The sequence below is a fragment of the Micromonospora sp. WMMD558 genome (assembly GCF_049315255.1).
Lineage (GTDB): Bacteria > Actinomycetota > Actinomycetes > Mycobacteriales > Micromonosporaceae > Micromonospora.
Genome location: NZ_CP186061.1, coordinates 6078206 through 6135876, shown reverse-complemented (window position 1 = coordinate 6135876; position 57671 = coordinate 6078206). Strand labels below are relative to the sequence as shown.

Sequence of the window (57671 nt, the reverse complement as noted above, 5' to 3'; positions counted from 1 at the left end):
CGGGCACGACGTGTTCGGCCGTTACCAGGTCTCGCACGCCGACGCCGACCGGGTCGACTGGACGCAGGTGGTCGACGGCTGGCTGCGGGAGACGACCTCCCGCTACGGCAGCCTGCGGGCGCAGGGCTTCGGCATGCCGCACCAGCACGGCCACGGGCACCACGGCCGTGGGATGGGTGTCGGCGGGGTGGTCGCCGGGGCCGCACTCGGCATGGCCGGCGGCATGATCGCCGGCGAGATGATCGAGGACGCGGTCGAGGGCGACTTCGGCGGGGACTTCGGCGGCTTCGAGGAGTAGGACCGGACAAGCGTCGGTGCCCTCCGGGACGGATCCCGGAGGGCACCGACGGTTTCAGCGGTCAACGCCGACCCGCGCGTCGCTCCTCGCCGGAGCGCCGAGCGGTACCGGCCTTCGCCAGACCCCGGCTGACGAGGTAGGCGGCGGTCAGGATGGACAGGTACCACCACGCGAGGGTCGGGTTGTTGATGTTCAGCCCGTCGGTGGCCGAACCTCGCCAGAACGCGGCGATCACCACGACCGCGACCGCGGCGGCGTAGATCCAGAATTCGGTCGTCAGGAACGACTGCTTCGTCTCCGTACCGGGCGACGGCATCTGTTCCCGGCGCCCGTCGGGTATCGCCGCCATCGGGCGGGTGGGCGTCTCCTGCATCGCCGCGCGGTTCTGCACGTCCGTCGCGGGACGGTTCATCGGCCTGGTGGATGCAGCCTGCGTGCTCATCTGTCCTCCCGAGGATGCGATGAGTACCTGCGATCCCTCGCCCCGCTACCGCGTGTCGGCCACGGCACGGTTCACGTACTTGGCGGGGGCACCCCGCGTCTACCCGACCGGCCGGGGGCAGTAACACCACCCCCGGCCGCGAATCGGTCTTCGTCAGCGCAGGCCGTTGCGGATCGCCACGCCGATCAGCAGGTCCGGGTCGTCGGTGATGATCCCGTCGACACCGAGGTCGATGACCCGCTGCATCACGGTCGCGTCGTTGACGGTGTACGGCACCACGCTCAGCCCGTACCGCCGCTGAAGGGTACGGACGTCCGGTCCGTGGAAGTATGCCGGGTTCTCCCGCAGGTACCAGTCGGCGGACGCGACGATGCCCTGCGCCGGGTCGTGCACCTGCCAGTTCGACGAGACCGTCCCGGCGCCGGCGGCCCGGACGAGCTTGCCGAGGTCCCGGTACCGCCACCAGTCCAGGCCCCCGGTCCACGGGCTCTTCACCCGGGGGTCGCCGTAGACCGCCCGCAGCGAGCACTCGTCGGCGAGGCTCGCGCACTCGGCCGGACCGTACTGCCAGACCAGGGCGACGGTGTCGATGCGGCGGTCCAGCTTGCGGGCGTACCGGATGGTCCGCCAGTCGAACGACTGGATGGTGACCCGGTCGGTGAAGCGGGCCCGCTGGATCGCCGTGACGAGCTTGCGGGTGAAGACGTCGTACGGCGCGGTGTCGTTCACCACCGGGCTGATCTTCGTCTCGATGTTCAGCCGGACGTCGTCCCGGCCGCTGCTGCGCACCAGCGTGAGGACCTCGTCCAGGGTGGGGATGCGCGCGCCCGGCACGGCGACCTGGTCCGGCGCGTCGGCCGGCGTCCTCGAGCCGCAGTCCAGCGTCTTGAGCTGCGCCAGGGTCAGGTCGTGTACCCGCTTGCCGACGTACGGGAACTCCGGGTCACCGGGCCAGGCCGGCGCGGTGTCCTCGCAGTGCGAACCGTTGATCGTCCGGTCGTGCAGCACGACCAGGTGACCGTCGGCGCTGACGCCGGTGTCCAGCTCCAGGGTGGAGATCGCCGGGTTCTCCAGCGCGTGCGCGAACGCCGGGAGGGTGTTCTCCGGCCGGGTGGCCCGGCCGCCCCGGTGGGCCTGGATGTCGAACGGCGACGCGTACGCCTCGGGCAGCCGCATCCCGCGCTGGGCGAGCAGGCCGCGCAGCCGGTCCGGGTAGTCGGTGATGATGCCGTCCACGCCGTCGTCGAGCAGCTTCGCCATGGTGGGGACGTCGTTGATCGTCCACGGCACGACGGTGATCCCGTGCCGGTGGGCGTGCGCCACCATCTCCTTCGTCACGTACGGGCGGTAGGTCGGGTCGGTGACCGTGCCGTTCTGCGGGAAGCCGTGCACCGGCGAGAAGGTCTTCGCGCCGAAGGTGCGGATCGCCGCGATCGGGTCGCCGCCGAAGTCGTCGATGTCCAGCCCGCCGAGCCACGGCGAGGCGCCCGGCTGCCCGGTCTGGAGGAAGTCGTAGTTGGTCAGGGCGACCAGCGGCAGCCGCGGCTCGACCTGGCGCATCCGCATCAGCGCGCCCCAGTCGAAGCTCTGGATGGTCACCTGCTTCAGCATCCCGGCGGCCCGGATCTCGGCCGCCGTGACCTGGACGAACTGCTCACGCGGCGCGGTCTCGCTGGGCGCGCCGGCCTCCACCTTGGTCTCGATGTTGAGCTTCACGTCGTCCGCCCGGTGCCGCTTGACCAGCGCGAACACCTCGCGCAGCAGCGGCATGCGGGCACCCGGCACGGCGAGCTGACCGGGGCGGTCGGCGAGGGTCCTCGTGCCGCAGTCGAGGGTGCGGACCTGCGCCAGCGTGAGCGTGTTGACGTACTTCCCGACGTACGGGAACTCCGGGTCGCCCGGGGTCGCCGGTGCGGTGTCCACGCACTTGGCGCCGCTGACGCGCCGGTCGTGGGTGACGACGGCCTGGCCGTCCTCGGTGATCTGCACGTCCAGTTCCAGGGTGTCCACGCCCAGGTGGAGCGCGTTGCCGAAGGACGCGAGGGTGCTCTCCACCCGCAACCCGAGGCCGCCGCGGTGGGCCTGCAGGTCGAATGTCCGGTCCGGTCGCGGCTTCGCCTCGGCGGGCGCCGCGAGCCCGGCTGTCACGGTCGCCGCCACCAGGGCGGCGACGGCGGTGCGGCGTACGTTGCGCACGCTCTTTTCTCCCTCCCGCGGGGGTTTCCCGCTGGTTCGCCGCTCAGCATCGGCAGCGTGGACGGCGGGCGGGCGAGCAGCGGGCGACGTCCGGGTGAACCGGCCGTGCGGGTTTGGCCGGGCGGGCGTCGGGCACGCAGTGGGACACCGACGACTTCGGCGAGGTGAGACAGCATGCGCGAGGACGACGTGCGGAACGAGGCCGCCCGGCGGGCGGAGGAGCGGATCGCCGGTGGCGGGTACGGCGAGGGGGCCCTGGACGAGGTGACCGTGCCGCAGACCGACGTGCAGCGCGTGATCCAGGACGAGGACCCGGGTGACCCGGCGCACGTCCGCGTCGATCCCCAGGTGCTCCGCGACGGCGGCCCGACCCGGGGTCAGGGTGCTGTCACCACGACCGGCGGCACGGCCGGCCCGGCCAGCGCCCGGCGGGTGGCGCGACAGCCGGAGCGGCACCGCGGCAAGGTGGCGCCGACGACCACCGGGGACGCGACCACCGGCGGCCTGAGCACCCCGGCGGGCGGCTCGACGAGCGACCAGTCGTCCACGGCGAGCCAGGTCGGCAACTTCACCAACGAATGATCCGACCGCGGGGGCGGCGTCCGTGTCGGACGCCGCCCCTACGGCGCGGCCGGGCAGGTGGCCGGGCCGCGCAGGACCGTCTTTTCGAGTGGGAGGTCGTCGTGGGCGACGTGTATGCCAACTACGCCCAGCTGGCTGCTGGGGAGGACGAGGGCGTCGACTACACCCGGACGGTGATCGGCGGGCCCACCACGTCGTGGGCGTCCATCGCGATCCACGGTGGCGGCATCGAGGCCGGCAGCGGAGAACTCGCGCTGGCCGTGGGCGACGGGCTGATGAACACGTACGTGTTCGCCGGCATCAAGTCCAGCCGCAACTCCGATCTGCACATCACCGCCACCAAGTTCGACGAGCCACAGTGTCTCGCCCTGCTCGCGGCAGCGGACCGGACCATCTCCGTCCACGGCTACACCGGCACAGCCGGCGAGCCCGAAACCGCCCTGGGCGGGCTGGACGCCAGCCTCGCCGGTGACCTCTCGGCCGCGTTGACCCACAAGGGGTTCAACGTCGTGGCGGCCTCGAGCGAGATCTCCGGCAGCTACCCGGGCAACATCTGCAACAGGAACCGGCGCGGAGCGGGCGTGCAGGTGGAGCTCTCCCACGCCCTGCGCACGTCGTTCTTCCCCGACGGGGACCTGACCCGGTCGGCGAGGGACTCGGGGCGACGGACGCAGCTCTTCCACGACTACGTCGAAGCCGTGCGGTCGGTGGTCGCCGTTGCTCAGCCGGCCTCCTGAGGCCCGGCGGAGGCGCCCTGCCGGAGGATGCCGAGGCGTTGGGTGGCGCGGGTGAGGGCCACGTACAGGTCGTTCCGGCCGCGCGGGGACTCCGCCACGATCCGGTCCGGGTCGACCAGCAGGACGGAGTCGAACTCCAGGCCCTTGGCCTGGGCGACGCTCAGCACGACGATGCGGCTCTCCAACTCGGGGTGCTCGCCGACGGCCGCCTCGGGCAGCGCGGCGGTGAGCGCGGCGCCCAGGTCGTCGACCCGGCCGGCGGGCACGATCACCCCGAGCCGGCCGTCGGCCAGCCCGGCGGCCTCCCGGGCGGTCGCTGCCACCAGTTCCGTCGTCAGCCGGTCCGCCGCCACGGCACGGTCCCACGGCGCCACACCGGTGGCGCGTACGGAGCGTGGGGGGCGCAGCGCCGGGTCGATCCCGGCGAGCACCCCCGCCGCGACGGCCATGATCTCGGCCGGGGTGCGGTAGCTGACGGTCAGCTCCTCCAGCCGCCAGCGCTGCGCCACGTACGGCTCCAGCGCGTCGGCCCACGACGCGGTGCCGGCGAGCGCGCCGGTCTGCGCCACGTCCCCGACGATCGTCATGGACCGGCTCGGGCAGCGGCGCATCAGCAGGCGCCACGCCATCGGCGACAGCTCCTGCGCCTCGTCGACGATGACGTGGCCGAACGCCCAGCTCCGGTCGGCCGCGGCCCGCTGGGCGGTGGTCAGGCGCTCGGCCTCCTCCTGCCGTTCCAGCAGGCGGTCGGCGTCGATCAGGTCGGTCACGCCGAGGATCTCGCCGCCGTCGGCCTCGTCCTCGACGTCGATGGACCGGGAGCCCCGGGCGATCTCGAGGACGCCCTCCGCGTACTCCCGCTGGAGGGACCGGATGCGTTCCCGGCGCGCCTCGGCGGCGCGGTCGTCCTCGCCGAGCAGTTCCGCCGCCTCGTCCAGCAGCGGCACGTCCGCCGGCGTCCAGCCGCCCGGCTCGCGGTGCAGCAGGGCCCGATCGGCGTCGGTGAGCATCGGCGCCGCGACGGCGATGCGGCCCGGGTCGGCGTACAGGTCGGCGAGGAGCCGCTGCGGGGTCAGCACCGGCCAGAGCCGGTCCAGCGTCGCGCGGACCTCCGGGTCCTCGCGGAGCTCGCGGCGGATCTCGGCCACGTCGGCCTCGTCGAGCAGGTTCTCCCCACCCAGCGGGTCGGCGCCGATGCGCTCGGCCACCTGCCCGGCGAGCGCGTGCACGATCTCGACGTCGAACAGCGCCCGGGCCAGGTTGTGCGGGCGGCCGGAGCGGCGGGCCCGGTCGCGGGCCGCACGGACGGTCTCCGGGGCGAGCACGAGGATCTCCCGCTGCGGCTGCTCGATCTCCAGGGGCTCGTCGGGCACCCACTGCCGGTCGCGCACGGCGGCGGTCAGCACGTCGACCATCACCTCGCGGCCCTTCAGCGCCGCCGCCTCCGCCGGCTCGGTACGCCGCGCGCTGACCCCGGGGAAGAGGTCGGCCTGGGTACGCAGCAGTACTCCGGTCTCGGCCAGGGCGGGCAGCACCTGGGAGATGTAGCGCAGGAAGGTGGCGTTGGGCCCGACCAGCAGCACGCCGCGGGTCGAGAGCTCCCGCCGGTGGGTGTAGAGCAGGTACGCCGCCCGGTGCAGCGCCACCGCCGTCTTGCCGGTGCCCGGCCCGCCCTGCACCACCAGCACGCCCGGCAGGTCGGCGCGGATGATCCGGTCCTGCTCGGCCTGGATGGTCTCCACGATGTCGCGCATCCGGCCGGTACGGCCGGCGTTGAGCGCGGCGAGCAGCGCCGCCTCGCCGGTCACCTCCTCGTGGGCGGTGGGGGAGGCGGTGGCCAGGTCCAGCACCTCGTCGTTGAGCGCGATCACCTTGCGCTGCCGGGTCCGCAGGTGCCGCCGGCGGCGGACGCCCTGCGGGTTGGCGGCGGTGGCCAGGTAGAAGGCGCGGGCTGCCGGCGCCCGCCAGTCGATGAGCAGCGGGTCGTAGTCGCCGCTGGTGTCGAAGATGCCGATCCGGCCGATGTAGTGCGGCCCGCCGTCGTCGGTGTCGAGCCGGCCGAAACAGAGGCCGTTCTCCACCGCGGAGAACTGCTCCACCTGTTCGGCGTACATTCCCACCGCGCTGTCGCGCTGGGAGCGGGCCTGGAGGGTGCCGCCGGTGTTCCGCAGCTCCTCGGCCAGCCGCCGGGACGCCTGTTCGCGCAGCCCGTCCAGCCGGCGGTAGAGCATCGAGACGTACTCCTGCTCGTGGCCGATCTCGTCCGTGGGCAGGTCACCGGAATTGCCGGAGTGCCTTGACAAGCCGTCTCCCAGTTCGTTAAGATGGTCGCCGGAACGGCCTGCGAGCCGTTCTTTTTTGTTGCCTGAACTGGTCAGGATACCGGGCGACGCCCCGCCGGACCACATCCCGCGCATCGGCGGGCCGGTCCGCGCCGGCCTCGCTCACATCGTCGCGCCGGAGCGGTCCAGCAGAGTGGCGAGCAGGTGACCGAGCTGCTCGCGTTGCCGCGGTGTCAGCGGTGCCAGGACCTCGTCGTCGACCTGGGCGAGGAGGTCGTCCAGCTCCAGGAGCCGCCGCCGGCCGGGCGCGGTGAGGGTGATCACGTTCTGGCGGCGGTCGGCGGGGTTGGGTGCGCGTTCCACCTCGCTGCGGTCGGTGAGCTCGTTGACGACCGCCACCACGTCGCTGCGGTGGATGCCGGTCCGGCCGCTCAGCTCGGCCTGGCTGGCCGGACCGAACTCGGCCAGCGTGGCGAGCACCGCGTAGTGCCACTTGCGGGCGCCGACCCGGGCGAGCTCCTCGTTGACCCGCCGATCCGTCCGCGTCGCGGCCAGGGACAGCAACCGCGTGCGCAGGTTCCGTAGCCGCGCCGGTGCCTCGGGGCGGCCGGCCGCGCCCGCCGGGCTGTCACTCATGGCGGAAGGATACCGCTTGTGTTGGTGACACCAACGATCTAGGTTCGTTGGTGAGACTAACGTTAGTGTCACCAACGAATCGGAGGCGCGCCATGCCGGTGACCCAGGTGAGCGGATCGACGATGTACCACGAGGAGCGGGGCAGCGGGACTCCGATCGTCTTCCTGCACGGCAACCCCGGCTCATCCCACCTCTGGCGCAACGTCCTGCCCGCCGTCGACCTCCCCGCCCGCCTGCTCGCCCCCGACCTCATCGGCATGGGCAGCTCCGGCAAGCCGGACCTGCCCTACCGGTTCGCCGACCACGCCCGCTACCTGGACGCCTGGTTCGACGCGCTGGACCTGCGGGAGGTCGTCCTCGTCGGCCACGACTGGGGTGGAGCGCTCGCCTTCGACTGGGCGGCCCGCCACCCCGAGCGGGTCCGCGGCGTGGCCTTCCTGGAGACCATCGTGCGGCCGATGTCCTGGGCCGACCTGGGCGACGGACCCCGGTCCCGCGCCGAGGCCATGCGCGGGCCGCAGGGTGAGGACCTGGTCCTCGACCGGAACGTGTTCCTGGAGTCCGCCTTCAACGGCGGGGTGCTGACCCCGGTGAGCGAGGAGGACCTGCGGATCTACCGGGCGCCGTACCCGACCCGGGAGAGCCGCCGGCCGCTGCTGGAGTGGGCCCGCTCGCTGCCGCTGGACGGACAGCCGGCCGACGTCACCGAACGGGTCCAGCGGTACGGGCGGTGGCTGGCGGGCAGCGACCGGGTGCCCAAGCTCCTGCTCACCTTCGACTCCTCACCCACCCTGCTCGTCACCGAAGCCGTGGCCGCCTGGTGCGCGGCGAACATCGCCGCCCTCGACATCCGCCACTGCGGGCCGGCCGGGCACCACGCGCCCGAGGACCGACCCGAGGCGATCGCCGCGGCGATCACCGCCTGGGCGCGCCGGCACGCCCTCGTCGGCGAGCGTTGACGCCGGACACGACCGGGGACCCGCGCCACGCGCGGGCCCCCGGTCGGCCGTGGAACCGTCAGCCGCGAGCCACCTCGTACAGCCGCTCCGGCGTCACCGCACCGGCGATCAGACGGCCGTCGTCGGTCAGCAGCGCGCTCACCAGGTGGCTGCGGAACAGCCGGCCGCTGCCCCAGTCGCCCCGGACCGCGGGCAACTGCCCGGACAGCGCGTCCAGGTCCGGGGCATCCCCGGCGTCGGCGGAGCGCGACGCGCCGTCGACCTTGGCGACCACCACCGTGGTCCAGCCCTCCCCGACGGTGCGCACGTCCGGCCGCTCGTCCCCGGCCGGCTTCCCCGGCCGGGCCGGGCGGGACCGGTCGGCGCCCTCCTCGGTGATCGTCACGCCGGGCCGCGGGTTGAACCGGAACTGGTCGTCGTCCGGCCGGGCGTAGTCGATCTGGGTGAACGCCACCTCGAACGCCGGGCGGTCACCGCCCTCGGCGAACACCTCGAACCGCAGCGGCAGGTGCTCGGTCGCGTCGATGGCGATCCGTACCTGGTGCACCAGCGAGGCGGCGTCGCGCGGCGCGAGCACCAGCTCGTACGCGTCCCGCCCGGCCACCGTGGCGGCCCGCCCCACGCTCACCTCGGTGGTCGGGTCGACGGCGGCGAGGGCGGCGTCGGCCGCCTCCTGCGGCGTGTCCGGCAGCTCCGGCGGGGCGTCGGCGTCCTTCTCCGCGGGCAGCGTGCGGTGGGTGGCCGTGTTGGTGCGGCTGTTCCACGTCCACACGTCGCGTCCGTTACGGATGATGTCCCGCTCGCCGAGCGTGTCGACGAGCGCGACCCGCTGCTTGTCCGGCCCCGAGTGCCACACCCGCAGGGTGTGGGTCCCGGTCAGCAGGTCGGCCGGGCCGTCCCCGGCGGCCAGCCCGGCGATCGCCGGCAGGCCCAGGTCGGCACGCTGCACAACGGTGCCGGAGAAGCCGTCGTGGCGGGCGGTCTGCAGGTCGACGAGGAGCTGGGCGGCGGTCCGGGGCGGCAGGCTCGGCTCGGCCTGGGCGGCGAAGCGGCCGAGCGCGGCGCCCCCACCGACGACGGTCACGACGGCGGTCACCGGGACCAGCCAGCGCAGGGCGGGACGGCTTGTCAGGACGGACATGTGTGGCACCTCCTGCCGACCATCCTGCCCGCACCACCCTGTGAGGGCGCTGAGGACACCCGATCGGGTACGGGCGCCGGGGTGGCACCCTTGACCCGTGCGGCTGCTGGTGGTGGAGGACGAGGCCCGGTTGGCGTCCGCCCTGCAACGCGGCCTCCAGGCGGAGGGTTTCGTCGTCGACGTGGCGGCGACCGGCCCGGCCGGCCTGGAGGCGGCCCGGCACGGCGAGTACGACGCGATGGTCCTCGACGTGATGCTGCCCGGCCTCTCCGGGTACGAGGTGGTCCGCCGCCTGCGGGCCGAGCGGCGGTGGCTGCCGGTGCTCATGCTGTCGGCCAAGGACGGCGAGTACGACCAGGCCGACGGCCTGGACTGCGGCGCCGACGACTACCTGACCAAACCCTTCTCGTACGTGGTGCTGCTGGCCCGGCTGCGCGCGCTGCTGCGGCGTGGCGCGCCCGAGCGGCCCACCGTCCTCGCGGTGGGCGACCTGCGGCTGGATCCGGCGCGCCGGCGGGTGACGCGGGACGGCGCCGAGGTGGCCCTGACCGCCCGGGAGTTCGCGCTCCTGGACTACCTGATGCGCCGCCCCGGCGAGGTCGTCTCCAAGACCGAACTGCTGGACCACGTGTGGGACGCCGGCGTGGACACCGCCCCGAACGCCGTGGAGGTCTACGTCGGCTACCTGCGCCGCAAGCTCGGCCGCGAGCGCCTGGAGACGGTCCGCGGCGCCGGCTACCGCCTCACCACATGAGCGGCGAAGGAAGGGCCCCTTCTTATCGCCTCCGGTATAGGAGGGGCCCCCTCCTAACCCGGACGCTCCCACGGCGCGGCCGGCTCTGGGCCGCCCTCGGCCTGCGCGGCCGGCTGATGGCGATCGGGGTGCTCGGGGTGTCGGTGGGTCTCGCGGTCGGCGGCCTGGTGCTGCTCGCGGTGCTCACCTGGGCGCTGCACCGCAACGTCGACACGGAGGCGCTCCGGACCGCCGACGCGGTCGCGCTGCTGGCCGCCGAGGACGCGCTGCCCGACCCGCTGCCGGTCGCCGGCGGCCAGGTCCGGGTGCAGGTGGTCGACGCGCAGGGGCGGGTCCGCGCCGCCTCGATCGACGCCGACCGGTTGGTGCCGATGGTCCGGCCGGAGCGGGTCGACCGGCACGCCCGGCAGGGGATCACCGTGGCGGGGGAGCGGATGGGGCTCGTCGGGCCGGTCCGGGTGGTGGCCGTCCCGGCCGGCACCGACGCCGACCCGCTCACCGTCCTGGTCGCCCGGTCGCTGGTGGACGTGCGGCAGAGCACCCACGTCGTCTGGACCATCCTGCTGGTCAGTTTCCCGCTACTGGTGGCGGTGCTCGCCGCCGTGGCGTGGCGGGTGGTGGGCGCCACCCTGCGGCCGGTGGAGGCGCTGCGGCGGGGCGCCGAGGAGATCACCGGCCGGAACGGGGCCGGGCGGCTGCCCGTACCGGGCTCGCAGGACGAGATCCACCGGCTCGCGGTCACGCTCAACGACATGCTGGACCGGCTGCGCGCCGGCCGGGACCGGCAGCGCGCGTTCGTCGCCGACGCCGCGCACGAGCTGCGCAGCCCGCTCACCAACATCCGCACCGAGCTGGAGGTCGCGCAGCGGCTGGGGGACCGGACCGACTGGCCCGCGGTGTCGGCGGACCTCCTCGCCGGCACCGAGCGGTTCGGCCGGCTCGTGGACGACCTGCTCCTGCTCGCCCGGCTCGACGAGGCCCCGCCGGCGCGGGCCACCGGGCCGGTCGAGCTGGGCGCGCTGCTCACCGAGGTGGCCGGCCGCCAGCTCGCCCGGCCGGTCGAGGTGGTGCCGCCGCCGGAGCCGCTGTGGACGGTCGGCGACCCGGACGAGCTGCGCCGGGTGCTGACCAACCTCGTCGACAACGCCGTCCGGCACGCCCGTACCCGGGTGGTGCTCGCCGCCGCGCCGGACGGGTCCGCGTACCACCGGGTGACGGTGACCGACGACGGGCCCGGCATCCCGGCCGCCGACCGGGAGCGGGTCTTCGGCCGGTTCACCCGGCTGGACCCGGCGCGCGACCGGGACGCGGGCGGCGCCGGGCTGGGCCTGGCCATCGTGCGCGAGCTGGTCCGGCGGGCCGGCGGGCAGGTCGACCTGGGCGACGCGGAGCCGCCGCCCGGGCTGCGGGTACGGGTGCTGCTGCCGGCACTGACCGCGGAGCCCGACCCGACCTGACGGTCAGCTCCGGTCGGTGCAGACCTCCTTCGACCGGCCGATCGTCTCGGTCGACCAGACCACCGCCACCGTGAAGCAGTAGTCGGTGCCGCGGTTGAGGCCGTACACGACGAAGTCGGTGGTGCCGGCGGGCAGGTTCGCGAAGGCGGTCTGCGGCTGCCCGGCCCGGCCGCCCGAGATGACGACCGGTCCCTCGCCGCCGGCCGGGTACGTCCAGCGCAGCGCCACGTTGTCGCGGTTGTCCCGCAGGGTCACCTCGCTCGGCGGGGTGCCCGGCGTGGCCGCCGCCGGGGGAGTCGGGCTCGACGTTGCCGGGGCGGGTGTGTCCGTCGCGCGTCCCGCCGTGCCGGTGGCGACCGGCGGCGGCGCACCGTCGAACCGCGCCACCCCGGCGATCACCGCGGCCGTCCCGAGCAGCACCACCGCCACGCCGCCGACCACGAGCGGGAGCAGCCGGTTGGCCGCCGGCGCGGCGGCGTGGTGCACCGGCACGGGCAGCAGCCGGGACGGCTGGTACGCCCCCTCCTCGGGCGTGGCGTGGTCCCGGACGCGGTGGACCCCGGCGGCCTCCTCGCCGCCGGCGAGAGGCAGCACGGACGGGGGCACGGCCGTGGCCCGTTCCTCGGCCGGCGGCCGCCAGGGACCGGTGTGCGCCGCGCCCGGCGCGTCCGGCCGCCAGGGCGCGTCGGTGCGGGCGTCGGGCGGCCAGCCGTCGCCGAGGTCGTGCTCGGGCGGCCACCGGTCGTCGGCGTCGTGCGGGCGGTCGTCGGGATCCGGGGCCACCTGGGGGCCGGCGCCGCCGTGGTCGGGCGGCCGTCGCCAGGCCTCGTCGGCGGGCGGGTCCGGTGCCGCCGGCCGGGCCGTACCGTCGAGCGGCTGGCGGGGTGTGGGCACCGTGGGCGGCGGCGCGTAACCGGTCGCCGGGTGCTCGTCCGGGTCGGGCCCGTCCAGGTCCGGCGCGGTCGGGGTGTACGGGGTGGCGGGGCGGTAGCCGGGCTGCGACGGGTGGTCGGGGACGTGCTGCGCCTCGTCGCCGGGCGGGGGCGTCCGGGCGGTGGGCACGATCGGGGTGTCCCGTCCGACCGGTGCCGTGTCGGCGCAGGTGTGGTCCGGGTTGGCGGCCGCCCGGGCGAGGGCGGCCACCTGCGCGGCGAGCGGGTCGTCCGGCGCCAGGTGCTGCCGGCACAGCTCCTCGGCCAGCGCGAGGTTGTCGTGCGCCTCGGTGAACAGGCCGCAGTCGCGGTGCATCGCGCCGAGCCGGGCCAGCATCTTGATGCCGCTGGGGTGGCCGTCGCCGTACACCTCGCGGTGCAGTTCCCACGCGTCGGCGAGCCGGTCGCGGGCCACCTGGCACTGGCCGCGCGCGTACTCCACGGTGGCCAGGTCGGCGTGCGCGGCGAGGACGCGCAGCGACTCGGGACCGTCCAGGGCGGTCAGCTCGATGATGACCTCCTGGTAGAGCCGAGCCGCGCGGGACCAGCTGCCGACCCGGTGCAGCACCGCGGCGAGGGTCGCGGCGGCGGCCACCGTGCGCTCGTCGGAGCGGCCGTACAGCCGGGTGGTCGCCGCGTACGCGTACGCGGCCCAACCCCGGGCGGCGTGCGGGTCACCGAGGGCCACCAGCACCCGCGCCTGGAGGCTCGCGGCCTCGGCCAGCTCGGGCGTGGCGTTGGCGGGGCGGGGATCGGCGTCGGCCAGCGCGTCGGCGAGCAGCCGCTGGGCGCCGGCGAGGTCGCCGGTCGACACCAGGTGGTGCGCGTGGTCAGTCAGGTCACCGAAGCCGGAGGGCACGCCCCATCGTGCTCATCCGGCGACGGTAAGTACAAGTCCCGCGCCGGTCAGGTTTCCCGGAGTCGGTCCACCAGGATCCCGTGGTACGCGTGCGGCGCTACCGTCGGGGACATGGGAATCCACCGCCTCAACCACGCCGTCCTCTACGTCAGCGACCTGGAGCGCAGCGTCGCCTTCTACGCCGAGGTGCTGGGCTTCCGCCGGGTGCCGATGACCCCGGACGGCTTCCGGGGCGCTGCGTTCCTCCAGGCGCCCGACTCCACCAACGACCACGACCTCGGCCTGTTCGAGGTCGGCGCGGGCGCCGGCCGCTCCGCCGCCGGCCGGAGCACCGTCGGCCTCTACCACCTCGCGTGGGAGGTCGACACCCTCGACGACCTCGCCGCCACCGCGCAGCGGCTCGCCGCCGCCGGGGCGCTGGTCGGCAGCTCCGACCACGGCACCACGAAGAGCCTCTACGGGCAGGACCCGGACGGGCTGGAGTTCGAGATCGTCTGGCTGGTGCCCGCCGACCTGCTGGACGACGCCGCCCTGTCGGCCCGCAAGCGGATCGGCCGCCTCGACCTCGACGCCGAGCGCCGCCGCTACGGCGGCCAGACCCGCGGCGGCATCGGCATCAGCGTCCCCGCGGCGAGCTGAGACCTTCGGCGCACCGGTTTGTCACCCACCACGACTCCATGATCGCCCGAAGTGAGGTAGAAACCAGGGCGTGATGAACGAGGTGCTGCGGGAGGTGCTCGTCCGGCACGCCGAGGTGTGGGTGCCCCGGGTGTCGGGGCGGGGGCGGCGCTCTGTCGTCGCGCTCGCGTACGGAGACGGCGAGTCCGCGACCGCGTCGGCGGAGGCGGTGCTCGGCGTGGTCGCCGAGTACGCCGACCGGCTGCGCGGACGGCAGATCACCGTGCTGGTGCTCGCCGACGCCACCGAGGAACTGCCGGCCCGGCTCGGTCCCGTCGAGGCGGCGCTGCCGGCCGAGGTCGCCGTCCACCTGGTGCCGGGCGGGCCGGCCCGGCTGCCCGTCGCGCTCAAGGCGGCCGGCGCCGCCGGTGCGCCGCTGCTGTCGTACCTGGACGGTCCGGGCGCGACCGACCGGGCGGTGCTGGCGGCCGCCGCCGGCCGCTCCGCCGAGGTGCTCGTCGTCACCGAGGCCGCGCCGGACGCGTCCGTCCGGCCGGCGCTCCGCGACGCCGGGTTCCCGCTGGTGGCCGAGGTCGACCTCGTGCCGGGGGACGGGTCGCCGGCGCGGCGGCTGGCCTTCGGCACCGGGTACGACCGCAGCCTCGAGGCGTTCAAGGACCTGCTGTGGGCGGTCGACGAGTACGCCGGCGTGCGCTACCGCGACCCCGCCGACCCCGCCGGGCGGCTGCTGGACATCGCGCTCGACCCCGAGCCGGGACCGCTGCGCCGGGAGTTGCTCGCCGAACTTGACCGCTCCGGCCCGCGTACCGTCACCGAACTGCGCCGGCACGCGCTGACCGGCACCGTCTACCGGGCCGCGGACGTGCAACGGGCGCTGACCGGGCTGCTGCACTCCGGCGCCGTCACCCGCGACCCGGAGCACGGCCGGCTCGGCGGGGACGTCGTCATCGCCGCGGGCCCGCAGCCGTAGCACCGGGCTCTCCCGGACCCGCCCCATCCTGCGGCCCGTTCGGCCGGGAACCACCCGGCCCGGGTTCCGGTGGAACGGCCGGCGTCAGCGCCGACGGGGCGGGCGGGGCCGCGCCCGGGAGCAGCCGCCGGAACACGATCGACACTCCGGTGGCGATCACCCCGATGCTGAAGACCATCTGCCCGCAGACCGCCGCGCGAGCGACCTGCCCCTGGGCGTGCACGTCCCCGTACCCGATGGTGGTGAGGGTGGTCAGGGCGAAGTAGAGCGCGTCGATCCGGGTCTCCAGGTTGGCGAACTGCTCGGAAGAGCTGCGGGCAATGACGAAATCGGCCAGCGCGAAGGCCAGGACGCCGGCCACCAGGGCGACGGCGAGCTTCAGCAGCGACGGCACCTCCCGGGCGGCCGCGGTCCCGTCGGCGCGAAGCTGCCGGTGCACCTGCCGGGTGACCAGCCAGGCGATCGCCGCCACCAGCACCCCGGTGATCGTGCTGCGGACCAACAGCCGGGCCCGGTCCGGGTCGGGCTCCACCGGCACGACGAAGTACGCCACCAGCAGGAGCAGGCAGGCCAGCAGGGCACGGCGGCGCTCCCGCCGCCAGGGCCGGGTCATGCCGCGATTCTCCGTCCCACCGTCCGCCGGCGGGGTCGGTTTCGGCGAGTGCCGGTGCCGCGCCGGGGCGGCGGCGGTGCCGGGGTGCCGTCGGTCGGGGAGGCTGATCGCCTCGCGCCGCCGCCGGTGCGGGACACGGCGAAGGGACCCTTCCGCAGCGGCGGGCAGGGTCCCTTCGTCGTGCCGGAGCCGTCAGGTGCGGGACTTGTCCTGCTTCCAGGACAGCGGGCCGGGCAGGTCGACGCGGTGCGCCCGCGCCCGGGAGTTCCACGACCAGCGGCCGATCTTGATGCTCCAGGAGGAGAAGCCGTTCTCGGTGAAGTTCAGAATGATCGGGCCGTACTTCTTGCGCTTGCGGAACATGAGACCCATTGCGGGGCTCCCTTCGGTATCCCTTCCCTGCCGTGTCGAACCTGAACATGCCCGGACGGTCTTTCCGCGAAACCCGGCTGCTGCTCCACCGTGGACGGCCCGGCCGCCGGCATCAGCGCTCCCCGGCGGCTGTCCACGGAGGAGGCGGCCCACCGCCCGGTGGGCGGGCCCCGCCGGCCCGGGATCAGCCGGCCGGCGTGACGGCCAGGACGCGGGTGGCAGTGCCGTCGGCCTCCGTGATGTCGCGCTCGTGGCTGAAGCCGATCTTTTCCAGCAGGGCCAGGCTGGCGTGGTTGGCGTCGGCGACCGTCGCGTACACCACCGGCAGGGCGAGCGTGTCGAAGCCGTACCGCACCAGGGCCCGCGCCAGCTCCGTGCCGAGGCCGCCGCCCCAGGCCGGCTGGGCGAGGGCGTACACGATCTCGTGGCCGTCGACCTGGTCGGTGTGCTTGATCTCGGCGTGCCCGACGTAGCTGCCGCCACGGCGGACGGCCCACACGTCGAACAGGTCGTTTGCGTACACCTTGCTGAACACGCGGCCGAACAGCGCGCCCGCCTCCTCGGCGCCGAGCGGGCCGTCGCCCATGAACCGGCCCACCTCCGGGTCGGTGAAGAGGGTGACGAAGTCCTCGGCGTCGTCCGGACGGTACGGCTCCAGCAGGAGACGGTCGGTGTGCAGCACGGGGGTGGGCATCAGCGGGGCTCCCAGGCGTCGGGCAGGGCCGTCAGTCTGCGCACGTGCGCGGGGAGCCGGCCACTGACGATCTCGGCGAGGCTCACCTCGTCGACCACCCGCCGCACGGCCGCCCGGACGGCCACCCAGAGGCCGGGCAGGTTCTCCGCCGCGCCCTCATACCGCGTCTCCTCCGGACGGAGGCCGCGCACCCCGGCGAGCGGGCCCTCCACGGCCCGCAGGACCGCGCCGACCGTCACCTCCCGCGGCGGCCGGGCCAGGGAGTAGCCGCCCTCGGCGCCCCGCTGCGCGCGGACGACGCCGGCCCGTCGCAGGTCGGCCAGGACCGCCTCCAGGAACTTGCGGGGCAGGTCCTGCTCCGCCGCGATGGCCTGCGTGGAGAGCAACCGGGGGTACGCGGTGGCGAGGCTCAACGCCGCCCGCACCGCATAGTCACCGCGCGCCGAGATCTGCACCAGGCCATCATGCCGGGCGCCGGTCTCCCGCGGTGTCGGCAGGTGGGCGTGGGCGGACGACGCGCCCGGCCGCCCCGGTCTCCCGGCCGGGATCGGCGGGTGGGTCCGGCGGCTCGTGGGCCCGGCCGGGCTCGGGCTCGGGCCGGCCGGGCTCGGGCTGCTCGCGGGCGGCGCGGAAGGCACCCGGGCTCATCCCGACCTCGCGGGTGAAGAACCGCCCGAAGTTGGTCGGCTCGGAGAAGCCGAGGCGGCGGCCGATCCGCGCCACCGGCTCGTCGGTCGCGGCGAGCAGCCGTCGGGCCTGGAGGGCGACCCGGTCGTCGACCACCTGCTTGGCGCTGCGCCCGGTGACCGCGAGACACGCCCGGGTCAGGGTCCGGACCGAGCAGCCCAGGTGGGCGGCGTAGTCCTCCACCCGGCGGGTGTGCTGGTAGCCGCGCTCGACCTCCCGGCAGAGCCGCTCGAAGGTGATCATTTCGGCACGTGGTGCGGGCCGGACGGCGTCCGGCAGCATGGCCAGGCGGAGCAGCAGCACGGCCAGTTGGTGGCGGAGCAGGCCCGCCGCGGCGGCCACGCCCCGGTGCCGCTCGCAGTCCACCGCGAGCTGGCTGACCTCGGTGATGATGGCGTCCTCGTCCTCACCGGCCAGTTGGAGCCAGGCCGGGACGGCATCGGGGTCGACGTCCAACCCCCGCAGCGCCTCCGGCCGCCAGCGCACCACGGTCGCGTCCAGTTCGGGAAGCGCGCACCGGAGCACCTGGCCGGCCCGGACCCGCAGCAGCGTGCCCGGCCGGCACGGCAGGGCCTGGAAGTCCAGCTCAGCGCGGCCGTGCCCACCGGTGACCAGCACCAGCAGGTCCCGGTCCAGCAGGAGCGGACGTCGCCACGCCGGATCGGCCACGAGGTCACCCAGGGTGAGCGTCTCGATCTCAGGAGGCGCGGAGAACGGAACGGGGGAGGGCTGACCAGGAGAAACCATCACCTGCGACGGTAGCCCGGGGCGACGATCATCGCATCTCCGAGCGCGTATCCGCCGCGCCCGCCGATGCCCGTGCCCGCGGCCACGATTCCGGGTGTGGGTGGGCGGCGCGGTGGGACGGTTGGGGTTGTCGGGGCCGGTGGGGGCGGTTACGTTACCGGACGGTAGGGGCGTATCGCGAGAGGATGGGCATGGCGGATCTGTTCTCGGTCGAGGGAAAGACGGTCCTGGTCACCGGCGGTTCGCGGGGGATCGGACTGATGATCGCCCAAGGGTTCGTCCAGGCCGGCGCGCGCGTGGTCATCTCCTCGCGCAAGGCGGACGTGTGCGAGGCGGTCGCCAAGGAACTGTCGACGCAGGGGCACTGCGAGGCGATCCCCGCCGACCTGGGCACCGACACCGGCGCCGAGGCGCTCGCCGCCGCCGTGCGGGAGCGCTACGACCGGCTGGACGTGCTGGTCAACAACGCGGGCGCCACCTGGGGGGCGCCGCTGGAGGCGTACCCGGAGACCGCGTTCGACAAGTTGTGGGCGGTCAACGTGAAGGCCGTCTTCCGGCTCACCACCGCGCTGCTGCCGGCGCTGCGCGCCGCCGCCACCGCCGACGACCCCGCCCGGGTGATCAACATCGGCTCGATCGACGGCATCCGGGTGCCCTGGATGGAGGTGTACGCGTACTCCGCCACGAAGGCGGCCGTGCACATGCTGACCCGCAGCCTCGCCCATCAACTCGCCGCTGAGCACGTCACGGTGAACGCGATCGCGCCCGGCCCGTTCGAGAGCAAGATGATGGCGTTCGCGCTCGACGACCCGGCGTCCCGAGCCGCGATCGAGAAGCAGGTGCCGCTGGGTCGGATCGGCCGTCCGGAGGACATGGCCGGCACCGCCATCTACCTGTCCTCGCGCGCCGGTGCCTACCTCACCGGCGCGGTCATCCCGGTCGACGGCGGCATCACCACGCACGGCTGAGGGCCCCGTCGCCGCAGCGGCCGGCTGCGCGCACGGAACAGGCCCGCCTGGCCGCAGGCGGGAGGCTGTCCGCGTACGTCCAGGCAAGCCGGAGCCGCGCGGACTCGGCAGATCCGCGCGGCCCCGTTGTGGCCGGTTGTTCCGGTTTTTCAGCGGCCGGCGAGCAGCCGGTTCACCGCCGTGTCGACGTCCAGGTGCTCGGCCTCACGGCCGCGCGGTACGACGACGTAGGTCCGCCGCAGGAAGCGCACCAGGACGCTCCGCGGCACCTCGAACAGGGCGTTGCCGTCCGGGGACGACAGCGCCAGAGCGACGAAGTCCCCGCGCGGGGTGGCCCACGGCCAGACCCGCACATCGCCGATGCCGGCCGGCTCGTCGAGGCCGGTCACCAGCAGTTCCCGGGCGAACGACCAACTGACCGCCTCGCCGCCCGCCGATTCCGCATGGAACAGGACATGGACGGCATACGGGTCAGCAGGGTCGTAACGCAGACTTGCACGCACCGGCAAGGCCGTGGCGTCAGGTGCGACGAGCCTTAGCGACGTCTCGACCTCTACGGTCGTCGGTCGGATGACACTCATGGACGTTCTCCCCCCGGCACCGCTGCGGAACGCGCGTGTCCCGCTTTTCCCATACTCAGGTGCTGCTCCTAGCTACGCTCCGCCATACGCTGACTTCACCCAGTGGTGGGAAGGTGATCGGAACGTCCTCGAGAATGTGAAGATTCTTGTAGGATTTCCGCTTCTACCCAGTCCGCGGTGCCGCCCGGCAACGGGTGGTTCAGACGTCGACTTACTCCGGTAACGTCCAGTCCACGGTTGCAGTGACGGGCGCGCGCCACACTGGGGGAGGAAATGGTGACGAAGCGATCCTCAGTGGATCGGGTCACGCTGCCTAACGCGCCGAACGTCGCGCTCAAGGCAGCCGAAAAGCGGGGGTACGGGGTGCCGAACGAGCAGCGTGACCGGCCCGGTCGGCCGGCACGGGACAAGGGTGGGCCGTCCGGGGGGGCGGCGGTCGTCACCCGGCGGGAACGGCCGCGCTGGCGGCAACGGGTGTCCACCACCCTCGCGCTCATCCGGGCCAACCCCACCGGCCGGGTGGCCCTCAAGATCTTCATCGCCATCGCCGGCGCGCTCGTCGTCACAATCGGACTGGCGCTGATCCCCCTGCCCGGGCCCGGCTGGCTCCTGGTGATCGCCGGCCTCGGCATCTGGGCGGTCGAGTTCCACTGGGCGCGACGGCTGCTCACCTTCACGCGACGGCACGTCCACAACTGGACCGAGTGGGTGAAGCGCCAGTCACTCGGAGTGCGGTTCGTGCTCGGCGGCGTCGGCCTCGTGTTCGTGTCGACCATCGTGTGGCTATCGCTCAAGTACAGCCTCGGCATCGACGTGGTGGCCCGGGCCCTGCACTACCTCGCGACGCACTGAGGGCCGGTTTTTGGTCCGTGCCGGCGATCAGGTAGAGTCGTCGGCGCTGAGGGCGATTAGCTCAGCGGGAGAGCGCTTCGTTCACACCGAAGAGGTCACTGGTTCGATCCCAGTATCGCCCACCACGAATATAGGCAGGTAGGAAGCCCGTCACCGGAACCACCGGTAACGGGCTTCCGCGCTGTCGCCCCTTAAATTGGGAGCAGATTGGGAGCAGGGACGTCGGATAGATGCCCGCCGTCTCCTGCCTGTGCGTAGCGAGGCAGCCATGGCGCTAGGGGGTCGGAGGATCAGCTCCGGCCCCGGGCTAGCGGGTGGACGAGCATGCCGTGGGCGAACGTGTCCTCAACCTCTCAGATGCTCATAGAGCGGCAAATGGCGCCGGAGTACCGCCTGTTGCCTCCCTGGCTGGGCGCTGGCCCCACCGTCCACGGTCCATTGAAAAGTCACCGCGGCGACCGGCGTGATGCTGATCATGGGGCCTGCGTGCCCGTGGGGTAGGGCGCGGGGATGCGGAGCCTTTCCAGCGATTGGCGCGCGAGTTCCCCGACGGCGGGTAGGTGCGATGTGCAGGCCCGGAGGCTGCGTTGGATCTGGTGTGGCAGGCGGTGTTCCTCGGCGATGGCGATGGCAGCCTGGAACGCCGTTTCGGCTTGGGATGTGTCGGCGCGGGCTAGGAGCACTTCGCCGGTGGTGACGTGGAGGATGGCCTGCCATTGCGGTGGTATCGCAGTGGTGGACATACGGTGGTGATCGAGCAGGTCGGTGGCCAGGTCGGGTCGGCGTGTATGGACCAGCCCGCGCAGGTGCACTTCATGGAGGGCGTGGAGGCTGGTGAGCCCTGTGCTGGGGTTGGCGTCGACCAGGCGCCAAGCGTCGGTGATGGCGCGGTCGAACAGGGCGGGGTCGCCGAGTTCGCCGGCGGCGCGGGCTAGCTGAACCAGGGCCGCGCCTCGGTCGGATTCAGGCGCGAGTTCCACTGATCGCTGGAGTCGGGCAACGGCGGCCTTGGGCCGTTCGGCCTTGCGTAGTTCGTTGCCGTGTACCCGGAGGGTGAAGGCGAGCAGGTCTTGGTCGTTGAGGTGTTCGGCCAGCCACAGTGCCCGGCTGGTCCAGCGGGCGGCACTGACCAGGCGCTCCTCGGGCAAGACATAGCCGAGTGAGACGCCGAGTTCGGCGCGGGCGCGGGCGAGCAGGAGCATCACGTCCCGCTCGACGTGTCCGTCGGCGACCCGGCTTTCGAGGCGGGTGACCAGCGGCCAGAGCTCGTTGACGGCTTCGGCGCCGTGACCGGATTGTCGTGCGATCGCGGCGAGGCGGATAGTCGACTCGCCGAACTGGAGCATCGCGGTGAAGTCGGCGTCGTCGGGGTCGCTGACCCCGAGCGTGTGCGCCGGTAGGCCGAGGTGGCGGGCGATACGTAGCCGGGCCGCGACATCACTGATCTCCCGCCGCCCTGTTTCGATCATCGAGATGTACGTTGGGTCGTAGCCGAGCAACTCCGCCAGACGCCGTTGGCTTACACCGGTCGCGGCCCGGTAGGTGCGAATGATGACCGCGAGATCACCGCTGGCCAGGGCGGCCCGTGCGGAGTCGCTGGTCCACAGCCACATGGCCGCGCCTCCCCGGCGATGGACAGGGACTGGCAGGGGAGCACCGGCGATGGCGTGGCAAGCCGGGCACAGCGGCGACGCGCTCCAGCGGCCGACCTTCGCCCCGCAACCGCCGCACCGCATCGTCGGCCGCCTACATGACTCGGCTACTGAGCTTGGCGTACCAGGTCGCGATGGACCTCTTGTACCCGTCCGGCATGCGCAGCGCGGCGACCTCGGCCTCGGTGAACAGGCCGAATTCCTTGTGCTCGTGGCTGATGACCGGGTCAGCATCGGTGCCGACGTGGCAGCCGTACGTGATGATCAGGACATCGACGCCGTCGCGGATGTGGTACTGCCAAGCGTCCAGCAGGGCGCCGCATGTCACCTGCCAGCCGACCTCCTCAACGATCTCCCGGACCACGCACTCGGCCGGTTCCTCACCGAGGTCCAGCTTCCCGCCCGGCAACTCCCACTCATCGCGCTCGTTGCGTAGCAACAGCACGCCTCCATCGCGGACCACGACGCCCTTGACCGAGACGGGGAACAGGTGCGGCTGGTAGCTCATCGGCCCGCTTCCCTCCACTGTTGCAAGACCTCGAGTGTCCGGAACGTAGCACGGTCATGGCGCCCCATCGGGCGCCTCGGCATTGACAATCCGTCACTTGATCCACCCGGTAGGTGCAGCCATGGTGAACGCCGACAACCCAGTCCGGCGGAGGTGACCAGATGCGCGACATCGGCGACCTGCCCCACGTGGACTTGCGCGACCCGGACAGCACCGCTCGCATCCTGAATGGCCTCACCACACACGGAATCGTCCTCTTACACGGTGGAATCGAGCGTGACAAGCTGCTCGGCGCGGCCCGATCCCTGATCACAATCCGCGTACACCGCGACAGCGACTCCGACGGAGTGACCACCATCGCCCAGCGGCCATTGTCCAATGACGGAACCAGCCTCACGGGCTTCACCAACCGCGAGCTCTGGCCGCACACGGAAGGATCGGCCGTATGCCGACCACCGCGCGTCCTGATGCTGGCATGTCTTCGATCGGCAGAAACCGGTGGACGCAGCATTCTGGTCGACGGTCGCGACCTCTACGACGAGATCGCCCGCACCGAACCCGCCATGCTCGCAGCATTGTCCACGCCCCGATCCGCATACTTCGGCGGAGGATCCGGCCGCCTCGGCGCGGTCTTTCAGCAGACCACCGAGGGCCGGATAACCATCCGGCTGCGCATCGACGAGGTTGTACATTTCGCGCCGATGCTCGTGCCATATATCGACCGACTTCGCACGCTTGTCCAGCAGCAGGCCATCCAAATTGACCTACGTGACGGGCACGGCTACATCCTGCTCAACGACCGCTGGCTCCACGGCAGAACCCGGTTCACCGGCAACCGCCTCATGCTGCGCATCATCGGTGATCCGCTATCCACCGACGCCCTACCGAGTGGTTTCAGACCAGCAGAGGCATCCCCGCCCGCCGGCACTGCGCGCACCTGACTAAACCGAATCAACGATTGTCGACGATCGGAATCTGAAAGGCGCGCCATGAACATGACCTCGATCGCGGCCGTCAGCGCAGCGCTTGTACTCGGATTCCTCGCCGGACTGCTCACCTTCAAGCGCTCGCTGCAATGGTGCCGCACCTGCGGATCATCCCTAAGCTGCCCGGAATGCACCCAGCTGCTAGGCGCCGAATCTGCCAAGCAGGCCGAAATGCGCCAATCGAGAAATCTTCGTCCATAGCCGTCGAGGCAATTCGCCGGTCGGCATCGGTGCCCTAAGGCAGCGAAGCGCGGCCCAAAAGAGCGCTGCCATGAGGCGGAGGTATGCAACCACCAGCAGGAGGAGCGCGACGTGACCTTCTTTCAGGAAACCCGCTGGCGGCAATCAGAGACGATGTCGGCTAAGCAGGTCGCCTACAACACCTTGACCTTGGCGCGTAAGTTGCCGGCCGACGTGGCGGAGGAACATCCGGCCGACCCGCCGATCGGTGGACTGCCCTGCCGATCGAGACACCGCATACCTGATCAGACGAGGGCACTGGCCGGGTGAGGCGTGATGACCACGCATGGACCAATCCTGCCGATCTGGACCTGCGCCGGGTGCGGTGCCCCATGGCCCTGCCGCACACGACGCCACGAGCTGCGAGCCGAGTTCGATAGCGCTCCCGTCTCCCTCGCCCTGTACATGGGGTCCTGCATGGTTGCTGCAAGCCAGGACATGGGCTGGGCTCCCGCTGGGCTACTCCATCACCGGTTCTTGGGGTGGCTGCGGTGACAACCCCGGGGCCGCACACCCCCGATGCCGGAGGACGCGGGAGGACACTCCTGGGCGCTTGTGGCGTAACCGCTGGCAGGTAGGCTAGGGTCTCGCGCCCTCGTGGCCCAGGGGATTGAGCAACGGTTTCCTAAGACGACGCTCTATCTGTATCCAGAGGCTCACTACCTGCGGGTTCCTATTCTGTTGTCACGTTAGTGGGTCGCACACGCGCGTTGCTATGCTCGCTTGCCGAAGATCAGCAAAACGGGCGTAATTCCTGCTCAAACCACGCTTCGGTCGGTCCGACGTGTCCTTGCCGAGATCCGGCGAAGCTACCGCGCCGCGTCAATCTACGGGGCTGTGAGAGCTTGGGCCAGCAGCCCGGCGAGTTCTAAACCTAAGCTCGTTCGGCGTCCGCCTGCACACCACTTGCTGTTCCATCCATTTGTGTCCCTTGCCGAGCACCCAGGAGCATCGCCGGCTCGCCGCCACCCACGCGCATCGTCACTCAGAGCTACTGTCATTACAACCTAAGGCATACGGTATCTGGTCGGCGGAGACGCCGAGTCGTCAGGCGGCCGGTCCGCGGAACGCGGCGATCAAGGCCTATGCCCTGCCTGCTTGAGGTCGTCGTCCCGAGTTCATTCGCGGCATCGACGGACGTTGACCCACGCGCCGCTGGAGGGCGGCTGGTGCGGATCCTGTTGAAGACGCAGCCGGTTCTTCTGTGATAACCCGGTATGCCGGAGCAAGATCTTCGTCGAGCAGGTCGACAGGCTGACTCGCCGCGCCCCTCGTCGGCTCGATACAGTCTGTCTCCTGAAGCTTGGACACGGACAGGGATGCGTGAACCTCGCGACATGTCGGATTTTCGGCGATGGTGCACGATTGGTACACCGGTACCAACCGGCGGCCACCTTGCCGGCGTCATCGAGTCACACGACGACGCCACGGGTGTCACCACGATCGCAGCCGGTCTACCCAATACGTACGCGAAGTCCGGCTCGCTCGCGCGCATCGCCGAGCGCATGGGTAAGAACGCCGTCGCAGAGTTCCTCCGCAACAAGCTTCCCACCTCAGCCAGCGCCCGATCCGGTGACATGGGCGAGATCCTTGCGACGGCCTACCTTCACGAGGAGCACGGGTGCGTGGTCGGGCCGAGCCGGCTCATCGACCGCGACCACCAGGAATGGGCCATGAGAGGCGACGACGCGCTCGGAGCCAAGTTCGATTCTGACGGCAAGGTACGCATCATCAAAGCGGAGGCCAAGAGCCGCGCCAAGCTGTATAAAGACACCGTCGCCGAGGCGCGCGACGGTTTGTCGCGCAACGGAGAGCTGCCATCACCGCAGTCTCTCGCCCAGTTTGCCGAGCGGCTTCTGTCCACGGCCGACAGCGACGTCGGGGACGCTGTGCTCGCGTTGCAGCTGGGCGAGGGCGTCCGCCCCGAGGACGTCCATCATCTGATGTTCCTCTTCACGAGCAACAACCCGAGCAAGTACGTGACGGCGGACCTCGAATCCTACCGGGGATCCGTGTCGCAGCTGACGATTACGCTCCGGGTCCAAGGTCACCAGCAGTTCATCCAGGAAGCCTACGAGAAGGTGACCGCCGGTGGCCCGTGAGACGCAGGAACTGGTAGAAATCCTGACCTCGGCCACCGACGCTGGCTTCCGTAATCGGCTTCTGGCTCAAGGCCAGGCCCAATCGATGATTCGCCGCGACGGCATCCTGCCTCCGGACGCACCGAACTTCAGTTCCTTCCTGGACGCCGACCTGCTCAACTACGGGTACGCGCTGCTATCGACCAGTCTTGAGTTGCTGGAGATCGCGCAGAACGACTCGCCCGAGCAGGTCGCCCTCGCGCAGCAGGGATTCATCCAGAGTTCCTACGCCCTGGAAGCAGCCACCCGGAACGCGGCCTCCGGGGCAGATCTGGCGTTTCACCGTCTTGTTGCTGGCGCGGCCAGTCACCTTGGTGGCTTCGCCGCGCGAGCATTCTCGCTGATTCAGATCAGCCGGCAGTCGGAACGGCTGACTCAGATGGAGGAGACGCTGGCAGACCTGCTCATGCGCAACCTGGGCTCCATCGAGCGGCGGACCCTGTCACTGCGATCGTCAGATCAAGTTTCCGACGGGGCGTTGCTGGCAGCTCTCAACCCGGTGGGTAGCGAGGTGGATGACGAGACACCGCCCGAGCAGATCGGCGCCGTTGTCCTCCTACTGAGCGAGAACTACCTGTCGGCAGCCGCGGCTGGGCTCTTCGCGATCGAGATCGGCAACCGAGCCCTGCTTGAGAATGCTCTCGCCGAATTGCGAGAGGGCGAGCAGGCGTCCTCGGACGTGAGCGCCCCCGGGCCGTGGTGGGTTTACCGGCTCACTCGGCATCTGTTGGGTGGCCTGTTCGATACCAGCCTAGAGACGAACATTCCGAGCGATCCGCCGCCCGGGGCTGCCGACCGTGTCAAGCGGTGGCGGTACCTGCGGCGGACCTTCGTCGCGTCGTTGCTGGCACGGGAGCGCGCCGAGATCGACTTATGGCCCTCGCAACTGCATGTCGTCGACCGGCTCTTCCGGGACGTACGGGATCTCGTCGTCGCGCTGCCGACCAGCGCCGGCAAGACCCGCATCGCGGAGCTGTCGATCTTGGCATGTCTCGCGCAACAGCGGCGTACGGTCTACGTCACCCCGCTACGAGCGCTCTCCGCGCAAACCGAGCACATCCTTGCCCGGACGTTTACTCCGCTGGGCATCCGGGTCTCGTCTCTCTACGGAAGCATGGGAACCAGCGACGTCGACGAGGACACCCTGCGCTCCAGCGAGATCGTCGTGGCGACCCCCGAGAAGCTAGACTTCGCCCTTCGATCGGACCCGTCCTTGCTCGACGACGTCGGCCTGGTCGTCTTAGACGAGGGGCACATGATTGGGGCCTCCGAGCGTGAGGTCCGCTACGAAGCCCAGATCCAACGGCTGCTGCGCCGTCCGGACGCCTCGGAACGTCGCATTCTCTGCCTATCGGCCGTATTTCCCTCCGGGCCCGAGCTCGACGACTTCGTCGCGTGGATTACCGACGACGAGGCGGACGGTCTGCACCGCGAATCGTGGCGCCCAACGCAGCAGCGCTTCGGCCTCGTCGAGTGGCGCAGAGACCATGCGAGGCTGTCCATCACTCTCGGCACGGAGCAGCCGTTCATCGAACACTACTTCGAGGAGAAGAAGCCAAGCGGACGGCGCAAGAAGATGTTCCCGAGAGACCAGCGTGAACACGTCATCGCCACCGGGTGGCGGCTGGTCGAGGAAGGCCAGACCATCCTGGTCTTCTGTCCCCTGCGTAAATCCGTCGAGCCCTACGCCCGCGCGATCGTCGATCTTCACGCACGAGGCCTCGTGAGATCCTTGCTGCCGCCCGACGTCGACCTGAGCGATGCGCTAGCGGTGGGCGCCGAGTGGTTCGGCGGCTACCACCCCATACTAAAGTGTCTTGAGCTCGGCGTGGCCATTCACCACGGCGCGTTGCCCGGCCCCTTCCGCCGCGAGATTGAACGTCTCTTGCAGCGCGGCATCCTGAAGGTCACCATCGCCTCGCCCACTCTCGCCCAAGGACTCAACCTGTCCGCCTCCGCGGTGCTCTTTCACGGCTTACACCGAGGCCAGGATCTGATCAAAAGCTCCGAGTTCGCGAACGTGATCGGCCGCGCCGGCCGGGCGTTCGTCGATACGGAAGGACTCGTGCTCTACCCGATCTTCGCTCCGACACCAGGACGCCGCCGTGAGTGGTTCCAACTGACGCAAGGAGACGGCGGAAAGGACCTCCAGTCGGGACTGATCGAAATCGGTGTTGCCCTGCTGCGCAGGATGTACCGCTCGCAAGGGCTAACCACGGTTGAGCCTTTACTCGAATACCTCACCGGCGGCCCCGACTGGTCTCTGCCTGTACTGACACACGAGGCAGCTGAGGTGCAGGAAGCCGCAGCCGTAAGCTGGCGAGAGAACCTCAAACTTCTCGACATTGGAATCCTCAGCATCGTCGGGGACGGCGACCAGGACGTTATCGCCGACGCCGCGACCCAGGTCGTCGCCGACGCCCTCCGCGACTCGTTGTGGGACCGGCAACTCCGCCGCGACGAGGACATCAAAACGGCAGCCGTGCGTGAACTCGTCTACAGCCGGACCAGGCACCTGTGGCGGACAGCCACACCGTCCCAGCGCCGCGGATGGTTCTTGGCGGGACTGGGGGCAGAGGGCGGTTCCGAACTCTCCCAGGTATCCGGTCGCATCATCGCCCTCGCGGGCCAGGCCGAAGCCGCCATCCTCGAAGAGGATCATGCAACAGCCGCTGACCTGGTCGTGCTGATCGCCGAAACCGTATTCGCGATGGAGGTCTTCGAGCCGAAAACGAATCTTGCCAACTGGGACGACGTACTACGGCACTGGGTACGCGGATCGGCCCTCAGCGAGGTTCCCGGCGACCGTGTCGAGGTGGCCCAGTTCATCGAGGACGACCTCATCTACCGGCTGGTCTGGGGAATGGAAGCCGCTAAGGTGTACGAAGCGGCCCAGAGTAACGCCGACGCCGACACCTTGTCGGGCTCGGCGGTGGCCACGATCGAGACGGGAACCTTCAACCAGGCCGCCTCAATCCTCATCCGCACGGGCTTCGACCACCGTCTCGCAGCCATATCAGCGGTCACGAGCACCGAAGCCACGTTCGATTCGACGGACGGCATGCGCCAGTGGATCGATAACCTCGACCCAGAGCACGCCCTCAACCCGGATTGGCCAACACCCGAGTCACGGTCAGCATGGGAAGCGTTCGTCAATCCGTCACGAACACGCCGCGCCCGCCGCTGGAGCAAACAGAGCAAGGACGTGCAGGAAGTCACCTGGTACGGGGCCGCCCCCGAGCCAGACACATGGCTGCGGATTACCGACGCCACCCCAGGAAAGATCAACATTTGGTCTACAGGCTTCGACCTCCTCGGCGAGGCAAGCATTTTCCTCGATCACGAACGGCAAGGCGTCCTGCGCGCCCGCCGGCACCGCACTGACACCGGCATCCGTCTGCACTATCGTGGCCCGGGAGATCTACTGCCGAAGGCACCGAGCACTGGCGCATAAACAGGCGTTTGGCAGATCGGCTCCCGCCGAGCGCAACGCACAGTCGACTGAGACGATGACACGCGATCAAGCCGTCCCACGAGCACGAGCCGTCCGGCCGGGATGGACCTGGAACGGTCACCGAATTCGTCGACCCGAACGGCGCGGGCCCCTGATCAGCGCGTTTCCCAGTTCGGTGCGGATAGCGAACAGCCGTCGGGCGCCAGTTCGCCCAGCGTGGCACCCGCACCGAAGATCATGTCGGGACGTGTAGTTGGAGCTTGAAGAGGGATCTCGCCGCGGTGGGGCATTCCAGCGGACTTGCGTGAAGGCGCCGGCAACTGTGCAGGCCGCCTTTGTCGTCGTCACGGACGCATGCGAGACCGAGTGTACGGATTGCCAACGGCCTGAGACCATCGGTGATTGGCGGGTCGCGCGTTGCGTCGGGCGCGCAAGTGTGAACAGTTCAGCGAGAGCGGGGACTACGCATGACTGAGGAACTAGCGGTGGTCAGGTGGCTCGACGGGGAAGAGCCGTTCAACTCGAAGAAGAATCCGGGCGATTTTAGTGCTTCTACTCATAAGCTGGGCAGCTCACGTAAAAGCGGTGAAGTTACCTTCAGAATGGCAACTAAAGCCGACTTGGCGGCTCACATTGGCGCGCCATCCCACGACACGGAGCCCACCAGCAGGTACGAGCACGATCGGCGACAGTTCGAGTTGTCGGACGAGCACAAAGAGGCGCTTCAGGCGTTCGTCCGATGGGGGCTGGTCAAAGGTTACGAGTGGGCCGCGCCGCGCGCCGAGAGCTTGGTCAAAGACCGGGCGATCCCATACGTGAAAGAACGCATGATCCCGTACGGCACGGCGAGATTGCAGAAGCTCCGGGAGGCTCGAAAAGCTCGCCGCCAAGCCGCAGCGGCTGAGCCGAAGGTTAGCGCTGCGGAGCCGCAGGTCGTCGCGGGCACACCGCAGACTCAGGAGAAGGTTGCGCCAAAGAAGGTACCGGGTGTGCTGGGTGCCACGCTTGAGTCCTGGGGACCCGAGATGAGCGCGGAAGAGGCGCGGCATCTTCGTGCGACGGCCGAGGCGATGCGGGCTTGGGCTGATCGGCTGGACGAGCATGTGGATCGCTCGCGAGTAGTACCTGAGCGTGTGTCGCTGGAGCTGGACGGCTCGGCGGTAACAATCACCCACGAGCAGCTAGCGGCCGGCCGCACGCCGGAACTGGAGGTAGCGCCAGCAACTGCCGGAGAGAGCGCCTTGGTGGTCCAACTCGGCAAGATCATCGGCGCGCAGCGTGAACCGGGCGACGGTACGCGCGTCAGGCCTTCCTGACGGTCGGAACCGGCGACGTCTCTGCTGGCGCGTTCGGACGAGGGTTGCTGCGGCGATCCCGCTTATGCTCCTGTTTGTGCTGCCGAACTTGGTTTCCAGGTCACCTGAACAGTGAGCCTTCTCGAGCCTAATCCGCTGAGGTGGCTGGCCGAAAGGCGACAGATGCTGGCCGGGGCGGCACGGGTCGCGGTCGCGCAGACGGCGATGGTCCGGCGACGCCGCAGTGGACCTTGCAGCGTGGCATGGGCCTCGTCCGGCGTGGTGACGGGAAGCTGTCGCACAGCTTGTTCGATGATGCTGAGCAGGCTGCCCACCGCGAGCAGGCGAGCCCCTGGCACGGCAGAGTTGGCCCTGCGCCACGCCGCGTCACCTCCCGGGTGGTCGGGCCTGTATCCGGCGACAGTGAGGAGGGTCCGACTCGGGATGGCCTTAAGTGGAGGAAGCTCATGTGCTGACGGAGAGTTCGTTCAACCAAGCCTCAAGGCTCCGGATCCTTCCGTCCGTTATGTACTCCTTCGCGCGCGCGGTACTTCCGCCTGGCCGGCTCGGGTGGTCGTACGCAGCAAGCAGTGCAGCCGGATTTATGTGTACAACTGCCTGGAAAAGTGGGCGACCCGCGAACGTGCGCTCACATACTGCCGCTAGGCGGGACGGGTCAAACTCATTGGTGAGTAACACGTAGCTGAGTGGTTCTCTTCCTGCCCGGAGGCCCGAAAGCGCCGTCAAATCGTCTACGAAACGGACGTCCCGGTCCGCGCGCAGCGACCAAGCGCAGGCAACTATGGTCGGATTACCATTGGACTTCCTGGCCAGCGCCAAATCCACTACCCGTCCACCCCTGGGTCGCTTTGCTGGGAGGAAGCCCGGAAGGTCGTGCGGTAAAGAACGGACCCGGACGTCGTAGGACTGGCGGATCTTTGGAATCCCTTGAAGGATAGCCCCCAAGACGTCCTGGAAGCCCTCGCCAAGAAGCACGCTTCGCTTCTTTTCGTAACTAATTCGGAGTCGAATGCTGGCGGTGAGGGCGCGAAGGTGACCCTCGGGCAGTGAGCCGCGGAGCCATGGCTCCAGTTCTCGGCTGACGAAGTCGATGAGCCTTGGGTCTTCCCCCGGAAAGGGTGCCGCTTCGAATGTATTTGACCGACCCCGAGGACCGCTGATCGTACGAGAAAGTTCCTGTTTACTCATGGCATAAGGCATGGTCCATGAGAAGAGGACATCGATCTCAGAGCCAAGGTCGCGGGGAGGCACGCCTAGTTCACGAGCGAGCCATGTGTGGAAAGCGAGCGATTTCGCGTACCAGGGCCGTCCTGGCTGGCACTTGTCAGATTCGTAGCAAGAGGCCAGCCCGCTCGAGGGGTCGATCCAGAGCAGCAAGCGGTAGATATTCCGCCAAGCTCCTTCGGGTGTTACTGGATACCGAGAGCTGAAGAACTGTTCGACCAGGCGTATGCGGTTCACATGGCCGAGAGGTATGTCGCGATACAATTTGTCGGTGCTGGTGTCGTTGGCTGCTCGCAGTTGGGCGCGCAACTCGCCTATCTGTCGGCGCAGTTCGGCGTTCTCGGCGGCCAAGTCCTCTTTACTTGACGAATTCTTTCCGGTCGTTTGCCACGACCGCGTGGAGTCCTGCTCTTTGGTTGGTGGGAAGGTTTCGGTACTGGGGGTGGGTGACGGCGCGGAGAGAATGTCGCTGGGGCGGGCGGTGGGTAGCCGCTGCCTCGGTTCCTCTTCTTCGACATCGACTTCGGCGGGTTCAGCGACGTGCTCGGCCTTGCCAGTCTCACCCGGGCGGCCGGTTACGTCGATGACGCTACGGGCATCCTCGACCGCAGTCCAAAGTCCCAGGAACTGCTCGATATCGCCCTTAAGGGCTTCGACCACGAGTTCCAGTGGGCCCCACTTCGGGATGCTTTCGCAGCGCAACACCGCTCTGACCGTGGTATGACTGATCGTCCGCATGGTGCGGCGGCTGATCTCTCGAGAGCTGGGCTTGCCCGCTCGAAGATGCAGCCGGCCGAGGTGGTGTCGCAACGTAGCCAGTGGATCATCGCCGGAGCCCTGAATATCGGACGTCGGTGGCATGCTCATCGTGGCCAACATGATGCCCAGCCTTGGCAAGAATTGTAAAGCTCCTTCCTGCTGCGGAGCACCGTCTCCGCCGACGACGGTGCCGATCGCACTGACCCTGGAAAACTCTGTGAACCCTCTGGAAGGTCTCGTCAGAGTGTGTAAGCCCTCTTCGAGCTCATCCAAAGCTGGGAAGCGGCCTCCCCACCCGGGGATGTGCCACCCGAGGTGGCTACGCCATCAGCTAATCAAGTGCCAAGATGAAGGGTCTTCACGAAAATGCGTGAGTTGTCCACCGCCGTACTGCTTTGCGCCGCAGGGGTCGCCATGTTGGCGGGTGTGTACCTGTGGTCCGCCGACAGGGCCCGCCGTCGCCGTGCCATGGAGTTGCTTAGGCTCCTGCTTGGACGCTAAGGATTGCGCCGCGCGTCAGGGCCGACCGGCTTCTGGCAGCTGATTCCCCTTGGTCCGGCCGAGCAGCTTGGGAGGGCTGCTCGGCCACCAGCCCGAACTGCAAGCAAAACTAGAAACCGTGAGACACAGGCCCGCAAATCTCCGGTGACGCGGTGCCCAGCCGCACGTGCGTGGGTCACAGAAGTGTCGGAGGCCGGGTGTCTACTGGAGCCGCCCCTTGCACGGGAGAACCGGGTCGGACTTTAGCTGTGAGGAACGGCTGCAATGGACGTTCATGCTCAGGTACCAATCGCTGGCGAACACCGGGGACGGGATCGGACCCCGGATGACGACTACCTGACGGTGATGATGTTGTCCGCTGGACTGGCCGGCATCGTTCAGCGGAGGAGACAGGCGACGGGCGGGTCGGCGAAGGCGGTGGGTTTGTTGCCGGCCCCGTGGCGGGTGGGCTTCTCGCGTCTGTGGTGGCGGTTCGCCGACCAGGGTCTGCAGCCGCTCGACTGCGACCTCGCCCTGCTGGAGCTCTGTGCGCAACCACTGGCGACGTGGCCTGTGCAGCTCGACCTATCGTTCACTGACCTTCAGAACAGTCTGCTGGCCGACGGTGACCTGACCGAGTTCGCGGTGCAGGGCTCTCGGCTCGCGCGGCACGACGTGGAGGCCGAGTGGATTGAGAACCAGGTGCACCTGGCACTGCGGGAAGCCGCGGCCGCGAACGGTTCCTCGGACGAGGAGATCGGGGAGGCGTACGCGGTGCTGCGGCGCTACCTCATCGACCACGCGGTCGTTGCCGACCGTGAGGTCCGCGGCCTTGAGCGGCGTTTTCCGGCGACGGACAACAGCGGACAGACGCACGTCCACCGGCTGATCAGCCTCGCCTACCACTCGAGGCCCGCCCGGGAGCCGCAGGAGTACCTCCTGTGCCCTTCGTGTCGCAACGTGCTGTCCGATCCCTCGGCGTGCTGCGCAACCGCGGGTTGTCCCGGGGGGTCACCGGAGACGTGGACGGCTGTGCCGATGGCGGTGGTCTACGAGCAGCACCGGGCGACCCGCAAGTACATCCATGATCCGGGCCTGGTGGAGGCGCGGATCATCGACGGGCTGTCGGTCGACTCGCTGGCGCCGGTGGTCAGGGTTACGCCGTACCCGGGAGTCGATGCGCTGGACGTGTTGATCGAGTTCCTGCGCCCAGGCGCGGGTGGCGTGCCGAAGGTTGCCGAGACCTGGGGCGTGGACGCGAAGGACCAGGTCAGCGCGCGGCTGTTGGGCCGCGGCTTTACCTGGCCGCAGGCACCGGCGTGCGATCGGCGGTACCTGGCGCTTCCAGCTCACCGGGCGGTGCAGCCGGGCTACATCAGTGATTTGGAGGCCGAACTCGACGGGCGGGTCGCGGGCGTGCACGTGATTGACGAGAACCAGCTGGTGGCTCGGGTCAAGGAGCGGGTGAAGGAGTTGGCCGCGTGAGAGAGACCTCGTCGTGGCGCGACAGCTTGATGAAGCAGATGCGCCGGGAGCAGTTCCCGGAGGCGGTGATGGCTCGGGACGCTTTCTGCCGGGTCGAGCTGGGGCTGCACTTCCTGACGAAGCACTTCCCGGGCGAGCCGGTGGGGGCGCTGCAGCCGCTGCTGTCCGGATACGTCGACCTGCCGCCCGAGCTCGTGGCGGCGTGCCGGCGGGTACGGCACCGTATGGGTGACGTGGCCCGGCGCGGCTACTGGCGCAGGCTGCTCAACCACTACCTGCGGGTGCCGCAGGAATGGCGGCGCTTCGCCCGCACGGACGCCGCGGACGGGCAGGTCAACGACAACACGGTGTTCACCGTCGCGGGCTCGGCGCTGTGCCAGGACCGCGCGGCAACGTACGACGCGGCGCTGGCTGACCCGCTGCAGTACAGGCTGACCCCGCCCCGGCCGCCAGCGCCGGCCGGGCGGCGGTACGAGTTCCGCGTCGGAGACGGCGTCGAGGTGGTGCACCTGCCGTCGACGCTGCCGCCGGCCCCGCCCGTCGCGCGGCTTCCCCTCGTGCCCCGCCGCTCTCGGGAACCCTGGACGGTGTCGTTCGAGAAGGAGCTGTTGGAGACGGCAAAGGAGATCGACCGCAGGCTCGTCGGCAAGCCCCACATCACGAACCGGAACTGGCACAAGCGCCTGACGGAGAACATGCGCTTCAGCTCCGTCGACCGCAACGGCCCCGGCCTGGTCGACAGACCCGAGACGTTCGTCCTCGACGGCGTGTCCCACATCGTCGGGCTCATGAACTCGGGCAAGACCACCCTGACCGACGTGTTGGCGGTCAACCGGGTGCTGAAGCACGGCAACCGGGTCGGGATGGTCCTGGGCTCGGTTGGTGACGTCTACGCCAAGGTGTCGTTTCTCCGGTCGATCGGCATCGACGCCGTGCCCTTGATCGGGCGCAGCAACCGAGCCGAGCACGCCGCGCGGTACTGGCGCTCCGCGATCGAGGAATCTCCGGTCCTCGTGCCCGACGACGACAACCCTGCCGACCCGGCTGCCGCCTACGCCAACGCCTCCTGCCTGCTGGAACCCTTCCGGCGCTCGGTCAACCCCGACTGGAAGCCGCTGGAGCCGAACGAGTTCCCGTGCCACGGCAAGCTCCGCGACGCCGAGGCAGACGAGCCGGCCACCTACGACTGCCCGCTGCTGTCGATCTGCCCGGCGCAGAAGGCTCGCCGCGAGATCGCCAACGCGCAGGTCTGGGTCACCACCGCGCAGTGCCTCATCGCCAGCCGTGCGGAACCGGCTGACGCGTCCATGCGCTGGTTCGAGGCCTTCCAGCCGCACACCGACCTGCTCGTCATCGACGAGGCGGACGCGGTCCAGCAGGTGCTGGACTCCCGGTTCGTGCAGACCGAGCCCTTGGTGGCCGCGGGCAAGGGCTGGACGCACCGGATGGTCCAGTACACCAACGCCGCCCTGGACAACCAGAGCATGGCGCCGGCGGCCGATGACGAGGTCGACCGCTGGCACACGCAGCTGCAGATCCACCAGAATGCGGTCTTCGTCCTGAACCGGCTGGCCCTGTCGCCTTCCGGACAGCGGCTGAAGGAGTTGCTCGGCGACGCGCCGTTCACGGCGCACTCGCTGTTGCGCCGCGTCGCCCGGACCCTGTTCGGGCTGCCCTCGCGCGGTGACGGGGACAAGCGCGTCGAGGACCTCGCCGACGACTTCTACCGCCATGAGCTGCAGGAATTCGCGGAGAGCCCGCTGAGCGAGCAGCCGCACAGCCTCGACGAGGTCGTCGCCCAGGTGACCCGCCAGCCACGGACGGACGCCGCGGTGGCGCTGGCCATCGACGACTGGCTCGACCGGTGGCTGGAACCCAACATCGAGGCAGGACACGTGCGCCGCGAATGGTTCGACCAGCGTCGCGGCCTGCTGCGCCTGGTCGTCGAGGCAGCCATCTGCGCCGGCCGCATCACCACGACGTTCTTCACAATGACGACGATGTACCCATCGGTGCGGGAACACCTGCAACTGCCCGACGAGGAGACCTTCTGGGCCGACCAGCCGCCACGCGACTACCGGCCGATCGTCCCAGAGGCCCCGATGGGCAACATCCTCGCCCTGCGGTGGGCCGACAGCCGCAACGGCGGAGCGTCGCTCCAGCTGCTGTGGGTCCACGGAGTCGGCCGGTGGCTGCTGCACCACGCGCACGACCTCCTCGCCTGCGAGGGCGTGCAGGGCCCCCACGTCGTGCTTACCTCTGCCACCAGCTGGGCGCCCGGCTCGTCGTTCTACCACATCCCCATCGAGCCCACCGCCGTGCTGCGCCCACCCCCCGAGGACGAGGTTGCCCTGCGTCGTTCCCACATGGCAGTCAAGGCGCAGAGGACCGGCGCCGACCCGATCTTCGTGTCCGGCAAGACCGGCAGCCGCCGCCACGACGCCCTGCGGCTGCTGGTCACCGCGCTGTGCCAGCCCGTCGACGGCCGCCCGCGCAGCCTCGTCGACGAGCTGCGGGCGAAGCTGCCCGAAGACCGGCGCAAGATCCTGTTCGTGGTCCTGTCTGGCGACGAGGCACGCACCGTCGGCGACCACATCAACGCCCGAATTCCCCAGCTCAGCGCGCGGATCGTCGTACCCGACGCCGCCGACCCCGGCGTCGGCGGCATCCAACGCCGTCTCGTCGGGCGCTTCGGCACCGGCGAGGAAGACATCCTCGTCGCCGCCGAGATGTCGATCCAGCGCGGCTACAACATCCTCAACGCCAACGACACCGCCGCCCTCGGCGCCGTCATCTACCTGACCCGCTCCCACCCGCCGCCCTTCGACCTGGCCTTCCCCCTGTCACTGGTGAGCCAACTGGCCATGGACCACCTCCAACGGCCGCCGGCCGCCGCCCCCGGCGAAGTCGGCAGCCTCGTGAAGCAGCTCCGCTCCACTGCCCGCAAGGTCTGGTTCGACGCCATCGGCCGCCCCATCCAGTTCCGCGCCCTCGACCCGCAGAACCGGCGCGTCTTCGTCGCCAACAACCTCGTCCCCATGAGCCAGACCATCGGACGCAGCATCCGGGGCAACCAGCCGACCAGCGTGCTGCTGTGCGACGCGGCCTTCGCCGAACGACTCGCCGACCCCGAGGAGAAAGCCGCGGACACGGCGCGTACCAGCATCGTCGTGGCCACCGACCAGTACCTTGGACAACTGCTGGCCACGCCCGCCGACGGCGCGAGCCAGCACCGCCTGCGAGAGCACGCCGTCAACACCGCCGTGTGGGGCCTGATGGGCCACCTGGTCCGCACCAACGAGCCCCTGGGATCGAGGAGGACCCCCCGGTGACCGACACCGAAACCAGAGAGAACACGGCCAAACCGCCCCGCAGGACCACCGGAGACCACCTGCGCCTACTCGCGTTCGACATCGAGCCAGGCACCCGCTGGGACGTGGAGTGCGACGTCGCGGAGATGCCCGCCACCTGGTTCACCGAACTCGACAAGCACTGGCGCACAAGGCCGTTCGGCCGGCCTGGGCACTCGCTGCCCACCAGCAGCCTCAAAGAGCTCCTCTGCGGCATCGACCCGGCGATCATGTACGTCAACTGGGACCTGAGGTCGAACGACTTCATCGTCGCGTTCCCCGGCATCGACACGTACGTGGTCACCGACGCGATCGCCAGCTGGGCCACCACCGAGATTACCGACCAGGTCGACTGGTACCAGATGCTCAAGCCGGCCGACCTCGTCTTCGACCGCCGCTGCTTCAATCTCCTCGAATACGCCGTCCGCGCCAACGGCACCGCCGCGGTGGCCCCGCACGTCTACCAGATGCTGCCCTCGTTCCTCGCCAAGGAGGTCGTCGACAAGAAACTCGACCTGCTCGGAAAGGCCCGGCGCGACTTCATCCTCGGGCCGCCGAGAAGCGACGGCCGGCGCAGCGCCGTCCTCTGGCCGCCCCAGCGAACCGACGACGATCGCGCCGGCCCCGGACTCGTCACCGCCAAGATCGACTTTCACGTGGAGACGGCACCCAACTTCCCCGTACCGCGCATCCACGCCGACGTCAGCATCAGCCGCTTCCCCCTCATGCCCGTGGCCTACGTCCCGTCGCGCGGCAAAGGCCCCACCTCAGCCACCATCTGGCTCCACGGCCCCCAAGGCTTCCTCGGCCGCGACGACGAACCCCACACCCTGCTGTCCGCGCCGGCACGCCAGATGCGGATCCCCGGCGGAGGCTGGCAGTGGCAGTGGAGCCCCGGCCTGGCCCGCGCCCTCGCGAAGCTCACCCAACTCTCGTTCCCCGACCCGCACAAGACCCTCGCCGACCCGGCGGCAGCCGCCGACCTGCTCGACGAACGCGCCATCCGCGCCTACTTCCTGTACAGCGAAGGCACCAAAAGCCAAGCGGCGGACGCCGACGGCGCACCCAGCGTGGACGCCGACGGCAATGGAACCAGACGAGCCAAGACGCTCGTCCACGCCGCCAACACCGGCCTGGTGCCAGGAGACCACGTCGACGTCCACGACAGGCTGCGCAGCCTCCTTACCCGGCGCGGAATCCGGCCACTGCCCGACCTCGAGCGTGTCGGCTCCCGCGCCACCCGCAAGATCAAAGCCGCGTTCGACCCGAACACCACGTACACCATCGAGCTGTGGACGCAGAGCGACATCACTCGCGAGGCCGTACTTGCGACCCTGGAGCACCACTTCGGCCTCGCACGCGAGTCCGACCCGGCCGACAACAGCGTGGTCCGCTTTCACGGCGACCTCAACATCACCGTCCGCCTGCGCAACGGTGCCGAGGTCGGCGTTGGCGTACAACCCGACCCGGACAAGAAGAAGACCGACGACGCCATGCTCCAGCTGTACACCAACCGGCTTGCAAGGGAGGTCCTCGGCGGGAGCACCGACCGCCTGGGGGCCATCGTCGAACTGCAGGACGCTGCCTTCTTCCAACGCGCCCGGCTCATCGACCCGAAGCCCGGCCTGAAGAAGGCCTTCGCCCGCGCCAACCGGCGCCTGCAGTGCCTGCGGCCAGCCCAGCTTTTCACCGAGCCGAAGACCTGGCCCGAGAACGCCAAACGGAAGAAGCCCGAGCCCTACCCCGGCACCCGGTTCGGGGCCGGCACCATCCTGCGGGTGGCCTCTGCGATCAACGACTGCCTGCGCCAGCTCGGCCGTTTCGGCCCCTACCACATGCCCGTCGGACTGCCCGACATTGAGCAGGTCGGGATCTGGCTACACCACGACGGTCCCACCTGCATCCCGATCGTCATCCGCCAACAACCAGACGGCACCGCAACCGCCTACCTCCCCGGCGCAGACGGCAGCCCCTCTCACACGGTCCCCTACGCCGACCTACCCGCCCTCCTCGCCGACGGCAAAGGACGCATCGGCGCCGGCAGACAACAGAAGCAGATCCTCGCCGGCTTCCTCGTCAACGTCCTGGGCATCGGCGGCGCCGCCGACTCGGCAACCCACGACCGCATCATCATGGTCAGAGCTGCCGGATTCCGGAACTGGGGCTGGGACTGGATGCAGGACAAGCACCTGCGCCCCGACCAGCTGATCCTGCCCGGCGTCGACATCGAAGACGACGCCGACCTCCCCGAGACCATCGGACCGGACAAGACACCAGGCCTGCGCATCGTCCGCGTCCGGGACCGTTCCAGCACTATGGAAGTCCCCCGCGGCTTCGCCAACGACCTCGACAAGCACCACCCCAGGGTCAGCGGGCTGTTCCGCGCCAGCGAGCGCGTCTACTACTCCGTCAACCCCAAGTCCGACCAGATGCAGACGCCACACGGCCGCACCAAACTCGACCCCGACATCCACACCAACTTTTCCGTGCAGGCGTCGAACCCAGTGCCCCTAGAGATCTGCGTCGCCCACCAACAGCCCGACGACGACCCCGCAGCCCTCGCAACCCTGGTATCGCTGCTACGCCGAGCCCATGCCCATACCGACCAGGCCACCAAGTACCCCGGCGTCCTCCACCTCTGCTCGCTAGCCGACGAATATCTCTGAGGCAGGTCGACACATCGGTGAAGACGCTGCTGCTCCGGCCCGGAACCTCGGGCCATCTAGCCAGGTACACGACGGCCGGTCGGCGGCGAATTAGGTAGGTTCGCCGGTAAGACGTTTTCGTAGCTGGCCGATACGTTGGCACCATGAGCGGGGCGGATGGCTATGCCCAGTGGCAGGAGATCCTGGCTTGCCGGTACTTCGGTGAGGCCCAGGCTGGCCGGCCCGTGCTTCTGTTCGCCAGTGACGAGGAACTCGCGGAACTTGGCGGCTCCGGCTCGCTTACCGATGCAGTGGCGCGCCATCTGCGCCTGGCCGACGAGGCGCGGCTGTTCTGGCCGGTGGAGGCTGCGGTGGCGCGGTGGCGTAGGGGTAGCCGAACCGAGCCGCCGCCGTGCCTACCGTTGCTTGCCGTCACCGTGCTGGCCGCGACACGGATGCACCGCGACGAGCGTTCGGCGCCGCATGCCTACTACATCCGTCTAGCGGAAGCGTTGAAGCCCCTCGCCCCACCAGACGATCTCGCTCGCTTGCGAGACCGGTTGTCGCAGGCCTTCGACGTGGTCGCAGCGTTGTGGCGGGTGCTGCACGACTGGCTCGACGGGATGCAGGGCCAGCGGGGGATTAGCACTATCCGGACCGGGGGACACTTCCACCGCATCGGCTACCCGCTGTCCCAGGCGCTTGTTCGCGCCGAGGACCGCTACCGGCTGACAGAGTTCTTCGCAACGCTTGGCATCGATCGTGGTGGCGCTCCGAATCTGGAGAGCATCCTCTACCACCTGCGCATTTGGGCCAGCCGGCCGCGCGGACTGTCGCCCAGGCTAGTGGCGGCGTTGCAGAACGACGCCGACTCGCTGCTTCTGGGCGGGGTGCTGTCGTCACTAGCAGAGCACTGGGACGGGGTGGTACGCGAGCGGGCAGGTTTGCGGCGTGCCCGGTTGCGCGCCTGCGTCAATACCGACTCGTGGACGATGTGGTGGGAAGTAGAACGTGTGGCGGGCATTGACGAGGACGTGGTGCAACTGCCCGGTGGTGGGGAGTTGAAGCTGTCTGTCCGGGGAGACGGCGATCTGTATGACCTGGACGGGGACCTGCCCACCTTCTCGGAGGCCCTTCGAAATGGCCTGCACGCTCGCGGTACGCAGCTCGCGCTGCACGTTCCGGCTGCCGACGTTGTGGCGATGCGCAAGGACCCCACGATCGGTGCCTGGGCGGCGCACGCCGGAGTAGTTGCCTTCGAGGATCAGGTGCTACTGGTCGCCGCGGCTGCCGAGGCCGAGGTCAGCAGGATCCTGGAGGCGTCCGCGGCCGCGGGCTGGAAACCGGCGAGGGCATCCCTGCTGTCGGGCTGGGTGACCTTCCTCAACGTGCGCATTACCAATCCAGCTGCTGTCGAGGGGGCCCTGCCGGGCTTGCGAGAGGGAGTGGCCTCGGCGCTGCGCCAGGACACGGGGATATTGCCGGTGCTATGCCACGGTCTTCCGGTGGGGCGCGGCTTGGGCCGTCGCCACTATCTGGCTGGCGGCGAGCCGGACATGCTGCTGCCTGCCGGTGAGCAGACGCGAATGGTCCGCGCTGTGTTGGATGGCGTTGAGCAGGAGTTCCGGGCTGCGGTTTTTCCGGTACCGCTTCGGGTGCTGGGTCCGCTGCCTGCGGGGAGGCATGACCTGACCGCTGACCGGACGGACCTCAGCTTTACTGTGGTCCAGACGCTCGGTGCCGAGGCGGTGCCGGTAGATCCGGCCGGACCCGCCGTACAAGGCGCATGGGTAGGCACGGGAAACCCTGGTGGCCAGCCGGTGCTGATTCGCCGCGGCCTCCAGGAGGCCTACGCGCTGCTCCATGACGGGACCGTTGCACTCGTCGAAGAGCCCGCTGCCCCGGCATGGCTGAAGGCACTCATAGGTATCGGAGCGACGTACCGGTTCGAATACGTTCCGCCGCCCGGGACCGCATGGATCGCCGAGCGGTCACAGCTAGGGTGGCGGGTCCGGCCGGTGCATCCCACCCTCCCCGCCATGCACCAGCTAACCGCTGCCGCTCAAGAGGTGTGGGGACGTCTGCTGGGTCCGGCAACGCGGATCGCAAGCGACCAGGAACGCTGGCGGCTGTACACCCAGGCCGCGGAGAACCTCCTTGGACGCTGACCTGTTGGCCCGCTGGATGAGCGAAATCCAGCATGGCAGCCTCGATGACGTGTCTACGCGGATCAGGTGGCTCGCGGCCACGGGCCAGCACGGGCACCGCGATACGAGGGGATTCAGCGCCGGCCGGTGGCTCAGGGACGCCGAGACCATGTGCCTTGCACGCGTCGACTGGACTGCCGGCTCCTGGCGGGCAGCACCAACGGTGATCACTCGGTTGCCCCAGTCGGATGGCACCGCCCTTCTAGCCGGCGCCCGCCCGGTCAGCGTGCTCGACCGGCTGGCCAGCGAGGACCTCGCAGTGACCTTCGCGTCGCCGCCAGGGCGTAGCACGACACTCCCACCGCCGTCCGCCGTGTTGATCTCCTACGACTCCCCGGCCCAGCTTCCCGAGCTGGCGAGCCGGTTGGGAGCCCGATACGTGCCCTGCTCGGCTCTTCAGCTTGGAAGCAGCATCGCCGTCATCCGCCCAGGGGATGCCGCAGCACCACCGGCCAGCGGAAATACGACAGTGGAGTGCTACGCGCCCCTCAGGCGGGCTTGGGAGCCAGTCTCACCCCGAGCGGCCGGCGCAGGCGAGGGCCTGTACCGCCTGCGCCGCGACGGCCGGATGGCGTACCTGCTGCAGCGCGCCGGCGCCTGGTACCGGACCACGTACGCAGAGGGGATCCATCTTGTGCTTGCCGCGTGTGGCGCCCAGCCCCTGCGCTGGCGGCCCGAGCCTGGTAGGGAACAGGCAGGGGCATTTTTCGTAGACTATGGAGCACCGCTGCCACCCCTGCAAGCTGCTGCAGCCGCCCTGTGCACGGGCCTGCCGCCCCGCTTGACCGACCGCGCCGAAACGGTCGCCTTCGACAACGTGCCCCTCAGCCTGGCACGGCAGCTGGCAGGCTCGCTGGGGCACCGCCTGGAGGAACAATGACGGGACCCGCGAGCCTCGATGCGTTGGCGACCTTCGACGTCCTGCGCGATGCATTGTTTCGCTATTACGACACGCCGTTCGGGCTCAAAGACGAGCGGCTCGTGCGCGAGCGCAGGGCGCTTCTCGACCGCGATGGTGGCGCCTGGCGGCGGCCGCTCATTGAGATGCGGCCCGACTACGCCGTCGTTCCGCACGACATCGCAGCCTCCGCGACTGCCGCCGGTGCAGTGCCGGAGCTCGCGGCGTTCGCCGAGTGCGGCCTGATCCCGTCTGGCCGGCCGCTCTACCGGCATCAAGAGCAGGCGCTCCGCAGCGGCTTGACCGCTGGCCGGAACACCGTCGTGACGGCTGGAACCGGCTCGGGCAAAACGGAGGCCTTCGTGCTGCCGATCCTGGCCAGTCTGTTGAGCGAGTCGCGTGGCTGGTCCGGTACCCCGGCGCCGCACCGGCCGTGGTGGGAAACTCCTGGAGCGCCGTTCGTGCCACAGCGGCAGGGCGAGACCGGCCGGCCCGCGGCGGTACGCGCGCTCGTGATGTATCCGATGAATGCCCTCGTCGACGACCAGCTCGTCCGGCTTCGCCGCGCGCTGGACAGTAGCCCTGCCCGTGCCTGGCTGGACAGCCATCGCAACGGCCATCGCTTCTACTTCGGCCGCTACACAGGCCAGACACCGGTGACCGGAGCACCCGGCAACGCCGCCGCCTTGGAGGAGCTGCGCGAAGACCTGCTGCAGACGAGCCGGCGGGGCGCAGCCATCCGCCGCGAGAAGGACCGTGCCTTCATTCCGCAGTTGGACGGGGCGGAGATGCGCTCCCGGTGGGACATGCTCGACGCTCCGCCCGACATCTTGATCACCAACTACTCAATGCTCAACGTCATGTTGCTGCGTGAGCGTGACGCGGTGTTCTTCGACAGCACCCGGCGATGGCTGCAAGACGATCCCTCGGCGCGGTTCACGCTTGTCATCGACGAGCTACACACTTACCGCGGCACGGCCGGTACCGAGGTCGCCTACCTGTTGCGAAACCTCCGCCACCGGCTAGGGCTGTCGGACGAGCCCGAGCGGATCCGCGTCCTCGCCGCCTCCGCGTCACTGGATCCGGCTCGGGACGCGGGCTTCCTTGAAGAGTTCTTCGCACTTCCCCGAGACAGCTTTGACTTCGTGCCCGGCGAGCTCGTACGGCCGGCTGCCGCCCACATCAACCTGTCTCGCCACGCTTCGCGCCTCACGAGGCTGACTGGGCAGGAGGCGCCGAAGGAGTGCGCAGCCGTGCTGGCCGAGACTGGCGCCGGCGATGCCTTCGCCGCCGCATGCCTCTCGAGCCCAGATGGCACGCCCGCCGCCAGCCCGGTAGCTCAGGAAACGTCGCTGCTCGCACGACGGTTGTTCCCTGCCTGTGAACCAACCCAGCAGGACGAGGCGCTGCGCGGCCTGCTCGCCGGCCTGCGTGTAGCCGGCACACTGCCGGGCAGCAAGCTACCCCGTATCCGGGCACACCTGATGTTCCGCAACGTGCCGGGTATCTGGGCCTGCACCAACGCGGGCTGTACCGCAGTCGAAGTCGACGCCCAAGACGGGCGGACCGTCGGTCGGCTCTACGCCCAACCGGCCACCCGGTGTCACTGCGGCAGCCGCGTGCTGGAGCTGCTCTACTGCCAGACCTGCGGCGACGTCCTACTGGGCGGCTTCGCCCCTGAGGATGAATTGTCCAAGCGCTCCATCGACACGTTCCTCCTTGCCGACGTGCCCGACCTGTCGAAGCTGCCGGACCAGGTTGTCCTCAACCCGACGGCCGCCAACTACATCGTGTACTGGCCCCGCACCGGCTCGTTGGAGACCGACCGCCGTTGGACAGCTGACGGCGGCACGGTCACCTACGAATACCGGCGCAGTCACCTGGACTCGGCGACCGGGCGGCTGTCCAACGGCGAGCGCGGCTCCACCGGATGGAGCTTCCACATCAGCCTTGCAGGGTCGCGCCGCGGCATGGCGACGATCGGCGCTGACGGCCTGCAGCCGTTCCCGACCCGATGTCCTGCATGTGGGGATGACTGGGAGATCCGCCGCGACCGCAACGGTGCCCTGCCGCTGACCGACCGGCGCCGCCAGCGGTCCCCGATCCGCACCATGCGCACCGGCTTCGAAAAGATCAACCAGGTCCTCATCACGCAGATGGCCGGGCATCTACCGGCCGAAGAACGCAAGAGCATCATCTTCTCCGACAGCCGCCAGGATGCGGCGAAGCTGGCCGCAGGCATTGGGCTGCGCCACTACCAGGACCTGTTGCGGCTGCTGCTATATCGGCGAGTCACCCAGCCAACAGCAAGCGGTGGGGACCTCGAGCTCGCCCGAAGGCACTACCAGGAGGGGCCACGAGACGACGACACCTGGGCTGCAGTCGCCCGGCTTCGCCAGCGCAACGCCGCCAGCTTCCAGGCACTATGCGACATCTGGGAGAAAGCGCCCCACGCCGACCCGTCATCGGAACCAGCGCTGCGAAGCGACCTCGCCGGCCAGCCCAGCGTCGAAGACCTGGCACGGGATCTCGCCCGTGACCTGCTGGCCATGGGGATCAACCCCGGAGGCCCCAAGGCGTCGCTGCAAGCCGACGGGAACGACCAGCCGTGGACCACGCTCTACCAGTGGACCGGCCAGGAACCCGTCCAAGCCAGCAACTTGAGCGCCAACCAGCAGGCACTCCTCGACGACATCCAACAGGAACTGCGACAGGAGATGCTCGAAGGCCTCTTCTCCGGCGCTGGCCGCGACTTCGAATCTCTCGGCCTGGGCTGGCTCGCGCTGCGGGAAGACGCCGAGGACGTTGACCTACCCCCGGACAGCGCTCGCGCCGTCGCGCGGGCAAGCCTTCGTGTGCTCGCCCAGATGCGCCGGTTCACTGGCCTACGTGACGGCTCTACCCAGCCTCCGGCACGGCTGCGGAAGTTCTGGGAAGCGGCAGCCCGGGAACTCGGCAGCACCGCCGCAGCCCTCGAGCAACTCGTCCGCGCCAATTGGGGCGACGCGGTTGTCGAGTACGTCATCCGGCCAGAGCGGGTCACCCTGCGGCCACCAGGCAAGGGTGCGTGGCGATGCCAGTCATGCCGGCGGCAGCACCTGGGCCGCGGCATCAGCATCTGCACCGGCTGCCACCGTCGGCTACCTACCGACCCGGAACCGGTGTCACACGAGGACGACTACTACACATGGAAGGCAGCGAACGGGCAGGGCATGTTTCGCCTGGCGTGCGCCGAGCTGACGGGCCAGACCGGCAGGGTGGAGTCCCAGGCCCGCCAAGCCCGGTTCCAGGGCATCTTCCTTGGCGGCACGGGAGAACCTCCGCTGCCGTACGGGATCGACCTGCTGTCAGTCACTACCACCATGGAAGCCGGCGTTGACATTGGTGACCTGTCGGCCGTCGTCATGGCGAACATGCCGCCCACCCGGTTCAACTACCAGCAGCGGGTCGGCCGTGCAGGCCGGCGCGGCGCACCGGTTGCCGTTGCCCTCACTGTCTGCCGCGGGCGAAGCCACGACGAGTACTACTTCGACCGCCCTGACCTGATCACCAACGAGCCCACGCCGGCGCCGTACCTTGCGCTCGACCGGCCCGAGATCTTCCGGAGGGTCCTCGCTGCAGAGGTCCTGCGGATGGCGTTCGCGAGCCTGGGCGCGGCGCTCGTGGCCAGCCAGGTCCTGTCCGACCTCACAAACAATTCCCATGGCCAGTTCGGGCCGGCCGCCGACTGGCAGCGCGCCCGCCGGCACGTGGCGGGTTGGATCGAGCAGAACCGGCCCAGCGTCGGCGCTGCAGCCCGCGCCCTCGCTGCCCGCTGCCACGGTGAGGTGGCCGGGTTCGACACCGGCGCGTGGGTGCCGGCGCTGTTGGACCGCATCAGCGACGTCGCCAACCAGGACAGCGGGCACCCAGACCTGAGCCAACGGCTGGCCGAATCCGGCGTATTGCCGATGTTCGGCTTCCCGAGCCGGGTTCGCTATCTCCACCTGCGCAAGCCCACCCGGTCCTACCCATGGCCACCACCCGCCGTCATCGACCGCGACGTCGCCATCGCTGTGTCCCAGTTCGCCCCAATGAGCGAAGTTGTCCGCGACGGCTGGGTCTACCCGGCCGTCGGCATCTGCGCGTTCGACCCCGTGATGCCCCGCCCCCGCGCCGTCGCGGAACCGCTCGCCACACCGCGGTTCGTCGGCGTGTGCAAGACCTGCTCACATATAGAGCAGTTGGCGGCGCTGCCTGACCCTGCGAACGGCCCCGACACCTGCCCGCGGTGCGGCGCCCAGCACCCTGCTTACCAGCCGGCTGAACTACGGGAGCCGCTCGGCTTCCGCGCCGGGCGCCGCCGCGACTTCGACGGCAACTTCACGTGGTCGCCCCGCACGATGGCGGCGCGCGCCCACGCCACCCTTGCAGAACTCACGCACCACGAGGAGGGCGCTGCCGCCGCCTACAGCGGCCCCGGGACCCGCTACACCGTCAACGACAACGGCGGCCGCATGTTCACCCTCACGCCGGTGAACGGCAACTGGCTGGGATACCTTTCGCCAGAAGCGGTCAACGGAAACCTCGTCCGCAACGAGAATGCATCCGGCGACCAGATCCAGGTCGCCCTGGGCGCCGTACAGCCCACCGACTTCCTCTTCGCCGGCATTGCTCCCGGCTACCGGTTCCCCGGGCTGCGGCTCACGCTCGAGCAAGGGCTGCAGCAGCCAAGCGGCGCACCCGACGAAACAGCCGGACGGCGGGCCGCCTGGTACTCGTTGGCCTTCCTACTACGCGCCGCCGCCGCCAGCCATCTCGACATCCAGCCGCAAGAGCTGAGCGCGGGCATCTATACCGGCGCCGGCGACGATCGGCAACCCGTCACGTACGCCTTCCTCGCCGACACTCTCGAGAACGGCGCCGGCTTCAGCACCCACCTCGGGGCGCCAGGCACGCTTCCCCGCTTCCTTCACCACGTACAGCAGCGGCTCAACGAGTTCGAAGACCCGGGCCATGCCGCAGCCTGCACCGGCTCCTGCTACCGGTGCCTACGCGACTACTCCAACATGGCCTACCACTCCCTGCTCGACTGGCGCCTGGCGCGCGACCTGTTCGGCCTGCTTCGGGCACGCCCACTCGCCGCAGACGACGAGACAGAGCGACGGGCCGTCGCCGCGTGGGCGACAACATACCGTGCCCAGGTGCTCAACGACATGCCGGCGCCGACCGCAGTGTTCAGTCACCCCGCCCACGGCCGTATCGCGATCATCGCCAAGCATCCGTTGGAGGCCTACGACACAGAGTCCGCCAGCGACCGACTCGCCTACGCGGCCGCCGCTGCTCGTGACACTGTCACCGAACTCGACGCCATTGTCGCCGCCGACAGCTACGCACTCGACCGCGCACCCGGATACCTGATGGGTGCCCTAGCACGGATACCGAGTTAAGTACCTCGACTCGAAACCCCGGTGGAGGCCAGGCGTTCCGCGGTGGCCCTCGGCCGGGGGTGCGGGTTGGGTAGCGGTGGTTGAGCCGAAGCAGGTCGTGCGTTACTGCCGCTGCTAGGCGACAGGGCGGCAGTCCTCGGCAAGCTCGTCTACGCCCGCGGGCCCGGGCCGGACGCGCGTAATCACCATCTGCCCGTGGTCAGGGTCCTGCCCTGGTGCGCCGGGGCAGATCAGCCGTGTGGAATCACATGCCCGCACCGGGCGGCCGTTACCGTGACCTTCTCCCCCGAGTTCTGGTGCAGGCCGTGACCAGACGCACACCTACTGCCCGGGAGTGATTGCGCAAGGCGTGCCTCAACGCGCATCGGCTCTCGCTGCCGGCGCAGACTGCCCCTCCTGACATAGGGTACTGGGCGCTCATCTCTGCCAGTGCTGGCCGGCGTGTCCAGCCGCCTGTCGATTGCCATCGAGGCGAGGGCCTGCGCCGGCATGCAGCCGAGCCAGATGACGACTTGTCGAACGGGTGTAGGAGAGGATCAAATATGGCAGGCGCGTCATCCGGCGCGGCGGCCGCTCCTTGTGTGTGGCCAGGACCAGAATTGGGCCTGCAGTAACACCGCGGGTACGCGGCGTGACATGACAGGTCGAAGGGGGCTGCGTGGTCACGCAACTGGCACTGCCATTGCCTGGACTCGAAGCCGACATGGCGCCGTGCGCTCAAGTCGACTTCCTGCCCGTACAGCAGCCACGCGTACTGGACCTATTCGCTGGGGCTGGCGGCCTCTCCCAAGGGTTCCAGCAGGCCGGCTTCGAGATCGCGGGCGCCAGCGACATCGACCCGGACGCCTGCGCTACGTTCGCTCTCAACTTCCCAGATGCACAAGCCATTTGTGGTGATATCAGGCTACCTGAGGTGCGTGAACGCATCATCGAGGCAGGGCGAGGTGTCGACGTGGTCGTCGGAGGCCCGCCATGCCAAGCCTTCTCGCAAGTCCGGAACCACTCAAGAATCATCGACGACCCGCGCAACTCCTTGTACCGGGAGTTCGTCAAGACAGTTGGAGAGATCCGGCCGCTCGCATTCGTCATGGAGAACGTGCCGGGTATGGCCCAGATGGGCGTGCTGGAGCAAGTCAAAGAGGACCTCGAGCTTGGCGGCGTATACAATGTCCAGCCGAACCTGCTCGACGCCGCTGACTTCGGTGTTCCGCAGACCCGCAAGCGGCTGGTCTTCGTGGGCGTACGAAGCGACCTGGGCGAGACCCCGCCACTGTTCAAGGGAACTGAAGCGACTCTTCACCTCGCCCTCGTTCGTCAGGGCAAGGGTAAGTACGCTATCGAAACGCGTCGAGACGAAGTGCGCGCAGCCGCTCTACTGAAGGCTCTGGAAGACCCGGATAATCCCACCGTTGTCTCGGCTGGCCAGGCACTATCAGACCTCCGGCACCTGAAGGCGGGGCGACGCGAGGAGGCGATGCCCATCGGAGAAATGAAGGAAGCCGAATCGGCATACCAGCGCCTGATGCGGAAGCAGTTGGAGGACAAGATTTGGAACGTCAGTGTCCCTAGAATAAATTCGGACACGGTCACGCGACTAAAGGCGATTCCAGCAGGCGGCAACCACCGAGACCTCACCGAGGCCTTGACCGCTCGCTACATCAGTGGCGAGAAATGGGGACCGAGCACTGATAGTGGCAAGCTCGGGCGAGCACACTTCTATGCATATCGTCGCCTACACCCTGGCGTGTGGGCCTGGACGTTAAACACCAAGGCCGACTCGGCCTATCACTACCGGATGCCACGCGCCCTCAGCGTCAGGGAGTTCGCGCGCCTTCAGTCTTTCCCTGACCATTTCGTGTTTACTACAGACCCCCGGCGTGGGCCCCTCCCTGGGCGCATCGACGGCGGTCAGGCACACTCTCGCTACCGGCAGGTGGGCAATGCCGTGCCGCCGCTGCTAGCAGAGGCCATTGCACAAAGGGTGAGCACCCTTATCGGCACTTGGCGTGAGCAGGGTGGGAAGGCGGTGCCGCCGCCATCTTCCGAGAAGACGTCACATCCCGCTGCGGCCAGTGCCTAGCCATCATTGGGATACGACAGGCCGACCCAGCGCCCGAAGGGCATCGGCCACAGCCCGGGTAACGCCATCGAGGTCATCCTTGACCTCCGTATCCCAGATCCTCAAGACAGTCCAGCCTATGGCCGCGAGCGCGGCGTCGTTCCTTACATCTCTCTCCTGGTTTCGCGCGATCTTCTCTCGCCAGTACTGACTGGCCAGCTCCGGCTTGAAGTGATCCGGATGGCCGTGCCAGAAGACGCCGTCAACGAATATCGCCAGGCGCCAGCGCGTATAAGCGATGTCCGGCTTTCCTGGGAGGGACGTGAGGTGGATTCGATAGCCGGTCGCACCTGCGCTTCGCAATGCCTGCCGGAGCATCAACTCCGGCTTGGTGTTCTTGGACCGGATGGCAGCCATCACGCGTGAGCGCCCCTGTTTCGACAAATGGTCAGGCATAGCTCCGTACGTTCCGTTCGGGTCGCCTACACTCAACCAAGCGGAACAGGCGACTAGGCGCCTGGACGCACGGGTTGACTACCCAACAACTATTGCACAACTTGCGCCACCTGCTACACGTGCGACAGGACGGCTCGGCCTGTTCGTGCGGGACACCGAAGCATGGACATATCCAGTACTCTCGGCGAGTGGTTGTAGATCAGTTGGCCATACCGGGGCTGGGTGATGCACCCGAGGGCTCGACTAGTGAGGCCAGTGCCCGCGCCTTCGGCGAGGAGAACCGCGCCCGGCTACTGGACCGGTACTTCTCCAGCGCCGAGGCAGTGAGCCCGGAGAACGCCTGGCGACACGTCTACCGTCTGCTGCTCTGGATCGACCGCACCACCGGGCTAGCCCACTGCTACGAGAGCGACAAGTGCCAGCCCGGCCGCCCCTGGTACGCACGCAGCCTCGCCTTCCATGTCTGGTCAGCAGAGGCGCTGGGGGTCGGGCCAGGCGAGCTGGACAAGCACATCGACTATCTCTTCCGGCACGCCACCGCTGACCTTGCGCATGTCGCCGCCCGGAATCGCGCGCGCTTGCTGGATACCGTCTCCGGCCAGCGCCGGCCCTATGAGGGCATGGGCTTGCCCGAACCGGGCGAGGACCCCGAGCTGGAGTCGATCATCACCGAAGTGCTTGCTCCGTTCCTCGCGCAGCGGCCGTCAGTAGCCGCCCTCAGGACTCTGGCGGAGAGGATCTATGCTCACGTTGGCCTAGAAAACAAGCGGAAAAACCTGGTCGGCGAAGGCTTCGAAGACACCGTAAGCGGACTCTTGAGCCGCATCCCGGCCATCGCCGACACCCACACCATTCGCGTCCGCCCGCTGCTACACCAAGTTCCGGGGTTCCGAAGGCCAAGGGCCAACAGCAAGCCCCGGCAGGTGGATCTTGCGCTCGTTCACGAAGCCACCGGCAGGCGGACGCTCGTCTCCTGCAAGTGGAGTGTGAGAAGCGACCGGGAGGAGCAGTTCGTCAGCGACTTCCGAGACTATGCCGAGCTTGAGGAGGCTGGCGAGGACTTCGACTACGTGCTCATCACCAATGAGTTCGACCCTGCTCGGCTTGCTGCGGCCTGCGAGGTTCGCCGCCAGAACAGCCCGCTGTTCTCCGCCGTCGTCCACGTCAACCCGGCTGGCCCGCACGCCGCCTATGGAGCACCCGTTCCACCTCGCGGCAAGGGTATCGGCCGGGCGCTAGGGCACATCGAGTCGGGACGCCTCGTCGGCCTGGACGGCTGGCTGACGGAGGTAGCCGGTCGATAGCCTCGTCAGCTGTCAACAAGTGGGCGTCCGCTGCCCTCCTTATTCAGCATTCGACACGATCGACATGCCGCAAGGACTCGGCTCCATCCCCATCGAGCATGTAGTCGGCGGACACCTGCGGCAGGTCTCCGCCCTTTAAGAACCGATGCGGCAGGCCCCTCTTCACATATCCATAATCGCCGTTATTGCTACTCGTTGCGGTAGCATCACTCCGGTCAGCAGACAAACGTCAAAGCTGCCGCCACCATCCCGCTGGTGATTCTTGTGGCGCTTAGGCATATCTCCGCACGTCCGCTTACGCCGGCGTCCTCCACTAGCTTGATGGCTGCCCCGCGTGGCCGAGGTCTTCAGGCCCCCTGCAGCTGGCGCCGGTGCCGGCGGCCGTACTTTGCGTCATCTCAGACGGCAGGTCCGGCGCACGACGGCCACCCGGTCGCCGGGTATCCCTTTGCCGTCGCGCGGCTCGCCACGTGGATGCACGTCGTTGTCCTCGACCTGTGACGAAGCGTCGGGCGCGACGTACGGCCGGCATTTCGGCTCGTGCAGCCGGATGTTGACAAGGAACACGCCCTGACGGTTCCGGTCGGCCGGCTGCTGGCGAACGCCGGTGGTCGGGCCGTCATTCCTCATACTGATCTTGCTGCTGGTGTCGGCCCTCGACTCGGATCATGCGGATCAGTCAGAAGCGCCGCGAGCTGATGAGGCATGAGGAATGTAACCCGGGGCTGCCGTGCGTGCGCTGCGGGTTCCACCCGACGCGTGATCATCAGCGGGATCACCCGCCAGCTGCCGCTGTCGGTGATACCGCAGGCATGCGCTGCCAGGGCAGCGTGTTGCGCGATCTGCTCCGCCTTGGCGAGCAGTTTGGTGACGTACCCGCCGGACCGGAGGAAGCGGCGCACATGGGCGCGCATCGTGGTCGCGCTGAAGGGCGCAATTGGATCTTTAATCTCGCAGACCCAGAGGCGGCGGGTGGTTGGGTCTGCGATGAGCAGATCGATTTCGCCGACTGGGTTCGGAAAACCGACCTGTTTGAGTTCGCGCTGGCTGAATCGGAACCGGTGCGCGAGGTTGAGTTCGGTGACGACCGTGCGGACTTGCCCTTCGAGTCCGTTGTTTGATGCCTTGCGGTGCTCCGTCATCGCGTTGACTACCTGGGCAGGAAGGGACTGCGCTGGGTGCGGCAGGCGTGAGCTGTCGAGGTAAGCGCCGTAAAGCTGCTGGGACGCGATGAGGACCCACGGCAAGATCCAAACCTGGCCATCGACGATCGGGAGTGGGCGAAGCGCCAGGCGGTGGCTGCGACGTTCGACCTCGAGGTAGGTGGAGTCACCGGCAACCGGGAGGTGGTCCGGGGTCAGGGTCAGGACGTCGAGGGCTGCGCGGATCTCCGATTCGGGCAAGTGTGACCAGGCGACGACTTCGGCGATGAGATTGTCAGGATCTGTGGCGGCGATTCCGTCTGTGGTGGTCGGCCAGTCTGCGGCCACGCCGAGTATCGCGGCGATACCGTTCAGTCCGGTGCCCCAGAAGGTGGTGAGGTGGTCGTCAACCGCCTGGAGCGACGGCTCGAGAGCGTCGCGAAGGGGGCGGTAATCGTTCGGAACCCGGGACTTGCTGGTGAAGGGTGAGCGCGGTGCCGTGGGCTCGGTCGTCACCGGGCCAATCGCCGACGCGCGTGCGGCCATGGTGATCTGCGTGTCCCGCAGTGCTCGGTGGTATGCCGCGACGTCGATACCGAGCAGCTGCGAATCGGTGTCTTCGTCGACGTCGGAGGGTTGCGTATGCGCGGCTGAGTCGACCACGATCTGTCCACCGCGGTGGATGTCGACGCGCAGACCGTGCAGGTCGTTGCGGAATCCGTGATCCTGCCCAGCGGTGACGAGCAGCAGCTCGGCGAGGGCGGCCAGCTCGGCGATCAGTAGGGCGTCGACCTGCTGGGCGCCGGCTGGTGGTGTGGCAAGCGCGAACTCGAACAGAAGCTGGGTGGCGCGGACGGCGACCGCCCGATCGTCGTCCCTGGCGAACTTGTGCCAGTTGTCCGCCCAAGGGCCAGTCAACGCGTGGGCGAGTTGTTGACTGCGCCGGTTGTAGGTGGCGTGCGTTGCGTTGAGCCGGATGGCGAGTTGCCACAGCAGGCTGCGCTGGCTGCGGCTGAGCCGGTCGTGCAGCGCCTGTTCGATGGCGGGAATGAGGTGATCCTGACAGACCTCGTGGGCTGCCTCGTCAACGAACGTACCTCGCAGGCCGCGCTGGCGGACGAGGTCGAAGACGGCGTGCAGCACCCGGGCACGCACCGCTGGGGTGCGTGGCAGGGTGTCGACGGGCGTTGTATGGGGGACGCTTTCGAGGTTGGCCGTGAACAGGATCGCGGGGTCGAGGGTCCGCCAGGCCTGCTGGAAGATCTCGACCGCAGCTCCGGCTCCTTGGCCGCGCTCGATGCGGATTCTCCGCACCGTCTCGTGCAGAGCCAAGCCGAGAATGTCGTGTCCGGCCAGGCCGTCACCGATGAATTGCTCCAGCACGTCGGGTCCGATCCCCACCTCGATCAGTGCGCGTTCGGCGTTGGTGGCGACCCGGACCCGGCAGTGGTCCACGTCGGGCGGGTCGGGTTCGCCGAGGAGCCGGATGATGATCGTGAGTGGCGTCCCCTCGGCTAGCTTGAAGTGGTCACTGACGGCGGGGTGCCCCGCGAGGCCGGTCCGCAGTCCGTCCGCTATCCCGACGAGCGTGTCGATGTCGAGGCCGAGCCCGTCAACGTCGGACGGATGAAGGAGGATCATGACGGGCGGGTCGACGTTGACCAGGCCGATGAGCCCGTCGGCCAGAGCGAAAAGGTCGGCCCCGGTGCCCGGCACGAGACGGGTGATCGGCCAGTCCAGGTGCTCAGGCATATTCGTGGCGGTCAGAATCGCGTCGACCGGTTCCCACGCCACGGCCCTGTCCCATGTGAAATCCCGCTCGGCGGGGGCCACCTGCAGAACTGCGGCATCTTCATCCGGTTCGGCGGGCCCGAGTCTGCCCCAGTCCCGCCAGGCAGCCCACACGTCAAGCACATCAAGGAACACCACCGCCTCGTAGCCCGTGTGGCGGCCCAAGTCTTCGAGGAACAATTCAACGGTGCTCCAGTCGCCGTCGGCGTCGGCGAGGATCTCGACGAACTCCTCCAGATGCAGCAGAAGAACGTCTTGAACGACCTGGAACCCGACGACCAACGGGCCGCCGAACAGGATGACCTTAATCGGGTCGGTTTTGGTGTACGGTCCGCGCCCTACCCCACCCGGGGACTCGCCGAGCTTGGAAGTCGCTGCGGCGATGGCGTCCTTTAGCCCTCGATGGGTCAGTGCGCTGACAACCATCATCACCGTTCGAGGGCCGACAATGATGGGGGCCTCGTCGACTGGCAGGGCAGCCGCACGGTCCACGACCCGCTTGGAGAAGACCGCTTCGGCATGCGCCACCGTCACGGCCTGCATCCGGTGGTCGGTGGCGCTCCGCCCGCCGACACGGCGCAGTATCACCGCCGTGGCAGCGGCCAAGGCGCTTAGCGTCAGGCATGCCGGAACCCCGATCGGCCGTTCACCGACGACCCTTAGCACCGCCCCGAAAACCGGGGCGGATGGCGCGTGGCGGACGGAGACTCGTCGGGCGTCGGAGGTCAACCATGCCAATGCCGCTGCCGCCCGTTCCGGGCGCTCGCAGAGGCCCGTCACCTCGTCGGTCCCTCGAGCCTGCAGTGCGGCAACGGCTGCAACCTCGGCGCCGGTGACCGTCGCCGCCTGGCCTGCCTCAAGGTCGGTATCGGCCGTAGGCCACAGTGGTGCCAGCCGCGTGACGGTGCGATGCCCGTGAGCCAGGGTCACCTCGATGAGGTCGGTGAGAGTGAAGCCGACAGCCCGTAGGACCTCGTTGTCCACGGCGCGCGCGACGGCGACGATCCGTCGCAGCAGCATCAGCGGGTGTTCGAAATCTCCCGGGTGGACGCGCCACCGCTGCCGCCCGAGCGTGAAGCCGACGAGCTGGCGCGGATCATTCGGCCATCGCGAGGCAGCAACGGGCCGCCCAGGCGCGGCGTAGGCCGCTGCGGCAGCCAAACCTGCCAGGGACGCCGCGGTCGCCGTTGTTGCGCCGTGTGGCGGTCGGCGCATGGCGCGTATCCACACCAGGGACAGGTGGTACTCCCACGGAGCTGACATCGGCGCATCCATCGCGGCGCCCAGCAGCGCGACCGCCGAGTCGGCAGTGAACGGAGCCAACGCTCGGTCGATGACCGTCCAACGCACCGATCCGCCTCTTCTCGCGGGCGCCACCTCTTCCCTATCCTCCCCGGCGTGCTCCATGCCGACATCCTGGCCGGACCCATCAGTTCCCTCGACACATTTCTTGCACAGCGCCAACGGCGTGTCCGACTACGCCCGGAGACCCGGGCACGGCCGGGACGCCTCGATCACGGCCACGGCCTACCTAATGGGACGTACCCAGTAATGTTGAGGCTGGCCGCTACCGGCGAATGAAACAGGATCGGGAGAGGGTCTGCAGCGGTCGCCGCGGGCGAGGCTGCTCCAAGACCGCGCCTATGCCGTTCCCTGGCACGAACGGCCCGTGCTTCTCGGCCAGCCTGGCTCCCGAGCCCGTCGCCACCCCGCAAATTGGGCAGGGACGGTCAAGCACCAAGCCAGT

At 69.3% G+C, this 57671-nt stretch carries 41 protein-coding genes and 1 tRNA gene (2 of these 42 running past the window's edge); 23 read left to right on the top strand and 19 right to left on the bottom strand.

Annotated elements, in window-relative coordinates:
* A protein-coding gene (locus ACN26Y_RS28965; RefSeq protein WP_230689113.1) for a sporulation protein crosses the window boundary here: on the top strand, positions 1 to 298 show its end. The gene continues 620 nt to the left of window position 1, outside the view; only the last 298 of its 918 coding nucleotides appear in the window; its start codon lies beyond the left edge, outside the window; it ends in the stop codon at positions 296 to 298.
* Positions 299 to 359: 61 nt separating this feature from the next.
* On the opposite strand, the gene ACN26Y_RS28960 is transcribed toward ACN26Y_RS28965, so the two are convergent.
* Complete coding sequence (locus ACN26Y_RS28960) at positions 360 to 740, bottom strand: hypothetical protein (protein WP_422733939.1); 381 nt, start codon at positions 738 to 740, stop codon at positions 360 to 362.
* 153 nt (positions 741 to 893) lie between these two features.
* The gene (locus tag ACN26Y_RS28955; RefSeq protein ID WP_155333249.1) at positions 894 to 2936 is read right to left on the bottom strand and encodes a glycerophosphodiester phosphodiesterase family protein; all 2043 of its coding nucleotides are present in this window, start codon (positions 2934 to 2936) and stop codon (positions 894 to 896) included.
* A 174-nt stretch (positions 2937 to 3110) separates the two neighbouring features.
* Between ACN26Y_RS28955 and ACN26Y_RS28950 the strand changes: the two genes are divergently transcribed.
* Together ACN26Y_RS28950 and ACN26Y_RS28945 are read left to right on the top strand one after the other, a co-directional pair.
* Entirely contained in the window at positions 3111 to 3518 is a 408-nt protein-coding gene (locus ACN26Y_RS28950; protein ID WP_155333248.1) for a hypothetical protein, read from the top strand.
* A gap of 101 nt (positions 3519 to 3619) precedes the next feature.
* Positions 3620 to 4255: a poly-gamma-glutamate hydrolase family protein gene (locus ACN26Y_RS28945; RefSeq protein ID WP_422733938.1), complete on the top strand. Its 636-nt coding sequence runs from the start codon at positions 3620 to 3622 to the stop codon at positions 4253 to 4255.
* Here ACN26Y_RS28945 and ACN26Y_RS28940 read toward each other — a convergent pair.
* Positions 4240 to 6486, bottom strand: coding sequence for a HelD family protein (locus tag ACN26Y_RS28940; RefSeq protein WP_422734985.1), 2247 nt, complete (start codon positions 6484 to 6486; stop codon positions 4240 to 4242). The genes ACN26Y_RS28945 and ACN26Y_RS28940 overlap by 16 nt on opposite strands.
* 213 nt (positions 6487 to 6699) lie before the next feature.
* The gene (locus ACN26Y_RS28935) at positions 6700 to 7173 is read right to left on the bottom strand and encodes a MarR family winged helix-turn-helix transcriptional regulator (RefSeq protein ID WP_155333245.1); all 474 of its coding nucleotides are present in this window, start codon (positions 7171 to 7173) and stop codon (positions 6700 to 6702) included.
* Positions 7174 to 7265: 92 nt separating this feature from the next.
* Between ACN26Y_RS28935 and ACN26Y_RS28930 the strand changes: the two genes are divergently transcribed.
* The gene (locus ACN26Y_RS28930) at positions 7266 to 8132 is read left to right on the top strand and encodes a haloalkane dehalogenase (RefSeq protein ID WP_155333244.1); all 867 of its coding nucleotides are present in this window, start codon (positions 7266 to 7268) and stop codon (positions 8130 to 8132) included.
* A gap of 58 nt (positions 8133 to 8190) precedes the next feature.
* Here ACN26Y_RS28930 and ACN26Y_RS28925 read toward each other — a convergent pair whose 3' ends face one another.
* A complete protein-coding gene (locus tag ACN26Y_RS28925) occupies positions 8191 to 9273 on the bottom strand; it encodes a LolA family protein (protein WP_155333243.1) in 1083 nt (360 codons plus the stop codon).
* Positions 9274 to 9370: 97 nt separating this feature from the next.
* Here ACN26Y_RS28925 and ACN26Y_RS28920 point away from each other — a divergent pair, with 97 nt between their 5' ends.
* Together ACN26Y_RS28920 and ACN26Y_RS28915 are read left to right on the top strand one after the other, a co-directional pair.
* Positions 9371 to 10027, top strand: a complete 657-nt coding sequence (locus ACN26Y_RS28920; protein WP_155333242.1) for a response regulator transcription factor — start codon at positions 9371 to 9373, stop codon at positions 10025 to 10027.
* A 116-nt stretch (positions 10028 to 10143) separates the two neighbouring features.
* Complete coding sequence (locus tag ACN26Y_RS28915) at positions 10144 to 11484, top strand: sensor histidine kinase (protein WP_422733937.1); 1341 nt, start codon at positions 10144 to 10146, stop codon at positions 11482 to 11484.
* 3 nt (positions 11485 to 11487) lie between these two features.
* Here ACN26Y_RS28915 and ACN26Y_RS28910 read toward each other — a convergent pair whose 3' ends face one another.
* Positions 11488 to 13275 (bottom strand): tetratricopeptide repeat protein, encoded by a 1788-nt coding sequence (locus ACN26Y_RS28910; RefSeq protein WP_422733936.1) that lies wholly within the window; start codon positions 13273 to 13275, stop codon positions 11488 to 11490.
* 111 nt (positions 13276 to 13386) lie between these two features.
* Between ACN26Y_RS28910 and ACN26Y_RS28905 the strand changes: the two genes are divergently transcribed.
* Positions 13387 to 13914: a VOC family protein gene (locus ACN26Y_RS28905; protein ID WP_422733935.1), complete on the top strand. Its 528-nt coding sequence runs from the start codon at positions 13387 to 13389 to the stop codon at positions 13912 to 13914.
* A 73-nt stretch (positions 13915 to 13987) separates the two neighbouring features.
* The gene (locus ACN26Y_RS28900; RefSeq protein ID WP_422734984.1) at positions 13988 to 14884 is read left to right on the top strand and encodes a hypothetical protein; all 897 of its coding nucleotides are present in this window, start codon (positions 13988 to 13990) and stop codon (positions 14882 to 14884) included.
* Here ACN26Y_RS28900 and ACN26Y_RS28895 read toward each other — a convergent pair.
* The 5 genes from ACN26Y_RS28895 to ACN26Y_RS28875 all read right to left on the bottom strand — a co-directional run bounded on the left by ACN26Y_RS28895 (position 14859) and on the right by ACN26Y_RS28875 (position 17997).
* Positions 14859 to 15497, bottom strand: coding sequence for a potassium channel family protein (locus ACN26Y_RS28895; protein ID WP_155333238.1), 639 nt, complete (start codon positions 15495 to 15497; stop codon positions 14859 to 14861). The genes ACN26Y_RS28900 and ACN26Y_RS28895 overlap by 26 nt on opposite strands.
* Positions 15498 to 15689: 192 nt before the next feature.
* The gene (locus ACN26Y_RS28890) at positions 15690 to 15869 is read right to left on the bottom strand and encodes a DUF4236 domain-containing protein (protein ID WP_155333237.1); all 180 of its coding nucleotides are present in this window, start codon (positions 15867 to 15869) and stop codon (positions 15690 to 15692) included.
* Positions 15870 to 16053: 184 nt separating this feature from the next.
* Complete coding sequence (locus ACN26Y_RS28885) at positions 16054 to 16563, bottom strand: GNAT family N-acetyltransferase (protein WP_155333236.1); 510 nt, start codon at positions 16561 to 16563, stop codon at positions 16054 to 16056.
* Positions 16563 to 17018, bottom strand: coding sequence for an RrF2 family transcriptional regulator (locus ACN26Y_RS28880; protein WP_155333235.1), 456 nt, complete (start codon positions 17016 to 17018; stop codon positions 16563 to 16565). Before ACN26Y_RS28880 ends, ACN26Y_RS28885 begins: the two co-directional genes overlap by 1 nt.
* Positions 17019 to 17025: 7 nt before the next feature.
* A complete protein-coding gene (locus ACN26Y_RS28875) occupies positions 17026 to 17997 on the bottom strand; it encodes a helix-turn-helix transcriptional regulator (protein ID WP_155333234.1) in 972 nt (323 codons plus the stop codon).
* A 191-nt stretch (positions 17998 to 18188) separates the two neighbouring features.
* On the opposite strand from ACN26Y_RS28875, the gene ACN26Y_RS28870 reads away from it, so the two are divergent.
* A complete protein-coding gene (locus tag ACN26Y_RS28870) occupies positions 18189 to 18965 on the top strand; it encodes a glucose 1-dehydrogenase (protein WP_155333233.1) in 777 nt (258 codons plus the stop codon).
* A gap of 149 nt (positions 18966 to 19114) precedes the next feature.
* Here the strand turns inward: ACN26Y_RS28870 and ACN26Y_RS28865 are convergent, their stop codons facing one another.
* On the bottom strand, positions 19115 to 19546 hold the full coding sequence (locus ACN26Y_RS28865; protein WP_007457244.1) for an SsgA family sporulation/cell division regulator: 432 nt from the start codon (positions 19544 to 19546) through the stop codon (positions 19115 to 19117).
* Positions 19547 to 19840: 294 nt separating this feature from the next.
* On the opposite strand from ACN26Y_RS28865, the gene ACN26Y_RS28860 reads away from it, so the two are divergent.
* Together ACN26Y_RS28860 and ACN26Y_RS28855 are read left to right on the top strand one after the other, a co-directional pair.
* Positions 19841 to 20398 carry a TIGR02611 family protein gene (locus ACN26Y_RS28860; RefSeq protein ID WP_422734983.1) on the top strand — a complete coding sequence of 186 codons (558 nt, stop codon included), beginning with the start codon at positions 19841 to 19843 and terminating at the stop codon, positions 20396 to 20398.
* 50 nt (positions 20399 to 20448) lie between these two features.
* Positions 20449 to 20523: transfer RNA gene (locus tag ACN26Y_RS28855), tRNA-Val, on the top strand.
* Positions 20524 to 20871: 348 nt separating this feature from the next.
* Here ACN26Y_RS28855 and ACN26Y_RS28850 read toward each other — a convergent pair.
* Together ACN26Y_RS28850 and ACN26Y_RS28845 are read right to left on the bottom strand one after the other, a co-directional pair.
* Positions 20872 to 22011, bottom strand: a complete 1140-nt coding sequence (locus tag ACN26Y_RS28850) for a helix-turn-helix domain-containing protein (protein WP_422733933.1) — start codon at positions 22009 to 22011, stop codon at positions 20872 to 20874.
* Positions 22012 to 22144: 133 nt separating this feature from the next.
* A complete protein-coding gene (locus tag ACN26Y_RS28845; protein ID WP_422733932.1) occupies positions 22145 to 22558 on the bottom strand; it encodes an NUDIX hydrolase in 414 nt (137 codons plus the stop codon).
* 161 nt (positions 22559 to 22719) lie between these two features.
* Between ACN26Y_RS28845 and ACN26Y_RS28840 the strand changes: the two genes are divergently transcribed.
* From ACN26Y_RS28840 to ACN26Y_RS28820, 5 genes are all read left to right on the top strand, one after another.
* On the top strand, positions 22720 to 23499 hold the full coding sequence (locus tag ACN26Y_RS28840) for a TauD/TfdA family dioxygenase (RefSeq protein WP_422733931.1): 780 nt from the start codon (positions 22720 to 22722) through the stop codon (positions 23497 to 23499).
* Between the two features lie 357 nt (positions 23500 to 23856).
* Positions 23857 to 24054, top strand: a complete 198-nt coding sequence (locus ACN26Y_RS28835; RefSeq protein WP_422733930.1) for a hypothetical protein — start codon at positions 23857 to 23859, stop codon at positions 24052 to 24054.
* A 1067-nt stretch (positions 24055 to 25121) separates the two neighbouring features.
* Positions 25122 to 25886: a Hachiman antiphage defense system protein HamA gene (locus ACN26Y_RS28830; RefSeq protein ID WP_422733929.1), complete on the top strand. Its 765-nt coding sequence runs from the start codon at positions 25122 to 25124 to the stop codon at positions 25884 to 25886.
* Positions 25876 to 29379, top strand: coding sequence for a DEAD/DEAH box helicase (locus ACN26Y_RS28825; RefSeq protein WP_422733928.1), 3504 nt, complete (start codon positions 25876 to 25878; stop codon positions 29377 to 29379). The genes ACN26Y_RS28830 and ACN26Y_RS28825 overlap by 11 nt, the downstream gene beginning before the upstream one ends.
* A gap of 467 nt (positions 29380 to 29846) precedes the next feature.
* Positions 29847 to 30695 carry a hypothetical protein gene (locus ACN26Y_RS28820; protein ID WP_422733927.1) on the top strand — a complete coding sequence of 283 codons (849 nt, stop codon included), beginning with the start codon at positions 29847 to 29849 and terminating at the stop codon, positions 30693 to 30695.
* A 444-nt stretch (positions 30696 to 31139) separates the two neighbouring features.
* Here the strand turns inward: ACN26Y_RS28820 and ACN26Y_RS28815 are convergent, their stop codons facing one another.
* Positions 31140 to 32798 (bottom strand): hypothetical protein, encoded by a 1659-nt coding sequence (locus ACN26Y_RS28815; protein ID WP_422733926.1) that lies wholly within the window; start codon positions 32796 to 32798, stop codon positions 31140 to 31142.
* A 645-nt stretch (positions 32799 to 33443) separates the two neighbouring features.
* On the opposite strand from ACN26Y_RS28815, the gene ACN26Y_RS28810 reads away from it, so the two are divergent.
* The 6 genes from ACN26Y_RS28810 to ACN26Y_RS28785 all read left to right on the top strand — a co-directional run bounded on the left by ACN26Y_RS28810 (position 33444) and on the right by ACN26Y_RS28785 (position 51252).
* Positions 33444 to 34643 (top strand): hypothetical protein, encoded by a 1200-nt coding sequence (locus ACN26Y_RS28810; RefSeq protein ID WP_422733925.1) that lies wholly within the window; start codon positions 33444 to 33446, stop codon positions 34641 to 34643.
* Complete coding sequence (locus ACN26Y_RS28805) at positions 34640 to 37975, top strand: hypothetical protein (protein ID WP_422733924.1); 3336 nt, start codon at positions 34640 to 34642, stop codon at positions 37973 to 37975. The genes ACN26Y_RS28810 and ACN26Y_RS28805 overlap by 4 nt, the downstream gene beginning before the upstream one ends.
* Positions 37972 to 40659 (top strand): RNaseH domain-containing protein, encoded by a 2688-nt coding sequence (locus ACN26Y_RS28800; protein WP_422733923.1) that lies wholly within the window; start codon positions 37972 to 37974, stop codon positions 40657 to 40659. Before ACN26Y_RS28805 ends, ACN26Y_RS28800 begins: the two co-directional genes overlap by 4 nt.
* Positions 40660 to 40802: 143 nt before the next feature.
* The gene (locus ACN26Y_RS28795) at positions 40803 to 42806 is read left to right on the top strand and encodes a hypothetical protein (RefSeq protein WP_422733922.1); all 2004 of its coding nucleotides are present in this window, start codon (positions 40803 to 40805) and stop codon (positions 42804 to 42806) included.
* Positions 42807 to 43748: 942 nt separating this feature from the next.
* A complete protein-coding gene (locus tag ACN26Y_RS28790; RefSeq protein WP_422733921.1) occupies positions 43749 to 49172 on the top strand; it encodes a DEAD/DEAH box helicase in 5424 nt (1807 codons plus the stop codon).
* A 658-nt stretch (positions 49173 to 49830) separates the two neighbouring features.
* Entirely contained in the window at positions 49831 to 51252 is a 1422-nt protein-coding gene (locus ACN26Y_RS28785; RefSeq protein WP_422733920.1) for a DNA cytosine methyltransferase, read from the top strand.
* 3 nt (positions 51253 to 51255) lie between these two features.
* On the opposite strand, the gene ACN26Y_RS28780 is transcribed toward ACN26Y_RS28785, so the two are convergent.
* A complete protein-coding gene (locus ACN26Y_RS28780; RefSeq protein ID WP_422733919.1) occupies positions 51256 to 51687 on the bottom strand; it encodes a very short patch repair endonuclease in 432 nt (143 codons plus the stop codon).
* A gap of 188 nt (positions 51688 to 51875) precedes the next feature.
* On the opposite strand from ACN26Y_RS28780, the gene ACN26Y_RS28775 reads away from it, so the two are divergent.
* Complete coding sequence (locus ACN26Y_RS28775) at positions 51876 to 52991, top strand: hypothetical protein (RefSeq protein WP_422733918.1); 1116 nt, start codon at positions 51876 to 51878, stop codon at positions 52989 to 52991.
* 393 nt (positions 52992 to 53384) lie between these two features.
* Here the strand turns inward: ACN26Y_RS28775 and ACN26Y_RS28770 are convergent, their stop codons facing one another.
* The 3 genes from ACN26Y_RS28770 to ACN26Y_RS28760 form a co-directional block, all read right to left on the bottom strand.
* Positions 53385 to 53621, bottom strand: a complete 237-nt coding sequence (locus ACN26Y_RS28770; RefSeq protein ID WP_422733917.1) for a hypothetical protein — start codon at positions 53619 to 53621, stop codon at positions 53385 to 53387.
* Positions 53618 to 57331: a hypothetical protein gene (locus tag ACN26Y_RS28765; protein WP_422733916.1), complete on the bottom strand. Its 3714-nt coding sequence runs from the start codon at positions 57329 to 57331 to the stop codon at positions 53618 to 53620. Before ACN26Y_RS28765 ends, ACN26Y_RS28770 begins: the two co-directional genes overlap by 4 nt.
* A gap of 323 nt (positions 57332 to 57654) precedes the next feature.
* Positions 57655 to 57671, bottom strand: the 3' end of a protein-coding gene (locus ACN26Y_RS28760) for a hypothetical protein (RefSeq protein WP_422733915.1). The gene runs 526 nt beyond the window's last position; the window shows 17 of its 543 coding nt (coding positions 527-543); its start codon lies beyond the right edge, outside the window — the gene reads right to left on this strand; its stop codon occupies positions 57655 to 57657.

Excerpts from the sequence above, each read along its gene's own strand:
- ACN26Y_RS28960 (WP_422733939.1), bottom strand. The coding sequence starts at position 740 with ATGAGCACGCAGGCTGCATCCACCAGGCCGATGAACCGTCCCGCGACG.
- ACN26Y_RS28950 (WP_155333248.1), top strand. The coding sequence starts at position 3,111 with ATGCGCGAGGACGACGTGCGGAACGAGGCCGCCCGGCGGGCGGAGGAG.
- ACN26Y_RS28940 (WP_422734985.1), bottom strand. The coding sequence starts at position 6,486 with ATGCTCTACCGCCGGCTGGACGGGCTGCGCGAACAGGCGTCCCGGCGG.
- ACN26Y_RS28935 (WP_155333245.1), bottom strand. The coding sequence starts at position 7,173 with ATGAGTGACAGCCCGGCGGGCGCGGCCGGCCGCCCCGAGGCACCGGCG.
- ACN26Y_RS28930 (WP_155333244.1), top strand. The coding sequence starts at position 7,266 with ATGCCGGTGACCCAGGTGAGCGGATCGACGATGTACCACGAGGAGCGG.
- ACN26Y_RS28925 (WP_155333243.1), bottom strand. The coding sequence starts at position 9,273 with ATGTCCGTCCTGACAAGCCGTCCCGCCCTGCGCTGGCTGGTCCCGGTG.
- ACN26Y_RS28915 (WP_422733937.1), top strand. The coding sequence starts at position 10,144 with ATGGCGATCGGGGTGCTCGGGGTGTCGGTGGGTCTCGCGGTCGGCGGC.
- ACN26Y_RS28905 (WP_422733935.1), top strand. The coding sequence starts at position 13,387 with ATGGGAATCCACCGCCTCAACCACGCCGTCCTCTACGTCAGCGACCTG.
- ACN26Y_RS28900 (WP_422734984.1), top strand. The coding sequence starts at position 13,988 with ATGAACGAGGTGCTGCGGGAGGTGCTCGTCCGGCACGCCGAGGTGTGG.
- ACN26Y_RS28895 (WP_155333238.1), bottom strand. The coding sequence starts at position 15,497 with ATGACCCGGCCCTGGCGGCGGGAGCGCCGCCGTGCCCTGCTGGCCTGC.
- ACN26Y_RS28890 (WP_155333237.1), bottom strand. The coding sequence starts at position 15,869 with ATGGGTCTCATGTTCCGCAAGCGCAAGAAGTACGGCCCGATCATTCTG.
- ACN26Y_RS28885 (WP_155333236.1), bottom strand. The coding sequence starts at position 16,563 with ATGCCCACCCCCGTGCTGCACACCGACCGTCTCCTGCTGGAGCCGTAC.
- ACN26Y_RS28875 (WP_155333234.1), bottom strand. The coding sequence starts at position 17,997 with ATGGTTTCTCCTGGTCAGCCCTCCCCCGTTCCGTTCTCCGCGCCTCCT.
- ACN26Y_RS28870 (WP_155333233.1), top strand. The coding sequence starts at position 18,189 with ATGGCGGATCTGTTCTCGGTCGAGGGAAAGACGGTCCTGGTCACCGGC.
- ACN26Y_RS28865 (WP_007457244.1), bottom strand. The coding sequence starts at position 19,546 with ATGAGTGTCATCCGACCGACGACCGTAGAGGTCGAGACGTCGCTAAGG.
- ACN26Y_RS28850 (WP_422733933.1), bottom strand. The coding sequence starts at position 22,011 with ATGTGGCTGTGGACCAGCGACTCCGCACGGGCCGCCCTGGCCAGCGGT.
- ACN26Y_RS28845 (WP_422733932.1), bottom strand. The coding sequence starts at position 22,558 with ATGAGCTACCAGCCGCACCTGTTCCCCGTCTCGGTCAAGGGCGTCGTG.
- ACN26Y_RS28840 (WP_422733931.1), top strand. The coding sequence starts at position 22,720 with ATGCGCGACATCGGCGACCTGCCCCACGTGGACTTGCGCGACCCGGAC.
- ACN26Y_RS28830 (WP_422733929.1), top strand. The coding sequence starts at position 25,122 with ATGTCGGATTTTCGGCGATGGTGCACGATTGGTACACCGGTACCAACC.
- ACN26Y_RS28820 (WP_422733927.1), top strand. The coding sequence starts at position 29,847 with ATGACTGAGGAACTAGCGGTGGTCAGGTGGCTCGACGGGGAAGAGCCG.
- ACN26Y_RS28815 (WP_422733926.1), bottom strand. The coding sequence starts at position 32,798 with ATGTTGGCCACGATGAGCATGCCACCGACGTCCGATATTCAGGGCTCC.
- ACN26Y_RS28810 (WP_422733925.1), top strand. The coding sequence starts at position 33,444 with ATGGACGTTCATGCTCAGGTACCAATCGCTGGCGAACACCGGGGACGG.
- ACN26Y_RS28795 (WP_422733922.1), top strand. The coding sequence starts at position 40,803 with ATGAGCGGGGCGGATGGCTATGCCCAGTGGCAGGAGATCCTGGCTTGC.
- ACN26Y_RS28780 (WP_422733919.1), bottom strand. The coding sequence starts at position 51,687 with ATGCCTGACCATTTGTCGAAACAGGGGCGCTCACGCGTGATGGCTGCC.
- ACN26Y_RS28770 (WP_422733917.1), bottom strand. The coding sequence starts at position 53,621 with ATGAGGAATGACGGCCCGACCACCGGCGTTCGCCAGCAGCCGGCCGAC.
- ACN26Y_RS28765 (WP_422733916.1), bottom strand. The coding sequence starts at position 57,331 with ATGGAGCACGCCGGGGAGGATAGGGAAGAGGTGGCGCCCGCGAGAAGA.